Genomic DNA, 57,671 nt, shown 5'->3' with positions numbered 1-57,671 from the left:
ACCCGATTTACCATCACGCTCAAATAAACGCACAAAAATACCTAAAATTTTGATATGACGCTGAATCGCCATCATATCGGCATCTTTTTTAAATTGTTCAAAATCACGGTCTTGCTTAGATGCTGCCGGCAACAAGTCATAAAACATTTTAAACCAGCGATACACACGCTCAGCATTCCACTGTACATAAGCATCACGCGTAATTGAAATCAGGTCATAGGTGTCTGCACCAATCACTGCATCCTGAAAATCGATTACACCTAGCTCGGTATCATCATTAATTTTCATTAAGTTACGACTATGAAAATCGCGATGCACAATCACTTGTGGCTGAGCCAAAGCGGCATTGGCCAAAATTGCAAATGTACGTTTAATTAATGCACTTTCTTCAGCCGTTGGCTGAATCTGTAAGGCAGGCAATAACCAGTCGGTGAGTAGTTCCATTTCACTGATCAGTTTGTCATACGAGTATTCAGGGAAATGTGCGGTACCATCAATGCCTTGCAATTGAATCAGTTGTTTAAAACACTGCGCATAATAGTCATCTACAGTCTGATCATTCAGCAAGGTAGATAATAAGACATCACCAAAATCTTCAAGCAACAAAAAGCCTTGTGTCAGGTCTTTAGCTACAATTTTTGGCACGCGCACGCCATGGGCAGCAAAAAATTCATCAATCGTCACAAAAGGACCACAATCTTCTTTTTCTGGTGGTGCATCCATGAGCATAAATGTTTTATTATTCAATTTGATTCGTGCGTAACGACGGAAACTTGCATCGCCTGCTAAAAAATGAGTTTCAAATTGATCTGAACCAAGTACAGATGTTATCCATGTTTGTATCAATTGTTCACGTTGTGTATTCATTTGCAATAAATTCTAATACAGGCTGAGTTTTTAAAGTGCTAAGTGTAGCTACTTCTGCGCTTTTTCTCTATGATGCGACAATAATTAATTGCGATTAAGCACTCTTGGTTGATGAGATAAATGAAGCATCAGTTTAAATTTAATCCTTTAGCGACTGCGGTCTTAACTCTGTTATGTGGTCACTCTGTTTCCAGTTATGCACAGACAGCAGATCAGGCTTCATCGGTCAGTCATATTGACAACCAACGGCTTAAACAAAGTATTCAAGAGACTTACCCAGGTCAGCAATTCTTTGAGCAATATTATGTTGATAAAGCAACGCCCGAAGCGCAACAACAATTTGGGCACACTCAAAGTTCTGCCTATTGTGAAGGTGCATGGCTAACGCCAATCAGCTCAAGCACCGTTGCCGTAGATGCTGCAGAAGCGACCTCTACCGTTACTGCCGATTATGGTCACTATGACCCAAATGGCGATTCCGTCTTGGAAGGCAATGTCCTGATTGACCAGCAAGGCCGTCAAATTCGCGCCGATAAAATTACCATTGATCAAACCCAAACCTTTGCCAAAGCCGAAGGTCGTGTACAAATGGCACAAGCTGGTTTACTTGCGCAAAGTGATGAAATTAACTACAACCTTAAAACTCAGCAAGGCGATTTAAATAACAGTTTTTATATTGCTGAAGAACAGCATGCGCATGGCATGGCAGAAAAAATTGCACGTACCTCAACCAATACCATGGTACTCAATAATGCCACTTACAGTACTTGCCCGCCTGAACAAGCCCCGACTTGGAAAATTCAAGCCAATGAAATTAAGCTGAATCAGGAAACGGGACGCGGTGAAACACGTGGCACCAAATTGTATGTGAAAAATGTACCAGTTTTGGCTGTACCCTACTTCAATTTCCCAATTGATGACCGCCGTACCACAGGTATTTTGACGCCTAGTTTTGGCTTTACCAATGATGGTGGTGTCGAGCTATCTGTGCCTGTGTATTTAAACCTTGCACCGAATTTTGATGCTACCGTTAGCCCACGTTATATTGCAGATCGTGGCGCGATGCTAGAAGGTGAATTCCGTTATTTAACTGAAAATTTTGGTTCAGGTAAAATTTGGGGCGGTTATTTAGCATCGGATGCCAAATATGATGACCAAGACCGTAAAGACTTACATTTTTTACACGGTTGGCAAATCAACGAACAATTTTCAACCAACTTAGAATATAACTATGCATCGGACAAAGACTACTTTGCCGATTTAAATAACAACCCGAACTCTAAAACCGACCTAAATTTACGTCGTGCTTGGGAGTTGAATTATCGTAACGGCATACCGGGTTTAAAAGCACAGCTCAAAGTTGAAGATTTCCAAACCCTGGATAAGACGATTCCATCTGTGGATCGCCCTTATGCACGCCTACCACAATTTTTATTGAACTATAAAACGGGCAATCCTCAAGGCTTCCAAGTCGAATTTAATAACGACACAGCTTACTTCAAAAAAGATCTAGCTGCGCAAGATGGGGAACCAAGTGGTACGCGTATTTATAATGACTTTGCAGTGCGTTACAACTACCGTAACCCGTGGTCATTTGTGATTCCAGAAGTATCGTTACGCAACATCAACACCTTCTATGAAGAAACTCTAAGTACAGACACGTATAAATCTTCAAGTAAAAGTGAGTCGGTTACTGTTCCGCAATTCACTTTAGACACAGGGATTACCTTTGAAAAAGATGGTCGCTTCTTGCAAGCCATTACCCCGCGCGCGTTCTATGCCTATGCACCGTACCGCAATCAAAACGACCACCCAAACTTTGACTCTGCAACAGCTTCGATTAATTATGACCAGTTGTTCAGTCCAAACCGTTTCTATGGTCATGACCGTTTAGAAGACAACAACTTTTTGTCTTTGGGTTTAAACTATAGCCTATTTGATGAAATTGGTTTAGAACGCCTTAGAGCAGGAATTGGTCAAAGTTTTTACTTTGAAGATCGTCGTGTCACGCTGGATAATACCGAAGACGAATTTAATACGGAAAACCGTACTGGGCCAATTGTGAGCTTAACCAGTCAGCTAAGCCAAAACCTTAGTGTGGGTGCCAATGCTGCATGGATGTCAAATGGCGACAATGCACAGCGCAGTGTCAATATGCTTTACACGGGTGATCAAGGCAACTTATATAGCTTTGGTTATATTAACCGTCGTGTTATTCCAAACCGTCAAGATCATTATGATCAAGTTGTGGCATCGTTTATTCAGCCGATTCACAACAACTGGCGTATTTTAGGTCATGCGCAATACGACCTAGACCATAGCGTCGCCCGTGAATATTTGCTAGGGGTGAATTATGAATCTTGCTGTTGGGGCATTTCAGTCTATGGACGCTCTTACTATAACGACTTGGATGATGTGACGGATGCGGGCGTTAAACCCAAACGTGCCATTATGGCAGAGTTAAATTTAAAAGGTTTAGGCAGTTTCAATAATAAACTTGCATCTTTACTTGAAAACCGTATTTTAGGTTTTAATAAAATTAATCAATCTTGGACACAACGTTAATGAAAACAGAACAGTTAAAACGATTTTTAAAAGCATCTACCTTGGCACTTTGCATGACAGCAGCGCTGCCTGCATTTGCTGCGAATGATCAAATTGTGGCTGTAGTTGACAATAGTGTCATTTTAAAAAGTGATTTAGCGCAAAGCGTGGTTGAACTCAAACAACAACTTGAGATGCAAAAGCGCCCTGTTCCACCACAACACATTTTAGAACAACAAGCTTTAGAACAACTGATTGTACGCCAAGCGCAATTAGAGCAAGTCAAACGCTACAACATTAAAGCTGATGAAAAATCTTTAAATGAAGCAGTTTTAAAAGTTGCACAGCAAAATGGCGCAAACAGCCTAGAAACTTTTCAGCAAAAATTAGATAAATCTGCACCAGGCAGTTATGCGTTTTTACGTAATCGTATTGCCGAAGATTTAGCTATGAATCGTTTGCGTCAGCAAGTGGTGATGTCACGTATTCAAATTAGCGACCAAGATGTTGATAATTTCCTGAAAACACCACAAGGTCAGGCTGCCTTAGGCAATCAAGTACATATTTTGCATGTGCGTGTTTCTGGAGCAGAAAATGCCGCACAAGTTGCGCAACAAGTCAAAGCTGAATTGGCGCAGAACAATGACATTCAAGCCATTAGTAAAAAATATACAGGCAATGGTGTAACCGTTCAGTCTGCAGACATGGGTTTACGTAACTTGACCGATATTCCCGCGGAACTTGCTGCACGTATTACGCCATTAGATGTGGGGCAAACCAGTGAACTGATTGAAGTCCGTGATGGTATTCATGTCGTAAAATTACTGGAGCGCAAAAGTACTGAGCAACGTGCACTAGTTCCACAATATCAAACTCGACATATCTTGATTCAGCCAAGTGAAGTCGTAAGCCCTGAAAATGCGAAACACATGATTGACAGTATTCACAACCGTTTAAAAGCGGGTGAAGACTTTGCAACCTTAGCAGCGACGTTCTCTAATGACGCTGGCTCTGCACGTGATGGCGGCAGTCTAGGCTGGGTGAATCCTGGCGTGATGGTGCCAGAATTTGAAAATCAAATGAAAAATACTGCAAAAGGTGAAATTAGCGCACCATTCCAAACCCAGTTTGGTTGGCATGTACTGCAAGTGACCGATACACGCCAGCAAGATATGACTCGTGAATACCAAGAACGTATGGCACGTCAAATACTAGGTGAACGCCAGTTTGATACTGAATTGGATAGCTGGTTACGTGAAACACGTAACAATGCTTTTGTAGAAATTAAAGACCCAAGCTTAGACCGCAAGAAAAACTAAGCTTAAGTTTTCTGCTATTTCCAAAATTAAAACCAGTGTAGCAACACTGGTTTTTTATGCTTTTTTACCATATGCACTTCATCTTAGCCACTACCAAAATACGACTTTGATAAAAAAACCATAGACATAAAAAAACCTCTCATTTCGAGAGGTTTTTTAAGAAGATCAATTAACGGTTGTTATCGTCTTCTGAAGATTCTTCAAATTTAGAATCGTTGTCAAAACCGCCAGTTGCTTGACCGCCACCGAAGCCACCTTGACCACCGAAGCCACCTTGACCACCGAAGCCACCGCCTTGACCACCGAAACCACCTTGACTACCGAAGCCACCACCTTGACCACCGAAGCCACCTTGACCGCCAAAGCCACCACCTTGAGCACCGAAGCCGCCTTGACCACCGAAGCCACCACCTTGACCACCGAAGCCGCCACCTTGACCACCAAAGCCTGCGCCTTGACCGCCTGCTGGTGCACCCGCTGGACGTGGATTACGTGCAGGAACAACTGTAGAAATTGCATGTTTGTAAACCATTTGGCTTACCGTATTTTTTAATAAAACAACATACTGGTCAAAAGATTCAATATGGCCTTGTAGCTTAATACCGTTCACAAGGAAGATAGAAACAGGAATACGTTCTTTACGGAGAGAATTCAAGAACGGATCTTGTAAAGTTTGACCTTTAGACATGTTATAACTCCAAAAATAATTAAAAATCAGCGCAAAAACTATCTCTATTTTTCAATTAAAAATTATAAAAAAGACAGTAGGTAAATTTTGCTTTATCCGTAACAGTTTCGCAAGTCTTCTTGAGCCTGCTTTATCGTAAAATATGTGTGAAATTTATGCGATTCTTGCAACGATCTGAGCCAAGTATATTGACGTTTCGCGAGTTGTCGTGTCGCGAATAGCGCCTTATCCTCCATTTCCTGCATTTTTTCGCGACTTTCATCACCGTTTTGCAAAAACTCTAAAGCTTGACGATAGCCAACTGAACGCATAGAGGGTAAATTAGCATCTAAATCGTAATTTTCAATAAGATGTCGCACCTCATTCAAAAAACCCATTTCCCACATAATCTCTAAGCGTTTTTGAATACGCTGATGTAATTCTACCCGATCAGGCATCAAGGCGTGGTTATGAAAAGTGTAACGATATGGTACATTTTTGGGTTGTTCCGCCTGAAGCTGGGTAATTGGCGTTCCTGTTAATTTATAAACTTCTAGTGCACGAATAATACGTTGTTTATCTGATACCTTAAATTTTTCACCCGCCAGTGCATCTACTGCACACAACTCTGCATAGACCGCTTCCCAACCTTCGCGTGCAGCTTTATCTTCAATTTCTGCACGGACGTCGTAATTGGCACTGGGTAAATTGGAAGATAGTCCTTCAAGCAAAGCTTTAAAATACAGCATGGTTCCACCCACTAAAATTGGGGTTTTGCCACGCGCGTGCATATCATCAATTAAGGCACAAGCATCTTCCACAAACTGTGCAGCAGAATAAACTTCAAGCGGGCTGATAATATCAATCAAATGGTGCGGATAACGCGCCTGCTCCGCTTTAGTCGGCTTGGCTGTACCAATGTCCATATCTCGATAAACCAGCGCAGAATCGACTGAAATTAGCTCAAAATGACCTAGTTCATAGAGTTCACATGCCAAAGCAGTTTTACCACTTGCAGTTGGTCCCATTAAATTGATGACCGGCAATTGATTTGACATGTAACGCTACTCTCCTCGAGCAAAAAGTTTATCTAGTTGTGCCAATGGAAAGGCACGCCAAGTCGGGCGACCATGATTACATTGGCTAGCAAATTCGGTTTGTTCCATTTGACGCAATAAGGCATTCATTTCAGAAAGACTTAACATCCGATGTGCACGTACTGCACTATGACATGCCATTCCCGCCAAAATATGATCACGCTTTTGCAACAAGGCTTGCGCCTCATCATTCGGGTCTAAATCATCAAGTAATTCAGGAATTAATTCGGCAAAATCTGCCTTATGCAAAATCGCGGGCACACCGCGCACAATGACCTGTTCATCGCCATATTGGTCTATTTCCAAGCCCAGTCGTGCCAATTGTTCTTTTAAATCATCCACCCGCATGGCTTGCATGCGGCTAATGCTGATAACTTTGGGGATCAGCAATTGCTGCGAAGTCCAAAACTCAGGTTTATCCCAAGCGGCTTTCATCTGTTGCAACACAATTCGTTCATGGGCGGCATGCATATCTACAATAATCAAGCCTTCACTGTTTTGCGCCAGAATGTAAATACCATGCAATTGCGCAATTGCAATGCCGAGCGGATGCTCATCCACCGCAGGTGTTGTGTTTGTTTGCGTAAGATTGGCTGAGTCTTGATCTAGATCACGTAAAGGCGCGAGATAGCTTTTTAAAGCATTGTTGAGCTGTTGCGAACCTTGATAATTACTCTGCACAGGTCGGTTATATTGAACTGTCTGCGGCTGACTCTGATTAAAATCGGTAAGTAACTCACTTCCCGCTTGTGAAGCAGGCTGCATCGTGTACGCATCTACTGCATCGTCAGCGGAATTGTAAGGATTTGCCTCGGCATGTTTGTGCAGTAAAAATTGTTCCTGATAACGCGGTTGCACCACATAAGGCGCAGCTTGTTCGATAGGATCGGCTTTCATGGCTGTAGCTAAATCTGCAGTTGCAGTTTGAAATTGCGCTAAGGTTTCTTTGGCGTAATGTCTTACAAACTCATGAACTTCTCGCTGATTTAAAAAGCGAATTTCATGCTTGGTCGGATGCACATTGACATCAATATTTTCAGGTTCTACTTCTAAAAATAGCAAATATGCAGCATGTTGATGTCCATGCAAAATACCTTCGTATGCCATACGCAAAGCATGGGAGATGGTCTTGTCTTTTACAATACGTCCATTCACATACACATACTGTAAATCGGCTTGTGAACGTGCATCGGAAGGATGCCCCAACCAACCCGATAAGCGCATGGTGACACTATCAGCATCAATCCAATAGGCATTTTCGACAAAGTTTCGTCCTAAAAGTTGCTGCACGCGCTGAAAACGCAATTCGCCACTGTCTGCAATGGGTAAATTCAGTTTAATGCTGTCGTTGTGTTCCAAAACAAAACGAATATCAAAATGTGTCAGCGCCAAACGACGGACAATTTCTTCAATATGTCCAAATTCTGTACCTGCTTTTTTCAGGAACTTACGTCGTGCAGGCACATTAAAAAATAAATCCTGCACCCGAATATGTGTGCCTTTTTGTGCAGCAACGGCCTGAATATCTTGATGGTCAAAGGCAGTGCCATTGACTTCAACCTGATAACCAACACCATCTTCAGTTTGGCTGCTGACCAAAGTCAAACGCGATACTGCTGCAATTGATGCCAGTGCTTCACCACGAAAGCCTAAACTGACAATAGCATGTAAATCATCAGCCGTTTGAATTTTACTGGTCGCGTGACGAGTCACCGCCAAAGGCAAATCTTCAGCATGAATGCCACGACCATTATCAATAATTTCAATGAGTGTACTGCCGCCTTGTGCCACCCGAATAATTAGCTCGGTTGCACCTGCATCAATGGAGTTTTCTAGTAGTTCTTTGACCACAGAGGCAGGACGTTCAATCACCTCACCTGCAGCAATTTGGTTGGCTAAGGCAGGTTCAAGCGTGTGGATCCGACGTAGATTTAACACATCATTAGGCATGATTAAATTGTTGCTCCAAAGCTTGTTGTAATGCAACCGAAGACGAACTTAGCGTTGCAGTACGGCTTAATTCATCTTCCGATTTTTTAATTTCAATGATCAGGTCTGCGGGCGGAATTTCATCGCCACCTTTTGATGGCCATTCAAATAAAAACAAGGCATTTGGGGTTTCTAAATAATCACGAATGCCCATCAGCTCTAATTCATAAGGATCATTTAAACGATATAAATCAAAATGAAAAATATCTTGTCCTTGTATTTGATAAGGTTCCACCAAGGTGTAAGTCGGGCTTTTAACCGCGCCCTGATGCCCCAAATGCTGTAGAAAATAACGCGATAAAGTGGTTTTTCCTGCGCCTAAATCACCAATTAAATAAATCACACCCGACCGAAAATGCGTTGCCAAAACCTGCGCCAGATTTTGGGTATCTTGCTCATTATTTAAAGCCAAATTAAATGAATACTGCATAACGCTCACGACATGATTCAAAAGACCAATTATGATAGCATCGCACTGCTTTAAAGCCTATGTACTGATGGATAAAACTGTGTAAATGTGGACAATTTATAACAAGTTTAGACAAGGCAATGAATCAAGATTATTAAGCTTAGCACCCAAACTGCTTAGGCTATTTTCAATATGATGAAAAAGAAACTCTCCCACCTGAATATGAGCAATTTGCAGATGAAGTCGACTCATCCCAACACCTTTGTTCCACCCATGCTAGATGGTGTGAGCGCCAGCAAATTGCATTTACCCAAATTAAGCACACAGCCTGAATCAATTTTTCGTTATTTATGTGCCCAGTTTGCCCATATTTCTGCACAGGAATGGCTGCAACGCTTTGAGGATGGTCTGGTTTATGATGCCGAAGGCAAGCGTTTAGATTTAGATACACCTTATAGCGCACATCAGGATATTTTTTATTATCGTTTTTTAGCGCATGAAGTTGCCGTGCCTTTTCAGCATCAAGTTTTATTTGAAAATGAACACTTATTGGTTGTAGATAAACCACATTTTTTGACCATGAGCCCTACAGGGCAATATGTACAAGAAACCCTATTAGTACGCTTAAAAAAACAAACACAGAATGAGCAGCTCACACCTATTCATCGTTTAGACCGCGAAACTGCGGGTGTGGTGCTGTTTTCCAAACAACCAGAAACTCGGGCGGTGTATCAGCAATTATTTGCAGAACGTCAGGTGCAAAAAACCTACCATGCCATTGCGCCTTATCAAGCTAATTTGTCACTACCATGTACTGTGCAATTACGCATGGAAAAAGGTGAACCTTTTTATTTGATGCACGTCGTGGCAGGCACACCTAACAGCGAAACAGAAATTCGTTTGCTTGAACATAATCAAACATGGGCAAAATATGAATTAAAGCCTACAACAGGCAAGCAGCACCAACTGCGTGTGCATTTAAATAGCTTAGGTATTGCGATTAAGAACGACCCGTTTTACCCCATTTTACAGCACAAACAAGCAGATGATTTTTCTGCACCGCTACAATTGCTTGCCAAGCATTTAAGTTTTTTTGACCCGATTAGCCAGCAACAATTCCACTTTAGCGCACAGCAAGAATTGACATTGTAATATGTTTGTCATTACAAAATAGTGGATTTTCGTTGTAGTCATATTGAAATTACAAATGAATTGTTTACAATATTGCTAAAATTTAAATCTACTTCCTTCTATTAAAAATTATGAGAAAAACTGAAGTCTATCAAGTACGCTTGGACTCTCAAGAGAAAAAACAAGCCTTTGCTGTGTTTAAACAGTTGGGGATTACGCCTGCGCAAGCGGTACGTTTGTTTTTTAAGCAAGTCGTGCTGACTAAATCAATTCCCTTTTCAATTGAAAATCAGAATATTAATCTGGAACAATTGATTAAGTTACGCAAATTAAAACAAGAGCAAAAAGCAACGCTAGTGGATGCAACCCCAAGCAATGAAGCATCTGTAACTGGCAATAATAGTGTTGAAGATTTTGAACTGGATGATGAACATCTAGACTTGTTTGATGAACTCAATGCAATTTTGGGTGAAACTGACAAAAATTAACAGTGTTGCATTTTTAAACAATTCTTTAAAAATTTACTTTAAAAACTTAGCTATGCTTCATGCAAGGACAATAAAAAAGCATGGAGTATCGTAATGATTGTAAGACGTGCCACTTTAGAAGACTTAGACCAGCTTGCTGTATTGTTCGATGAGTATCGTCAGTTTTATGGTGCATCCTCGAATTTAAGCCTTTCAGCAGCATTCTTAAAACAGCGTTTTGAAAATCAGGAAAGTGTGATTTTCATTCATATCAAAGATCAAAAAATCACTGGATTTGTATTACTTTATTTAGGCTTTTCTTCGGTTGCCTGCTCGACCTACTATATTTTAGATGACGTTTATGTCACCCCTGTTTTTAGACGACAAGGTTCGGCCAAACAGCTCATTGATACTGCAATTTTATTTGCACGACATGAAAATGCGCTACGGATTAGCCTTGAAACACAGAAAAGTAATTACCAATCCCACCAATTGTATGAAAAGATGGGTTTTGTCAAAGATGATGAATTTCAAACCTATCACTGCTTTTTAAAATAGTCATCTGATCTGACGATTGCAGAGTTAGACAATGGATTTAAATTTAACCTAGCCCAAGCCATTGCTCATAAGCTATTGATGAAAGCTCAGCTAAACTCATGTTATTCCATACGGCTTTTTGCCAACTCGACATGTTCAGGGCTTAAATACATCCATTCACCCACATCTAAAGCCAAATCAGTCAAGTTTAATGCACCAACTTGCTGACGATGTAATTGTTCTACTTTATTGCCCACTGCTGCCAGCATACGTTTAACTTGGTGATAAACACCTTGATGAATGGTCATCTGCAATTCATGTTCAGCAAGCTGTTGTACCTCTGTTGCAGCAAATGTCCCTGATTCATTGCGCAATGCGACACCCTGCTCAAGTTGCTGGATTTGTGTTGCATTAATCGGGTCTGCGGTGTGCATAGCATACACTTTTGCCACATGCTTTTTAGGATGGGTCAATGCTTGTAAAAACTGTCCATCATCCGTCAGCAATAACAGCCCTGTGGTGTCCTGATCTAAGCGTCCAACACACTGCAAACCACGATTCAGCAATACATCATCAAACAAGTCAAACACACTAAAATGATGGGTCGCCTGATGCGAACACTCATAGCCTTGTGGTTTATGTAAGGCGATATAGACCTTTTCACGATATTGATAATTTTCCCCATACACCGAAAATTGCAAAACCGTTTCAGGCGCAATTTTTATCGCGAATTTAGGATTGGTCTGGGTTTCGCCCATAATGGTGACTGCACCATTTTTAATGAGTTGTTGGCAATGTTTACGTGATCCAAAGCCTTGTGATTGCAACATTTTTTCCAACAACATGATGAGCGACCTAATGATAAAAAGTATAAATATATTTGCTGCTATTCTAAACCAAATACACCGTAAATTCTGAACACATTGCGTACCTTGCCCGCTTGTAGTGCAAAACAGTTACAATAACTGCACTTTTCCAATTTATTTCCCCTTTTATGGATCACCATGCTCTCTCAATTAGACCTTAACCTGATGGTGCTGATCGTTCTACTCGCATGCGGTATTTTTAGCCAAAATACGGCTGTGACCATTGCCGCAGCAGTACTGATTGTTTTTAGAATTACGCCGCTAAGTGAATTTTTCCCACTATTGCAGCAGCATGGCTTAAATCTGGGCATTATCATTCTCACCATTGGCGTACTGACACCCATTGCCAGTGGCAAACTTCCAGGCGAAGCAATTCTAAAATCTTTCCTGAGTTGGAAATCTTTACTTGCGATTGCAATTGGTGTTTTTGTGGCATGGTTAGGCGGGCGTGGTGTCAAGCTCATGACCAATCAGCCTGATGTGGTCGCAGGCTTATTGATTGGTACAGTCGCAGGTGTTGCTGTGCTACGTGGCGTGCCTGTGGGACCACTGATTGCAGCAGGAATTCTCACCTTGTTTATTGGCTATTCTTAACATAGATTTAGGGACGCTTGGTTTAGATGGTTTTGCTTGAATTCATCGTCTTGTATCAACCAATTTCAATAAAAACCATCCAAATCTAAGCCACTTTGCGAAACAAGATAGATGTTAATATCATTCCCATTGCAGATAAAACGGCCATTAAAATACCAACCCAAAGCCATGTTCCTGTGGCAGATACGATAGCTGCGACCACAGGCGGCAATAAAAATTGTGAAATTGCCGAGCACTGCAACACCAAACCTACGGTGGTACTAATCGCAATCGGTTGTGGTGCAAAATTAAGTACTTGCGCAAATACCACAGCTGCGACTAAACCACCAAATAAAGAGAAATGGATGACCAATAAAAACTGCACAATGAATGGTAAAACATCACGCAAAATATAAAAACTCAGTGCGCATAGCATCAATACCGCAAAACCCATTTGCATCAACACTTGCGCTCTCAGCCCACGCTGTAATAACAACCCACATACAAATGTACCCACCGCATTTGCCATTGCAACCATAGCTGTGAGCACACCTGCGGTTTGTAAAGATATTTGATATTGCTGATAAATGGTCGGCAAAAAACCCACCAAACTGAACCACTGCCCTGCATAAACACCAAAAACCAAAGCCAATATCCATGCGGGTGGATGGCTCAAAGTGCTTTTAATCAGTTCAAAGATGGCAATGGCTTGCGTGCTGATCTGCACACTTGGTACGGCTTTATAAATGATGATTGCGAGCGCAAAGGATAACAATCCCAAACACATCCACACGCCTTGCCAATCCAAGATGGGCAGTAAAAACGGCGTACTTAGTAAACCAATACCCATCCCACCGCCCATATAGGCACTCCACAGCCCCATTTTGGCAGGCAACTGCTCCACTGCAACCAGTTGACGAATAAATGCAGGGCCGCTGAGTGTAATCAGTAAAAAGCCAAAACCTTCAATTACACGCAGACTTAATAGTGCGGAAAAGCTATGTACAAAACCACCAACAAAACTTGCACCTGCCAATAAAGACAAACCCAAAAGTACACAGCGTTTTAAGCCAATTTTTGCAGTATAACTGCCTAGCAACAACGCCAAAGACATGCCCGCAGCTTGTACCAAAGACAGCAAAAAACCTGCCTGAACCAAACTAATTCCGAGTTCAGCTTGTAGGATGGGTACAGTCGGTGGCAACTTGCCAATATGCATTGCTGCCATAAAACCCGCAGCAACAATCCACAAATCCTTTGTCAGCCAACGTACCGAACTCACTGCGCTCTCCCTTAATTTTCGCAAGGCAAGCTTAGCAAGAACATCTCACTGTTTTTAGTGGAGATTTAGATGAGCTTAGTGTTTTTAGCGATAAATTAGCATTCTCTTTACGATGCTGATCGTACGATTTTTAACTTGAATAATACTGCGTGCGTTTTTGGGAAAATTTCTCTAATTGCTTCAAAAAGCCTTCAAAATAGCACTTTTCTTTTTCTTCGCTACGATAACCCGCATACAAGGTACGGCGTAATCCTCCCGCAGCAACGCAGTCTAAACGACGTGAAGTTACCCAGCCTTTTTGCTCATATTCATTCACCACCCAATCTGGCAATGCGCCAATCCCTCGCCCACTCGCCACCAGTTGAATCAACATTTGGGTTAAATCTGTAGTACGAATAGCTTTTGGCTGAATATTGGCTGGAATGAATAGCTTAGACATAATATCTAAACGGTGTTTATCGACAGGATAGGTAATCAGGGTTTCTTCTGCCAACTCCTGTACGGTAATGCGCTCGGCACGTACTAAAGGATGAGTATTTGACAACACCAAACGCGATTCATATTCAAAAATTGGAAAATATTCGATACCTTTTAAGGCAATCGGGTCTGCGGTAATCAATAAATCAAATTCTGCGTTTTGCAATAATTCATGCGGATTGGCTTCAAAACCTGAAGCAAAATCTAAATCTACATCAGGGTATTGCTGACGATATTGATTCAGCAGCGGCATCAACCAGTCAAAGCAACTATGACATTCCGAAGAAAAAATAATTCGCCCCGTTTGACCATGCACAATGCGGGTAATATCAGTTTGGGTGATTTGAATTTGTGGCAGGACATCATCCGCCAGTTTCAATAAACGCTGTCCGACATTGGAAAATGTCACAGGGCGACTACGACGGTTCACCACTTCTACGCCATACCAATGATCTAGTTCTTTGAGTTGATGAGAAATGGCAGATGGCGTCAGACATAAATCATTGGCGGCAGCAACCAAAGAACCATGTTCACGCAGGGCTGATAGCGTTTTTAAGTGGCGAATTTCAAGCATTGCTTGTTCCTAGTTTTTCAAGTTATTGACTGCATGTTTAGACCTAGGTCGCATTTTTATTTTGCAAAATAAGAAACAAAGCCAAACATGATTCAATTTAATAATGAATTAATTTAATCTTAGCATGTAAATAATGAGTTTTCTTCATCTTAGTTTTTATTCGATGATATTTACTACGAAATCAATACAATTCCATAAAAATAATATGGCTTTCAGCAAGCATGTTTTAGGCTTCCAACGTGCAGAGCCAAACTAGAATTGAAATTCTTAACCCAAGCCTCGCTTACTCCGACAACTTCTCTCCACAATGTGGGCAGTATTTATAAGGCTCCTGTTCTAAACGCAGCTCTTCTTCACGACGCTCACGAATTAACTGCAATAAAATATCTTGGGTTTGCTCAATGGTTAAACCGACTTGTTTGCGTAAATCTTCAATTTTTTCTTGATCATTTAACAGATCAATCTCACTATTTTGCAATAGCTCTCTAAATTTCAACCCTAAATGCTGCTTACGTTGTTCAAGTTCGTTGGCTAAACCTGTGGCTAAAATACCTGCAGGCAATGCTGCCAAGCCGACACCCAATACCGTAATTAACGCACCTAAAATTCTGCCCCAAGGGGTAATTGGTGTGACATCGCCATAACCGACTGTGGTTAAAGTCACCACTGCCCACCACATCGAAGCGGGAATTGAGCTAAAGGCTTCAGGCTGTGCCTTGCTTTCCACCACATACACACCTGCGGCAGACATCACAATCATAATAGAGAGAATAAAAATGACTGCCTGAAATGATCCTTTTTCCCGTTTGATCACTCTTAATAAAATTTGCAATGATACAAAGTAACGTGTCAGTTTTAACAAACGCAGCAAACGTAAAATTCTTAGGAACCGTAAATCTAGATGCACAAAGAAGTTAATATAAGCAGGTAGAATCGCCAACAAATCTATAATTGCCCCACCGCTGGTAAGCCATTTTACACGCTGTTTCCACGGCGAAATAAACGGGTCTTTTTCGGCAATACTCCAAATCCGCAGCAAATATTCAAGCGTAAACACTGCGATGGAAAAGTTTTCAAAATGGTCAAAAAATACCTGATAGGCAAGATAGACATCATTCACCGACTCTAAAATAACCGCACTGGCATTGCCTAAAATCAGTAAAATTAAAAAATAGTTAATGCAACGACTAAACCATGTTTCATAGTCATCGTCGTGTAAGTTGTTATAGACAAATTTTCGAAATGTGTACCACGGTGTAAATGCCATACCGAATATTATATTTTAAGGCTTACAGTGATGGCAGTTTAACCGAAGTTTTTCTCAAAACGATAGTATTTTATGTGACGTTAAGCGGGCATTTTTAATGCAGAATTGCAGTATAAGTCATCATTATCCAAATGACTAAACTACTGAATAAACAGCAATGCTAAACGCACCTGATCATAGCCCATGCGTGGACTAGTCGCTTCAACAATCGGGCGCAGTTTAATTGCGCCATCATCGCTGAAGTGCTCTGCATTTTGACGCTTCATTAATCGCTTATAAATTTTACGGACCTCTTCCACCACTTCTTCACCTGGATGTGCCACTGAAATATCCAGATTTTGTTCTTTTTGCAAACGTGCCAAATGGTTGATAATAGTTGCAGGAGTTAAACCTCGCTCTACTGCAATATCCTGAATATCATAACCTTCTTCAAATAAAGCGCGGGTTTCATCTAACGTGGCAGTCGCATAATTGGTTTTTCCACCTTTGGCAATTTTCTTTTCATTGCGCAAAATTTCGGTTTCGTTCAACGTGCCACCACAGTGACGAATAAATGCATTATGTTGTGGTGTTAAATCCATCAGCTCATAGTGCGTTTCAGCTTCTTCAGACAATTCCTGAAAACGGCGGTCAGCCTTAATCGCTAAACTGTCGAGTTCCAAAGCTTGGCTATTAAATCCCAATAAACGCAAACCGCTTAACGATTTTAATCGTGACAACGCCACATAACCCTGCCCTTTTTCAAAAGTATGGCTAAGATTGATTTCTGCCGCTTCTAAGGTCATACCTTGTGATTTGTGGATGGTAATTGCCCATGCCAAACGCAGCGGAATTTGCTGGAAACTGGCAATGGTTTTGCCTGCATCATTATCCACCGACCAAGTTTCAGGCTCGACCAGTAATACTGTGCCATCGGTCAATTTTACTTTAGGCAAAATACCGTGATCGTCATCTTCTTCAAAGCCAATCACTTCGCCCAAACTGCCGTTGATATAGCCCATATCGAAGTTGTTTTTAACAAACATCACTTTGGCATGTTTTTTTAGATTTAAAATTTCAGGCGCACGTACGGATGATTTCAGCGTTTCAATCAACTTTTCATTGCCATCACACACGGCATCAAACTGCTTGCTCTCAGTTTCAATTTCATTCAGATGCTTAAAGTTGATATTGTCCACGTCCATATTGTGCGTATATAAACGTGTGAAAGTGTCGCCAATATCTTGATGGCGGGTGTGCTCCAAAGCCTGAATATGTTGATGATCAATACTTTGTGCACGAATTGCATTGAGAATGTCATTTAAATAATCGTCGCCCTGACGGTGCTGCTCAGTTAAATAACAGACTCGAAATTTAGCTTCGACCCACGCCTCTGACATAAAACAGAACTTGTCACGATTGCGCTCATCGTTTTTTCCTACAGGCGGTAACTGGAAAAAATCTCCTGCAACAATCACCTGAATGCCGCCAAAGGCTTCATCACTGTCTTTAAAATATTTTAAAACCTGATTGACTAAATTCAGTTGCTTGGCATGCAACATCGAAATTTCATCAATAATCAACACTTGCGCATTTTCTAAATGTTCTTTGAGATATTTGCGCTCTTTCATATTTTTTAGGTCGGCATCGGACAAAAAGTCTTTAATACCAATACCTGCCCACGTGTGAATGGTCATGCCATTCATATGCGTTGCAGCAATACCTGTAGATGCTGTAATGGCTACAGGTACTTTTCGTGCTTTTAAATAATTGATGTATTGATTCAGGGTATAGGTTTTACCCGCACCAGCAGAGCCTGTTAAAAAGACATTTTCGCCTGCTTTTAAAAGTTTAAGTGCAGTTTCCTGTTTCATAAGACCTATACCATTGCTGAACGGCTATAGCCTAACGAGTTTTTGCCTAAAAGTTAAGGCTCAAGTCTGCGAATACGACAACTGTTGTCTTATGCTTTAGCTGGCAATTGTGGATTCAGCCATGCAATAAACTGCTCTGCAATGGTCACCAGTAACTGTTCCGCTTTTTGATTATTCGGATATTCCAACTGATCAAATTCAAGTTGCCTCTGCCGAAAATGACAGCCCAGAGTCAATTGCTGCGCATAATGTGGCGATGCCATGTGAAAAGCCACATATTGCCCTTCACTCATTAGCTTGGCATAGCTAAGTGCCAAACAGTGTTTAAAGTTTTGTGATTCTTCAATAATACGGTCTAGATGAGTCAGCTCCTCAAAGCACCAACCTGAAAACTTTAGCATCGGCATAGGGCTTTTGGCCTGCCATGCACAGCACTGAATTTCCTTTTTTAATTTGGCCATCAGCTCTGCTTTGTAGACCTGTTGATGCCAACGCACCGCCTGATGAAACAGCCCTAACCAACTCAGACTTTTAGGAATATGCGTATGCGCTGCAAAATATTCTAGTAAATAATCACGCACATAACTGTCAAACACTGAAACTCGCTTATGCTGCGCCCGTAAATAAAAACGCTGCCGAAAATCATCGGGTTGAAGCTGATAACGCTGCAATACCGTATAAAAATCACGCTGCTGCTGACTCTCGGGCTGAATATAATCCAACAAAGTAGGCTGTAAATCCTGTGTGATTTGCTGCAAATAAGTCATATAACTTTGCATGACACGACTCAAACGTCTAAATACATGCTTAACCAAATACTCATCTTGCTGCGCCACGGTTTTTAGCAAACTCATCCATTCATCCAAATACAAAATGGAAGGACTAATCGCAACACGTGGATCATCCAACGATTGTTTTTCGCCATGCGGCATTAAACTGACATTATGCGCATGTGCGAACCACGCTTGCTGTGTCGCATATACATTACAGCTTTGAATGAACATACGTGCGGCTGAATATTGAAAATATTGCAAAGTTGCCAAAATAATCCGTGGATGTGCCTGACTACAATCGACAAAACTGAGCGCAGTCACTGCCACCCGCACACTGGTATGATGAATATTTAAACTAAGCCAATCCAACACTTGTGCAGACTGTTTAAACAGCCAATTCACCGCACGTGGATAATCAAATAACGGCAGTTTGGCGACTTTCTTTTGCCAAATTAAAGGGCAAGATTTTAAAAAATGCGGTTTCGCCAAAGCATCGGAACGCTGCCACACCTCACGGTGCATTAAACGCGCAAAACCCAATAAATGCCCATGTTCTTCGGCATGTCGATACAACAACCGAATATCATCCTGATGATCGATTAAATCCTGCAAATTAAATCGTTCAGGAAATGAAATACTTAAAATACGATGCATGGCTTTAGGTAAAAATTCTGCCGCACTAAAACAAAAATCATCATAACTTTGCATCAGTGCTTGCACTGGCAAAAAGGTTTCACCCTCTATAAATTCCAAAGCACACAGCATCGTTAAGTTAGTTAAAACATCTTCAGGAATGTGCTGCCCTTGCTGCACAAATTTGGTCAATACTGGTTGATACTGATCGTCTGCCTGCATTAATGCCTGATCTAAAATTTGTGCCTGCATTGCATCTAAATGCAATAACAATTGCTTAACCCGTGCTGCACCATCTACCCACAGGTAAACTTGCTGCAGAATCAATTGTCGCAATTGCTGCGCCTGATTACGCAAAAATAAAGAATGCTGCGGTTTTAAATCCCCAGTCAAAAAATGCAGATCATGTAAGAAAAAATCTTCAAATGCTTCTTGCTGTTTCCCCGCAAATTCAAAGTGAGTTTCTATTAAATTTGTATGCGATTTTGGCGGATAAAATTCAAGACTAAACAGACCATTCAGCAATTCGACCCGATGCTGCAAAGGATCGATCCGAAACAAATTTTGTGCTGTAAAATGTCCAACCAAATCCATTTGATCTTGATAGATTTCTGCGGCCACACTGGAAATACGAACCAATTGCTGTGCAACGGCATGCAACTGGCTATGCTGGCAAATTGGCTGCATATACGCTCCTCATGCTTAAGTGCGGTCTATCTAAGTGTCATCTTATTTTTATTTGATTGCACCGACTAGACCCATCACGTGATACATCCCTATTTTTTGTTTTTTATTTCCATCTGCAAAAAGTGGACAATTCTTCAATCGAGCTTAAGCCACTTATTAATTGAATTACACCTGAAATTTATGTGAACGGTATCTACACCTTAAAATTAGAGATACAAAAACACTATAAACAAGATTTAAGCCCTTGCCTATAGCCTGCGCACAACTTCAGAAAAAATAAAAACCCATTAAAAAACAAATAAATTTCAATTGATTAGTTTGCATTATTTACTCAGAAAATAGGGTTGGTGTTTGGTAGGTAGGATTTCACCACAAAGCATTGAATACTCAAATCACGGTTCAACACCGCGTTAACAACACATTATTCCAATACCCAATGCAAGAAGGAATCTGAGCATGGCTTTTAAAAATATTGCAGATCAAACCAACGGTTTTTATATTCCTTGTGTGTCTCTCTTCGGCCCTGGTTGTGCCAAAGAAATTGGCGTAAGAGCGCAAAATTTAGGTGCTAAAAAAGCCCTGATTGTGACAGATGAAGGACTGTTTAAATTTGGCGTAGCCGATACCATTGCAGGCTATCTCACCGAAGCAGGCGTTGCTAGCCATATCTTTGCAGGTGCTGAGCCAAACCCAACCGACATTAACGTACATAAAGGTGTCGATGCCTACAATGCCAATCAATGCGACTTTATTGTGTCTTTAGGTGGCGGTTCTTCACACGACTGTGCCAAAGGCATTGGCTTAGTTACCGCAGGTGGTGGGCATATTCGTGATTATGAAGGCATTGATAAAAGTACCGTGCCAATGACTCCACTAATTGCCATTAACACCACAGCAGGTACAGCATCGGAAATGACCCGTTTCTGTATCATTACCAATACCGACACGCACGTTAAAATGGCAATTGTCGATTGGCGCTGCACACCACTCATCGCCATTGATGATCCAAAACTCATGATTGCCAAACCTGCAGGTTTAACCGCAGCAACAGGCATGGATGCCTTAACCCATGCTGTAGAAGCCTACGTTTCAACTGCAGCCAATCCTATTACCGATGCCTGCGCTGAAAAAGCTATTCGTATGATTAGCCAGTGGCTTAGCCCTGCCGTGGCAAATGGTGAAAATATTGAAGCACGTGATGCCATGAGCTATGCGCAATATTTGGCTGGTATGGCATTTAATAATGCCTCATTGGGTTATGTGCATGCCATGGCGCATCAACTCGGTGGTTTCTACAACTTGCCGCACGGCGTCTGTAATGCAATTTTACTGCCGCATGTTTGCGAATTTAACCTGATTGCCTGCCCTGAGCGTTATGCAGATATTGCAGAATTGATGGGAGTCAATACTGACGGATTAACCACCACAGAAGCCGCCTATGCCGCAATTGATGCAATTCGTGAATTATCTAGCTCAATTGGTATTCCAACAGGTTTAGCAGAGTTAGGCGTGAAAGAAGATGACTTGGCGATTATGGCTGAAAATGCACAAAAAGATGCCTGCATGCTCACCAACCCACGTAAAGCCAATCATGCACAAGTGGTCGAAATTTTTAAAGCCGCGATGTAATTTGAATCTCCTGCTGAGTGAATCAAGATTTGCTCAGCATCTCCCATCCTTTTTTTCAATTTTCCTCTTTTGCTGTTTTATTTTTATCCTTCCCTTTGGCAGAACCATCTCAGATGCGTTCTGCTTTTTTTGCTGTTCAGAACAAAATGAACTCGCAGCATAAAACTAAAGCGATTTAGATGCAGAGGGTTTGCATAATTCAATTTGACAAATGCGCACAGCTCATCAAGGATATAGTCAAAATAAAATGGATGACGAACACCTTATGCTGTTAAGTAAAAAACAAAAAACAACACCAAGCTATCAACCCGATATTTTGGGTGCCGATTACCAACAAATGACGCTGGATTTTCCATCTGATTATGAAGGCAAAGTGATTGCTACCTTGGTACGCAAAAAAGCTGAACAGGAAACCCGTAAAGCCGTACTTTATATTCATGGTTTTATTGACTATTTCTTTCAAACTGAAATGGCAGACCAGTTTAATCAGCATGGTTATGACTTTTATGCCCTAGATTTACGTAAATATGGGCGTTCGCATTTGTCACATCAAAATTGGTACAATGTGCGCAGCTTGTCTGAATATGATGCAGAAATTTCCGCTGCACTTGAGCAAATTGCCACAGAAGAACATGACTCAGTAATTTTGGCAGGACATTCAACAGGTGGATTAATCACCACGTTATATGTGGCACATCATCCCAATCATCCACTGATTCGTGGTTTATGGTGCAACAGCCCTTTTTATGATTTCAATATGAGCGAGATTGAGAAAAAATTCGGCATTCCTCGTTTAAGCCAATTGGGCAAATTGCTGCCAGAAATGAAATTTCCAAGCCGCCTTAATCCATTTTATGTACCAAGTCTACACAAACAATATCATGGTGAATGGTTATTTAATTTGGAATGGAAGAAACCGCGTTATCCAAAAGTGCGATTAAGTTTTGTTCGTGCAATTCATGAAGCGCAAAAAGAAATTCATGCCAGTGTGCATTTGGGTGTACCCACCTTAATTATGCATGCGAGTCAAAGTAGTTATCCACGCCAATGGAATGAGATTGCGCAACGCACTGACGTAATTTTAAATGTTGCAGATATGCAAAAATATGGGCATCACATGCATGGCGATATTCAGCTTTGCCAAATTGAAGATGGCGTGCATGATTTGGTGCTTTCTGCGCCAGAAGTCCGCGCGGAAGTGTATCAGTCCTTGTTTGACTGGTTAAACCGCAAAGGGCTGTAAAAACTAAAAAAAACAGTAAGACTAAAGGACAGTGAAATGAAAGCCTAAAGACTTGATTCGTCATTTAGGCTTTGTATTTTAATAAAATTTGATGTGCAGGATGATGCTTTGGCATCAGTTCAATTAAACGCTCTACCGCATCAATCGCTTCAGGGCTATGCGCCAAATGTTTCAGCAATACATCGGTATCTTGTGCATTAAAAATGGCATCACTCAGGCGTGATTCTAAACAATCTCGCCATGCGCATAAAAATGGACTTTCAGTTTTCGCCAAAAATACCCCTGCACACGTTTGCAAGGCAGACTGCACATAACCTGCATCTAAAGCCTGCTCAGCTTGTAAAAAATCGGCTTCAATATGCGCCAAAACTCGGTAAGGACGCGAGCCGAGCATCCCCCCTAAAATATCGCGTAATTGCGACATTTCAGCTTTTAGCGTTCCCATGCTGACTTTACGCTCACCATATAGTGCTTGGTGTAAAGTGTCTAAACTCATGCCTTGTGGGCAAAGTGCCAAAATCACCAATATTTCAATTTGACGCGGTGTCATCACCACCACTTTGCCATTAAATAACACCTGTGGCACACGAAACGCGCGAATATAAAGCTGCTGTTTTTGCTGTTCCAGCAACGCATTTTGAATTAAAGAAGCACAGCGCTCTGCTGCCAACAAACCCAAACTGTTATGATTTTTCCAAGTGGTCGATAAATCAATCACGCCCAACACTTGTTTGGAATGTGGGTCTAAAATTGGTGCAGCATAACAAACCCAGTCATGTAACGATGACATATAATGTTCACTGGAAAACACACAACTGGCTTGCTGAGTTTTGAGTGACAAAGCCAAAGCATTGGTACCCACCAACTCTTCACGCCACTGTCCACCCTCTACAAAATGTACTCGTTCCGCCACATTACGCATTTGAGCGCTCGCTGCCGTCCAAATAATCGTACTGCCCACATCGCCCACGGCTGCCACCATGTCGGACTGCTGCGCGATATGTTTTAAATCTTCTGCGCAATTTTGCACAGCTCTCTGTAAAGCCGAACCGCCTTGCGGATGCGATAAACTGGAATTTAACGGAGCAGCCTGCCGATCTACAGGAATTTCTGCAATTTCAGAGCGTTGCCAAGAATTTAAAATACTCTGCTGAATTTGCTGCGCATGCAGCGGCGATAAACTACTGCTTTGTCTAAACCGTTCAATATGCAATTGTTTTTCCAATAGATCTTGTTTTTTCATCATGACTGATTCTCACAATCCTGTGGGCATTACATCCATTGTAGTGCTTGTTTTTGTAAGGATTTGTTCGTTGCTTGTAAACCTGCAACTTTCCAACCTTTTTCCAACCTTATATTGGTATGCTAAACAAATAACGTACCAAAGTACCTTATACCATAGCCGTAAATTTAACCTGATTTTAGACACAGGATTGTTCTAAACGGTAAAGTGACGGCAGATTATAAAAAACCATCAAAGGAAGAGAATTATGCGTTACGTAGATCCCAATCAACCCGGTTCAAAAGTTCAATTTAAAGCACAATACGAAAACTTTATTGGTGGCGAGTGGGTCGCCCCTGTAAAAGGCGAATACTTTGAAAATATCTCTCCTGTAGATGGCAAAGTATTTACCAAAGTCCCACGCTCATCGGCAGAAGACATTGAACTGGCTTTAGATGCAGCCCATAAAGCCAAAGCACAATGGAACAGCTCATCTCCAACCACACGCTCCAACATTCTGCTTAAAATTGCAGATCGTTTAGAACAAAATCTAGAATTATTGGCAGTGGCAGAAACATGGGATAATGGTAAGCCTGTCCGTGAAACATTGGCTGCCGACATTCCATTGGCAATTGACCATTTCCGTTATTTCGCAGGCTGTATTCGTGCCCAAGAAGGCGGAATTTCTGAAATTGATGAAGATACCATCGCCTATCATTTCCATGAGCCATTGGGCGTTGTGGGGCAAATTATTCCATGGAACTTCCCAATTTTAATGGCAACATGGAAACTTGCACCTGCTTTGGCTGCGGGTAACTGTATTGTACTTAAACCTGCGGAGCAAACCCCTGCTAGTATTTTAGTTTTGGTCGAGCTGATTCAAGATTTATTGCCTGCAGGCGTACTAAACGTAGTCAATGGTTACGGCGTAGAAGTCGGTCGCCCATTGGCAACTAATCCACGTATTGCCAAAATTGCATTCACAGGTTCGACTCAAGTCGGTCAATTGATCATGCAATATGCCACTGAAAACATCATTCCAGTGACTTTGGAGCTTGGTGGTAAATCTCCAAATATTTTCTTTGAAGATATTATGGCGCAAGATGACGACTACCTAGATAAAGCGCTTGAGGGCTTTGCCATGTTCGCGCTGAATCAGGGTGAAATTTGTACTTGTCCATCACGTGCGCTCGTACAGGAAAGTATTGCTGACCGTTTCCTTGAAAAAGCCATTGAACGTGTTAAACGTATTAAAACAGGTCACCCGCTTGATACTGAAACTATGATTGGTGCGCAGGCATCGCAAGAACAACAAAACAAAATCTTGGGTTGTATTGCGACAGGTCGTGCCGAAGGTGCGCAAGTTTTAACAGGTGGCGGTGAACGTCATGAAGTTGGCAGTGGTTTCTATATTGAGCCGACAATTTTCAAAGGCACCAATGACATGAAAATTTTCCAAGAAGAAATTTTCGGCCCAGTGCTTTCTGTGACTACATTTAAAGACTTTGATGAAGCCATTAAAATTGCCAATGACACCATTTACGGTTTAGGTGCAGGTGTTTGGTCACGTTCTGCGCACACTTCTTACCGTGCAGGCCGTGCTATTCAGGCGGGTCGCGTTTGGACGAACTGTTACCACATCTACCCTGCGCATGCCGCTTTCGGTGGTTATAAAAAATCAGGTATTGGCCGTGAAAACCACAAGATGATGTTAGAACATTATCAACAAACCAAGAACTTGTTGGTGAGCTACTCAACTAAACCTGCTGGCTTCTTCTAAGTTGGTTAATTCAACCTTAACATGATGAATGAAAATGCGAACTTCGGTTCGCATTTTTTATGTTTTGGATATACGAATGGACAAAAAGTAAAATAAAAAAGCCATTCATCCAAACAGATTTTAAAGCCATAGACCTCAAGTTGCTGACATTAAAATCATGGATAAAAATCACAGACATAAAAAAGCACCATTTTTAAAATGATGCTTTTTGATCAAATCATTACTACTTATTTTTTAGCAGCTACAGATGCTTCAGTAGTGATGTTAACAGTAATTTTATCACCCACGTTTGGTACATAGCTTGCGATACCAAATGCAGAACGGTTGAATGATGTTGTTGCATTAAAACCAACAGTCGCTGCCTGAGTCATTGGGTGTGGACCTTGTTTGTTCAATACTGCGTCAAGTACCACTGGCTTAGTTACACCTTTAACTGTTAAATCACCTGTGATTTTAAAGTTTTTCTTGTCTTGAGTTTCAACTTTTGTACTTTTAAAAGTAATGGTTGGATATTTTGCTGCATCAAACCAATCTGCTGCCATTAAGTGCTCATCTAAAGCTTTTACGTTGGTGTTGATGCTACTTAATGGAATCGTCACATTCACAGATGAGTTAGCAGGTTTTTTCTCATCAATGTTGATAGTACCTTGAATGTCTGAGAAGTTACCTGATGGCGTAGAAAAACCGAAGTGATCCCAAGTAAATACAGTAGCAGTATGCGTTGGGTCAATTTGATAAGCCACTGGTTTAGCCATTGTCATTGTTGCTGCAGACGCGATAGCCAAACCTAAAGCAATTGATTTCATGTTCATATTGTTCATCTCTAAAAGTGTTGATACGTTTCAATGAGGTTTAGTTTATAGATTTTTGCTGCAAATACAGGATTAAAGATAAAACAGTATGTTGCATGACTGAAACGATAAATTTGTAAAAATATGCATGCGCGTTTTACATCGCTGTTGCAGGGCTGCGATATTGAATAAAACCTGTTCTTTTTGCGACACGATCATACAACTGCCGTGCCTGTAAATTATCTTCATGAGTCAGCCAATATACCCGATCACATTCACGCTGTTGCGCTGTTTGATTCACCTGCTGAATAAGCTGCTGAGCAATTCCCATCCCTCTGTACTCAGGCAAGGTATATAAATCTTGCAAATAGGCATAAGGTTTAAGCGTCCAACAACTGTCATGTTCAATTACATGCACAATTGCCACAACTTGAGTTTGATATACGGCAGCAAAACCATAAATATGCGTACTGTGTGGATTAATTAGTTTTGACCACGTATTTTGCGTAACCTCATCACTGAGTTGCACCTGATAAAATTGCTGATAACCCTGCCAAAGTGGTTGCCATTGCTCAAATTGGATTTCACTTAACGCGACAATGTCGATGTGCTTAAATTGATGATCTAATATAGTTGTCTGCATGCTTTGATATTGCCTGATTATTTTTGCATCGAATCATTTTATTGATTATGCATCATTCATATTATGCTTAGGCTATTTTATAAACTATTTTTCAGCAATAAAAAAAGCTTTACCCTACGCATAGAATAAAGCTATTTTTGACGATACACCATTTAATGCACTGTATTCATCGCAATAGATTAAAGCTTCTCAATCAAAATACGATCAACTTGCTTTAAGCCTGATTGCTTTTCATGGTTCTTACGGCGAATTTTGATTTGCTGATCTTCAGCCAAATCCTGTAACAACAACTCTACCGCCACCATAGCTTCAAGTGGTAAATCTTGTCCAATCCACTTTTGCTCACCCGCATCCATTAAAGTGACTTCATCATTAATTTGCTCGTACAAACTCATTTCTCATCTCACTCAATTACACAGAGGTTTATTCACAAACCTGACTTACACTGAAAAAATTTGTTGGATCATCACATCGAATACCAAACAAATATGCAAAAATAAAAGACGTCCCTTTGCAGGAACGCCTTTAAAAACACTGGATTAAAAAATTAAGCTGTTAATTCTTTTACTGCAGCAACAACCGCTTCAGTGGTAATGCCAAAGTACTGATACAAGTCTTTTGCAGGTGCAGATTCACCATAAGTTGTCATACCAATAACTTTACCGTCTAAGCCGACAAACTTCCACCAGTAGTCTACATGCGCTGCTTCAACCGCAACACGTGCACGAATATGTGATGGCAATACCGCTTCACGATATGCTGCATCTTGCTTCACAAATTCTTCTGCACACGGCATAGACACAACACGTACACCTTCAAGCTGCGCGTATGCTTCCATTGCCAAGCCCACTTCTGAACCTGTTGCAATAATAATGGCTTTCAATTCACCTTTTTCTTCAGCCAAGACATAACCACCTTTTGCCACGTTCTCAATTTGCGCTTGAGTACGAGTTTGGAATGGCAAGTTTTGACGTGAGAAAATTAAAGCAGTTGGACCTTCGCTGCGTACTAATGCAGATTTCCAAGAAATAGCCGCTTCAACGGTATCTGCAGGACGCCATGTATTTAAGTTTGGCGTACCACGTAAAGATGCAATTTGTTCAATCGGTTGGTGTGTTGGACCATCTTCACCCAAACCAATCGAGTCGTGGGTATACACATGAATCACACGTTGCTTCATTAATGCAGACATACGCACGGCATTACGCGCATATTCCATAAACATTAAGAATGTTGCAACGTAAGGAATGAAACCACCGTGAAGTGCTACACCATTTGCAATAGCAGTCATACCAAACTCACGTACGCCATAATGCACGTAGTTCCCTGCTGCATTGTCCTGAACGCCTTGGCAACCCTTCCAAAGGGTTAAGTTTGAACCTGCCAAGTCTGCAGAACCACCCAATAATTCAGGCAATAATGGGCCAAATGCTTGCAAAGTATTTTGGCTGGCTTTACGCGTTGCAATAGTTTCAGCTTTAGCATTGGTTTCAGCAATAAACGCATCTGCCTGCGCGATGAATTCTGCAGGTAGTTCACCGCTTAAACGGCGTTTAAGTTCTGCAGCTTCCGTTGGATATTTTGCTGCATAGGCATCAAAAGTTGTATTCCATGCTGCTTCTGCTTCTGCACCTTTCGCTTTAGCATCCCAAGCGGCATATACATCTTCAGGAATAACAAATGCTTCATCTGTCCAGCCTAATGCTTGACGCGTCAAAGCGATTTCATCATGGCCTAATGGCGCACCGTGACAGTCTTCTTTACCTTGTTTGTTTGGCGAACCTAAACCAATAACAGTTTTACAAATAATAATAGTCGGTTTTTGCGTTTCAGCTTTTGCTTCAACCGTTGCAGCACGAATTGCATCGGCATCGTGACCATCAACTTTTAAGACTTGCCAGCCGTAAGATAAGAAACGTTGTTCGGTATCGTCAGAGAACCAGCCTTCTACTTCACCATCAATAGAAATGCCGTTGTCATCATAATAAACAACCAGCTTGCCTAAACCTAAAGTACCTGCCAATGAACATGCTTCGTGTGAAACACCTTCCATTAAGCAACCATCACCCAAGAAACAGTAAGTGAAATGGTCTACAACCTGAATATCTTCTTTATTAAATTGTGCAGCCAGTGTTTTTTCTGCTAAAGCAAAACCAACAGCATTTGCAATCCCCTGACCGAGTGGACCAGTGGTGGTTTCAATCCCTGGTGCATAACCCAATTCTGGGTGGCCAGGTGTTTTAGAGTGTAACTGACGGAACGCTTTTAAATCTTCGATTGAAAGATCATAACCTGTTAAATGCAACAACGCATATTGCAACATTGAACCATGACCATTAGACAATACAAAACGGTCGCGGTTTGCCCATTGTGGATTGGTTGGGTTGTGATTCAAAAATTCACGCCACACCACATCGGCAATATCTGCCATCCCCATCGGTGCACCTGGATGTCCTGAATTTGCTTTTTGCACAGCATCCATTGCCAATACACGAATTGCGTTTGCAATACGACGTTCGTTAAGCGGGGTCGTCATAGGTCAGAGTCCACAAAAAATCGTTAAATAGAAGAAGATGAATAGAATTCAAAACAGCCGCTATTCTCTCAAAAAAACGCCTGAGGGGTAAAGCCTATGCAACAATATTTCCGCATTAATTCCCATTCAGGGTATTTTTCGTGCAAATTCAAAGACGTTTTCACGTTTATAACAACAAGAAAATAGCTAATTGCCGTGTTAAGCTCTATTCTTGGCAAAATTCTAAAGTATAGATATTTCAACTTATAGACGCAGGATGGAATTGTGATGTCGCTCTTGCAGCAACTCCAATCAAATGCCTAGCAACAAGTTAAAACACAACAGTATTCTGTAGAAATAATAGACAGATTTTAACACATCTTGAATTTTATTCACTTTTCACACAATAAATTGAATCACAGCCATCGTCCAAAATTTTAAAACAGCTTTTGAAAATGCAGCTTGATGCAGATAAAGTCAATTCAAAGTCTTTAAATTACCCATCTACAATATTGTTTTTAAAAATGATTCACCACTTAAAAACAAGGTGCTCCTTAGTTTAAAATTATGACAGCATACTTTAGCCAACATGAATATTTTTGAGTCACAATATAGTCATACCGATACTTTATCTATTTTTTAGCTAAAGATATGCGATAAAAAGTCATTGAATTGAAATAAATTCAGCCAATTTAGTCGTAATGCGCTAGTCCTAAAGTCTAACTCGATGTAACATATTGCGTCTTTTGAATTTAACTGTGATAGGACTTATGCGCGAGTACGCTGTATTTACCTCGGAATCTGTAAGCGAAGGCCATCCAGATAAAATGGCTGACCAAATCAGTGATGCCATTTTGGATGCAATCTTAAAAGAAGACCCTTATGCGCGGGTTGCTTGTGAAACGCTTGTAAAAACGGGTGCGGTTGTACTGGCAGGTGAAATCACAACAACTGCAAATGTCGATTTTGAAGCCGTTGTTCGTCAAACCGTAAATGGCATTGGTTACCATCATTCTGACTTAGGTTTTGATGGTTCAACCTGTGCGGTCATTAACATGATTGGTAAACAATCACCTGAAATTGCACAAGGTGTAGACCGTCAAAAGCCTGAAGATCAAGGCGCAGGTGACCAAGGTTTGATGTTTGGTTACGCCAGCCGTGAAACTGATGTATTAATGCCTGCCCCAATTTCTTACGCACACCGCTTAATGGAAAAGCAAGCTGAATTACGTCGCAGTGGTGCTTTGCCGTGGTTACGCCCAGATGCAAAAAGTCAGGTGACTTTTGCTTATGAAAATGGTGTGCCTGTACGTTTGGACGCGGTGGTGTTATCTACTCAGCACGATCCTGAAATTTCGCAAATTCAGCTTAAAGAAGCGGTAATTGAAGAAATTGTGAAAAAAGTGATTCCTGCAGAAATGTTCCATGCAGACACCAAATTCCACATCAACCCAACAGGTATGTTTGTGATTGGCGGCCCTGTCGGTGACTGCGGTTTAACTGGTCGTAAAATCATTGTCGATACTTACGGCGGCATGGCACGTCATGGTGGCGGTGCATTCTCTGGTAAAGACCCATCTAAAGTTGACCGTTCTGCTGCTTACGCAGGTCGTTATGTTGCAAAGAATATTGTGGCAGCTGGCTTGGCAGACAAATGTGAAATTCAGGTGTCTTATGCTATTGGTGTTGCAGAGCCAACGTCAATTTCAATCAACACCTTCAACACTGCAAAAGTGGCAGATGAGTTGATTATTGCTTTAGTACGTGAACACTTCGATTTACGTCCATACGGCATTACCAACATGTTGAACCTGTTACAACCAATGTATAAACAGACTGCAGCTTATGGCCACTTTGGTCGTCAAGGTTCTGACACTGCATTTACATGGGAAAAAACCGACAAAGTTGAAGCATTAAAAGCCTCTGCAGGTCTGTAATGTAAAACTTTTCAGTTTTATCAAGCTCACTTCGGTGGGCTTTTTTATGCCTAAAATTTAGCTGTCAAACCACAATATACAAAATACGAATATGTTATAGTGAATCATTCCTGAGATTTTTTAAATACTCATCTAAGATAATGATGTAGGAGTTTATTATGGCGGTTATTCTTCAAGTCGATTTCCCTTCTGAAGGCCCATTTGGCGAAAGCATGAGCCAAGCGTACCGTGAACTTGCAGAAAGCATTAACCTAGAAACTGGCATGCTTTGGAAAATTTGGACTGAGAACAGTCAAACACAGGAAGCCGGTGGAATCTATCTGTTTGATCATGCGGCCAATGCTGAACGCTATTTAAAAATGCACACTGCACGTTTAGAAAGTTTTGGCGTGAAGAATATTCGTGGCAAGATTTTTGAGGTGAATGCTGCACTGTCTGCAATCAACCAAGCTGACTTCTTAAGTCGCTAATCTTTTTAAATTGCTCATCCATATTGAAGAATAAAATGGTGAGTCTCTTCAATATTGAAAAAACAGTTGAATAAAATCCTGAGCCATTTAATGATTCAGGATTTTTTGAAATCTTGTATAGACGAAATAAGCGTTAAGCTTGGATGCAGCACTTATTGCGTACGAATCACCTCAAGCACCGATTGTTGCACGGGCACTTCTTGATGATCTTGCAAATAAACATGCACGACTTTAAACACAACGGCTGCTGCCAAGCATGCCAAAATACAGAATAACCAGAAACCATAAGGACTACGAATATTGTGTGAACCACAAGTACCACATTCTTTTTCTGATGATTCCACCACCCGATTGCAACATGCGCAACGATATTGATGATACAGCATAGGTATTCTCCTACTTCACTGTAATTCTTGTTTTTATTGTTACACCATCTACCCTGATGCAGTGTAATTTTGTTTAAGCAACTGTGACACTTTGTAGCCTGCATCCTTTGGATGATTTAACTGACACAATCGCTTGTGAATTAGAATGTCAAAGTTCTGCTATTCGCGCAAATCGTATTTTTGAATAAACAGTCACTTTATCCATCTAAAATAGGTATGCCATGCTAAAATTCTGCATGCTCGATTACTTGAAGTTTAGACTCAAGCTTGGCTTTCAGCACATATTTTTTTATTACACGGAGTAAAGTTAAAGTGGTGCAACTCATTAAAAAAGGTGGCTTGCGAGAACGTGCCAACCGTAGTCGTAAATACCAAGGTTCGGAAAATACCGAAGCAACTTTGCAATCAAACCGTACTTATCAGCCCAATCATTTAGATAAAACTGAAAACACGACTGCAACCGAAATACTGAATGAAAAATCGTCAAACTTGGCTTTGGACAACATCAAATCATCTAACTAATTGGCATCAAAACCTATGTTTTAAAACATACGCAGTGCATCTAACCACAACCACACAGCAAATAATAAAAATAATCCGCCCGAGACCATATCAATATAACTGCCTGAACGCTGATATAACTTTTTCATTTTTGGTGTAGAAAGTAGCAACATAAATAGTGTAAATGTCACAAAAGTTTGGATTGGAATAATCACTGCCAATTGGGCTTTCAAAGATGCACTTGCCGATGAACTCAACGCCAAAGCAAATACACTACTAAAATAAATTAAGGTTTTCGGATTAGATAAATTGGTGAATAGACCCAATAAAAAGTAGTTTTTTGCGGCTGGAATTTGCACTTGAGTATCATCAAACTGTTTGCGCTGCTGCCAACTATGCCAACCGCCCGACAACATGCCCCATCCCATTTTGGCAAGAAATAAACCGCCAATCAGCATTAAGACTTGCTGAATCCAGGGAAATTGCTGCACCAAAACCGTAAAACCTAATAAGGTCAGCACCACCCACACCACAATCCCTGATGAAATACCCGCAATAATCTGCAAGGTATTACGGCGGGTATTGCTGGCTGCACTTTTGGCAATTAATAAAACATCTGGTCCTGGACTAAGCTGTGCCACAAAATGCAGCGCACAAATGGTGAATAACAAAGACATAAATACATCAGGAGAATTGAAAATCCGATTATACCTTGTGCGGTAGGAGAATAAATAAGGCTTTAAATGCACACCTCAATGTTTAAACACTCACGTGCATATTCACCAAAAAATACCCATAAAAAAACCGAATCAGCACGATTCGGTTTGATCTCAAGCATCACCCATATTATTTAGGTGGATTGACATCTTTCATTTCAATTTTTTTCGCATCGGGGGTAATTTCACGTGCTTCACCATCAATAATACTGGAATCACGACCACCGCCCTGCTGATTTTGCATGTCTTGCATTTGGCGCATTAAATCTGCAAACGGGTTTTGACCTGCTCCGCCCATGCCATTCATATCGCCCATCATGCCACCCATCATTTGATCCATCATGGCTTGCTGACGTTTCATCATGGCTTTCATCATTGCCGCTTTAAAGGCATTTTGTACGGCAGGAATCATCACCAGCAATGCCAAAACATCGCTGATTAATCCTGGAATCATCAATAAAAAACCCGCAAAAATTTTAGGTAAATTATTACTCAGCGCAGGATCGGCACTCATCTGCCCCATTTGCATTTGCTGCATTTGTGGCATCACGCCTGCAGAATATTTACGAATCAGGTTCAAACCAATGAAGAAAGCAGCGACAAACCAAAAGAACACGTACCACATGCTCCCCACTAGGTCGCCCACACCAATCCAGACGAAGACTTCAAGAACTAAGCCAATTAGAACAATAAGAAATAATTTCATGAAAATTAATCTAATCTCAACAAAATAAATAAAATGCAGTAACCAAGTGCTTCATCGGGATCAAGCTTTTTTGATTCGCTGTTGTTTCAATATGGGCATTATTGTATTTTTAAAGGTTAAGTCTGTCATTAATATTTTCATCATCACCCAATAACAGACTTAATACGTCTATATATTTAAACGATAAAGATAAAAATATGCGGCATAAGCCAATAATAACCACAACGCAATAAAAACTGATGCTGCAATATAACTGCTCGGTTTTTGACTGATCGCATCGGCTTGTAAACGACAGCGCTGCATTACCTCTGCAGGTACTAAACGCAATACCAACATGATGCCCAATGGCACTAAAATCAAATCATCCAAATAACCCAAAACAGGTATAAAGTCTGGAATTAAATCAATGGGAGAAATAGCATAAGCAGCGACCAACAATGCCAAAAGCTTTGCCATAAACGGTGTTTCAGGATCACGTGCTGCAAACCACACCGCATAAACATCTCGTTTAATTTGCTTCGCCCACTGTTTTAGCCTATTAATCCACTTCATTGCCGCTCTCATTTGCTACCGTATATAAAATATACGCCTCAAAACTTAAAATAAAATGAAGTCCAAAATTGAAAATATGGCAAAGGATACATGCTAATTGTTTAAACGGCAGCTTACTGACCGAATGTTTTGAAATTACTCCACACAAAAGAGATTTAAACTCCTATAATTCAACTTGATGTAATTTTTTAAGGCTTGGCATGTCACTTATTATTGGAATCGACCCTGGTTCTCGTCTAACGGGCTACGGCATTATTGAACGTGATGGCGCTAAATTACGTTTTGTAGATGCAGGAACCATTCGCACCGAAACCAGTGAAATGCCCGAACGCTTAAAACGGATTTTTGCAGGGATTGAACGGATTGTGAAATTTCACGGCCCGACTGAAGCAGCAGTTGAACAAGTGTTTATGGCGCAAAACCCAGACTCTGCCTTAAAATTGGGACAGGCTCGCGGGGCAGCGATTGCCGCTTTGGTAAATTTAGATTTACAAGTGGCGGAATATACCGCTCGTCAAATTAAACAATCTGTCGTGGGTTATGGCGCTGCCGATAAAGAACAAGTACAAATGATGGTCATGAAATTATTAAATCTATCCATCAAACCACAACAAGATGCTGCCGATGCTTTGGCTGCTGCAATTTGCCATGCTCATGCATCGGGCAGTATGACCAAATTGGCTGTGCTCAATGCCTTGGGTGGTATGGCACGCGGACGTAGTCGTTCAAGCTCCAGACGTCGCTAAATCAGCATCGCCATCGCTTATATTTTACCGATTCACAACCTGATAAATCGCTTGGCTCATGTGCTGTGCCTGTAAACCGCGCATGCCCTGCTGTGCCAATACATCCCCCGCCAAGGCATGTAACATGACAATTTCATGCAATTGAATTTTATGATGAAACTGGGCTTTTAAACTGGCAATCATGCCTGCCAACACATCGCCCATACCACCTGTACCCATACCAGGATTGCCTGCGGTACAAATCCACAATGAACTTGCTTGCGGTTCTGTAGATGCAGCTTGCAAAGTCAAACTACCTGAACCTTTTAACACCCAATCGCCTGCATAGCGTTGCTGCAATTGCTGAATCGCGGCAATACGGTCTGCTTCAATGGCTGCAACCGTAGTATTGAGCAAGGTCGCAGCCTCACCTGAATGTGGTGTGGCATAACTGTTCGGTTTTAGTTGGGCTGGATGATGCGATGAATGCGCTTGCTTCGCCAAAAACCATAAGGCATCGGCATCGTAAACTACTTCTACCTCGGACTGATTTAGTGCAGCAAACCAGTCTGCATAATGCTGTTCTGCCCAAGCATCACGTCCTAAACCCATCCCTAAACTTACGGCATCGACCTGTGAAATTAAGTGCTGAATTTCTGCGCCTGTCAGTGCGTCTATATCCCGCAACATTAAATTCGGCGCACGGCTTAATATCGCCACATGATGTTTGGCATGACAGACCACAGTCACTTTCCCTGCACCTGCGCTTGATGCGGCTTCTGCAGCCATCATCACCGCACCACCCATTTGCGCATGTCCGCCCACAATCAACACATGCCCATAACTGCCTTTGTGTCCAAAAGCCTGCCGTGCGGGTAATTGAATCAAATGTGGTGTGAGTTGGGCCAACGCTTTGAGTTCTGCATCGGCTGGAATCAAATCCAGCACATCGACCAGTCCAGTATATTCCTGTGCCTGCCCTGTAAATAACCCTGCTTTCAAACCCAAAGCTGTAAAGGTGTAATCGGCTTTAATTGCACATGGCAATGGCTGCCCCGTGTTGGCATTTAAACCGCTTGGAATATCAACCGCAATTTTTAAACCCGCTTGTTGATTCATTGCGTGAATAAGCGACTGCCACTCATCATTTAAAGGACGATCTAAACCAATACCAAATAATGCATCAATATAGCAGTCATAACTTTGTTGAAATGCAAAACCTTGAATTATATTGACTTGTTCTGTCTGAGCTTCTAAAAAAGCCTGATGTAAATCTGCCGATGAACCGCGTGTTGCGGCATAAATATCGACTTGAAAACCTGCTTGTTTTAAATATTTTGCAGTTAAATAGCCATCGCCTGCGTTATTGCCTTGTCCACAACACACAGCAATTTTTTGTATTGTAGATGGCTGTTTTGCAAAAATTTTGCGAATTTGTAAATGCAGTGTCCACGCCACTTGCTGCATTAAACCGTAAGAACTATTTTGACGGGCAAACCAGCGCTGCTCCCACGCTTGAATACTTTGACTATGATAAACAGGGCTATGGTACACTTGCTGCGGCATTTTCTTCCCTTCTATTTTGTTATGGCAACATCCACCACTTCAGCACATATTTCTCTGCATCAAGACGATCCAGCCGCCTTGAAAGCGTGGATTAAAGCTCAAGCTTTGGCGCTTGGTTTTGCTGATTGTGTCATTGCCAAACCAGATGCTCAAGCAGAATTAGCACGTTTTCAGGAATATTTAAAACGTGGCTATCATGGGGATATGAAGTTTCTGGAAGAAAATTTAGACAAGCGCGCCAATCCCACACTATTAGTCCCGAATACCAAAAGCATTATTTGTGTGCGCATGAATTATTTGGTGGAAACACCACGTCCACGACATATTCCCGATGCACCTAACTCTGCAATTATAGCCCGTTATGCACGTGGACGCGATTATCACAAAGTCATGCGCGGACGCCTAAAAACCCTTGCGACACGTATTCGTGAAAAAGTGGGCGAGTTTGAATCACGCCCCTTTGCCGACTCAGCCCCAATTTTTGAAAAGTCGCTTGCAGAAAGTGCAGGCATGGGTTGGACAGGCAAACACACATTACTAATTCATAAAAAATCTGGGTCTTTTTTTGTATTGGGTGAGCTGTTTACTTCACTAGATTTGCCTTTTGATCCACCTGCAACATCGCATTGCGGCTCTTGCACAGCCTGCATCGACATTTGCCCAACGCAAGCCATTGTTGAACCTTATATGTTAGATGCGCGTAAATGTATTGCTTATTTGACCATTGAATATCAGGGTATCATTCCTGAAGAATTACGTCGTGGCATTGGTAATCGGGTGTTTGGTTGTGATGATTGCCAACTGATTTGCCCGTGGAATAGCTTTGCTCAAGTCACCACGGTGGAGGATTTTCATCCCCGACATGCCTTAGATCAGGTCAGCTTGCTAGATTTATGGCAATGGGATGAAAGCACATTTTTAGCCAAAACCGAAGGTAGTCCATTACGTCGTACAGGCTATAAAAGTTTTATGCGTAATATTGCAATCGGGCTTGGAAATGCCCCATTTTCAGCACAGATTTTACAAATTTTGCAGCAAACGCGAACACAGCATGATGAGATTGTGCAAATCCATATTGATTGGGCCATTCAGGAACAATTGCTTAAACAGCCTAAAATTTAAACAAAAACTACCACCCAAATGGTACGATATTTTGGCTGCAGGTTACTTGCCAATTTATGCAGTTAACTGAATTTTAGTGACCAATTCATTGCAAAAATAATAATCCATAAAATTTAATTTTGCAGCGAAATATCAGAAAAATTGCTCAAGTTTGCAACTAAATAGACTGCATGATTTTAATTCTATTCTGTCGAATATTTGCCACGAAATTGGGAGATTATGCCTTTCTGATTCAAACTATTTGTGTATGATACAGACTATGAATAATAGGGATGATGGACTTTTACTTATGTCAGTACACAATGATTGGACTCGAGAAGAAATTCAGCAGTTATATGAACAACCTTTTCTGGATTTAGTCTTTGAAGCACAGCGTGTGCATCGCCAACATTTTGCTGCCAATACCGTACAAGTCAGTACCTTATTGTCTATTAAAACAGGCAAATGCCCTGAGGACTGCAAATATTGCTCGCAATCTGCGCATTATGATTCACAGCTTGAAGCTGAAAAACGTATTGCAGTTGATAAAGTCATTCAGGAAGCCAAAGAAGCATTAGCCTCAGGCTCTTCACGTTTTTGTATGGGCGCTGCTTGGCGTAATCCGCATGAACGTGATATGCCGTATGTTTTAGAAATGGTGCGTGAAGTCAAAGCTCTAGGCTTAGAAACTTGCATGACTTTAGGGATGTTAAACCAATCGCAGGCAGAACGCTTAAAAGATGCAGGTTTGGATTATTACAACCACAACCTAGACACATCGCGTGAATATTATCCGAATGTCATTAGTACTCGTAGCTTTGATGACCGCTTAAATACTTTGGATATTGTGCGTCAAACAGGTATGAAAGTGTGTAGTGGCGGTATTGTCGGTTTAGGTGAAGATACCCAAGACCGTATTGGTTTGTTACATGAATTGGCGACTTTACCGTTACACCCTGAATCTGTGCCAATCAATATGTTAGTTCCGATTGAAGGTACACCACTGGCTGAAGTCGAAAAGCTAGATGTGATTGAATGGATTCGTACTATTGCAGTTGCACGTATTATCATGCCAAACAGCTATATTCGTTTGTCTGCAGGGCGTGAATCGTTGTCTGATTCAGATCAGGCATTGGCATTTATGGCAGGTGCGAACTCGTTATTCTCAGGTGAAAAACTTTTAACTACACCAAACGCAGGCGAAGGCAAAGACAAACAATTGTTCCAAAAGTTAGGCTTAGTGCCTGAACGTGCTAAACCAACGGTTTCTGAATTGTCGGTAGATGCGATGGCAATGGCTTAAAGTTTTAGCATCCATCCAAATGTACAAAGTCCCGCAAAGGGACTTTGTTTTTTATGCAGCAAAATAAGTTTATGCGGCAATGCTTTTAAGAGGTGATTAAAATTCCGTAACTGGCATTTAAATACTGCCCTGTTTTAATAATATCTACCCCGTTGGCATGTTCTACCGTCAGTTGTTGCTGAATCGCATCATAATAAAACCGATCATAACAGTCCTGATGATGCAGCAACCACGTCAAAGTATCTGCTAGATTGTCATCTACAATATACGTTTTTTCTTGAAAGTTTTTAGCCATAAATACGGTCAGTTCAATATTTCTAGATACAGAATTTTAAGCGGAATACCTTGTGGGATAAAGTGTGCGGAGGATAGAAAATTTAATTGTGCACTTGTATAAATCAAACTTCGTACAGCATGAGAAGTCTCCCCACCAAAAGAGGTGGGAATGATATATGTAGTTTTGAAGATGGATAAGTGCAGTCTAATCTATACATGCAGTCAAGACTAAGCAAAATATTCAGGCTATTAGCCTAAAATAAAAAAGTGAGTCATAAAGACTCACTTGGTTTTAATACAGATTCAATACTTAACATTATTGTGTCTTAGAATCCCCACACTTACGACACTCTAAATGCGCCCCGATTTCTTCCATTGCGTCATATTCATAAATATGGATACAGAAAATTTGCTTTAACAGTTTGATCATAAATGACATTCCTTTTGATTTTTATACATCACGTTTGTGATCTCATCCTGAGATACAAATGCCATCAAGGCTGATTGACATAAACTACTATTATCATATTTAAAAAAAATAGCAAATCTAATTTAGGAACTTTCCGACAAATGACAAATTCATCTGCATACTTGCTGAAATTGAGTGCATAAATAGCTGTAAATTCATTCGCTTATATTATTTCAATTTTCAGCGCACTTGAAACAAGAAAAACTGCTCAAAAGCTAATTTATTAAAAACCAAAGAATCGCAATAGCCAATAACATCATGCTTTCTGTTATTTCAATACTCGCACCAACGGTATCGCCCGTAATTCCACCTAAACGCTGCATAAATTTATATCGCAAATACAAGGTGCTAAGGATAAAAGTCAGAACGGTCACCAAACCCACCCATCCCCAAAGCACTCCTGCAAGCAAGGTCAATGCGATCACAATTTTTGTGCCTGTTTTAGGCAAATGTGCCTGAATAGCAGTGCCTAAACCATTGGCACGTAAATAAGGCGTGCTTAAAAATAAAACCAAAGCGCTTAATCGTCCCAATACGGGTACAAACAGCAAAAATGCCAAATACTGTTGTTCGAGCAATACATACAACGCAGACCATTTTAATAAACAGCAGATCAGTAAGCTCAATACTCCAATCGGGCCGCTGCTTGGGTCTTTCATGATGTTTAAGCTACGTTCAGGATCACCAAAACCGCCGACCCATGCATCGGCAGTATCAGCCAGTCCATCTAAATGTAAACCACCTGTCAGCCAAATCCAGAGCACTAAAATTAAGCTGCTACTCAGAACCAAAGGCAAGAATTGCAATAAATGCGCCATCCCCCACAGCGCAGCTCCAATTAGTAAGCCAACGAGCGGATAAAACAGCAGTGATTGTGCATTTTGCGCTGCAGTTGGCATCTGTTTTAAAGAAACAGGAAAAGTGCTCAGGAATTGCAAGGCAATCCAAAAAGGTGTCATGTTTGCCCCTGCATGCAAATGTTGCCATTGGGATGTAACTGGAATGAACTCAATTGCCCCAACGCTGTAGACATTTTTAAAATATCGTCTAAAGATTTTTTCTGCGCCAATACTTTGAGCAATTTAATTACCCCGCCATGCGTGACCAATAACACACGTTTAGGTTGTTGCTCGAGTTGTTGTAAATATTGGTTGAGATCGGACAGACCTTGCAAAACGCGCTGCTGAAAATTTAGCAAAGATTCTGCTTGTGGCGGACTAAATTGGGTCGGTGTCATCCAAAATTTAGCTAAATCTTCAGGGTATTGTTCATATAAGGTTTGAGTGGAAATAGCTTCCCATGCACCAAAATGCATTTCCTGAAATTGTGCATCAATATACAGTGGCAATTGCTGTGCTTGCGCAAAGGTCTGAGCAACCTGCAGACAACGCTGTAAAGGTGAACTTGCCACAACATCCCATCGCTGTCCTGTAGCTATTGCCGTGTTTAAAGTCTGCTGCATGTCTTGCCAACCTTTTAAAGTCAAAGCATCATCGGTTGAGCCACGCAAAGTATGACCCAATTCTGTTTCGCCATGTCTTAATAGGTCTAGCATGATCATAAAGATACTTTCTCACCAATAACCGCAGCTTCGGCAAAAGTCGCCATTTGATTATGCAAGGCACAGGCCAGTTGGATAATGCCCAATGCCGCGCCCGCACCGCTGCCCTCACCTAAGCGTAAATTTAGATGCAGCAAGGCTTGTGCACCTAATGCTTCTAATAAGCGACGATGTCCATATTCAGCCGATTGATGCCCAAACAACATCCATTCTCGGACTTGAGGATTTAAACGCACTGCAACTAATGCAGCAGCACTGCTGATAAAACCATCCACCACCATCGGCAAGCCCAACTGCGCACAGCGAATATACGCGCCCACCATTGCAGCGACCTCCAATCCACCAACTGCACATAAGGCTTTAAAAGCATCATCTTGCACATAGTTCTGATGTAGAGCTAAAGCAGCATCAATCACCTGTTTTTTATGTTGCAATTGTGCAGTGTCAATTCCTGTGCCTATGCCAGTCAAGGCTTCAGCAGGTTCTTGTAATAAAAAGCAAGACAAGGCTGATGCCGAACAGGTATTTCCAATACCCATTTCACCTGCGACATAAATCGAGGCCTGCTGTGCGATGGCATCTTCCACACTTTGACGTCCAAGTGCCATCGCATCTGCACACGCTTGTTCAGTCATGGCGCGGGTTTTAGCAAAATTCGCTGTGCCTGCACGAATACAATGCCGCTCTACTCCTGCATATTCATACGCTTCCCCGACCGAGCCGCAATCCACCACTTGTAAATGCGCCTGATATTGTCGGGCGATGACGCTGATACATGCCCCACCTGTGGCAAAATTTTGTAGCATTTGCCGAGTCACGGCTTGGGGATAGGCGGAAATATTTTCTTCCATCACGCCATGATCGCCTGCGAAAATACATATCCACGGACGTTCAATATTCGGCTGCGTTGTTCCTTGCAAAGCCGCCAGTTGAATCGCAATATTTTCCAATGCTGCCAATGAACCTGTTGGTTTGGTCAATTGAAGTTGTCGTGCAATTGCCTGTTGTTTCATCTGTTCATTTGGCTTTTGACACGCTGCAAACCACCAAGTCATTTCTTCTCTCCTTTTAAAAGCATTGGAAAACCTGCGACACAGAACTGCACTTTGTCTGCAATTTGTCCCAATTGCTGATGTAATCGCCCTGTTTCATCGACAAATTTTCGGGTTATTTCGCCCATCGGTACAACACCCAAACCTGTTTCATTGCTCACTAAAATAATATCGGCTTGCAACTGAGGTAAAACTTCGAGCAATGCTGAAATTTGTTGTTCGGCAAAGCTTTCTGCAGATTGCATCAACAAATTACTCATCCACAAGGTCAGACAATCTACTAAAATCACAGCATTCGGATGATCCAGCATCTTTAACTGCTCCGCCAAATACAAAGGCTCTTCGCACAATTGCCAAGTCTGCGGACGCTGTTGTTGATGATGCTGAATCCGCGCCTGCATTTCTGCATCGCCCGCTTGTGCAGTTGCTACATAAATGACGGATTTGCCAAGTTGCTGCGCGGTTTGCTCAGCCATACGGCTTTTACCCGAACGCGCACCGCCCAAAATAAGTTGAATCACATGTGCTCCAAAGGAAATTGATGCGTGCTAAATAGCTGACCTTGTAAAGTGTGTGCCTGATAATAACCAAAATTTAAATGATGGATATCTAAATCGAAATATTGCACGGGGAGATTTTGAATACGCTGCAAAATCAAATTGGTTGAACACGCTGTTTGATATAAACCCAAAGTAATATGTGGATGATACTGTAAAGCTGCGATTTCAGCCCCGCCTACGCTAAGTGCCTGACGTATACGCGCCAGTTGCTGTGATTGATCTTGCACTTCTACAAATAAAGCACTATCAAAACTATTGATGCCGCCCACTTTCAGTTGAAAAGGCTCTAGTTGCAACTGCTGTAAGGCTTGAACTTGTTGTTGAAATTGTGACTCGAGAAAGTCATCTTCCCAATGCTTTTTTGCTGCATAAAACCCACAAATATATAAGGTGATATGAAACTGGCGAGTGTTTGGGCGAAATAATACATCTGAAAATTGCTGTTTTAATTGTTGTAAATAACATTCTAAAGCTGGATGTTGAACAGCTAAATACCAAAGCACATAACGCTCACGCCCACGATGCCATTCAGGATAATCATGCTGCTGTGTTGGAATAACGTACTGATTGGCTTGAATAAACACGGGATAATTCAATGAATTAAAACAGCTTATGGTAAAACATTCACAACTGAATAGACATGAAAATCATGCAATTTGAGGTGAATATTTTTCAGTTTGGTATTTTAACCATCTACATCATTTAAATAATTTTGATTTTAATGAGATGGATAAAATTCAGAAGATGGCTGAAACAGGTCTGCAATGTTATGCTGAAATGAAGATGATATTTTCTAATCTACACAAGACACTACATTACTGTGAAGCTTTACCCCATCAGAATCGGTATAACTGGAGTTTATGATGCAACAAGAATTGATCTGTTATAAACAACTTCCTATTTGGAATCATGACTCAATTCCACAAGGGTTTAAAAAACAACACAATACCCAAGTCGGCACATGGGCGAAGTTGACTATTTTAAAAGGCGAATTGCATTTTTCGATGCTGCATGAATCTGGTGAAGTACAATCTGAGCATATTTTTTCCGTGGAAAATCAACCACCATTTATTGAACCGCAAGCGTGGCATAAAATTGTATCTGCCAGTGATGATATTGAGTGCCAGCTTAGTTTTTATTGTTTGCCTCAAGATTATTTTGTTAAAAAATATAAATTAAGCCCAACACATTCTGAAATTTTAATGGCACTTCCACAGTTAACCGTGGGTAAAGCTTTGGATGTTGGCTGTGGTACAGGCCGAAATGCGCTGTATTTGAGCCAAAACGGTTTTCAGGTGGATGCTTGGGATGTGAATCCGAGTAGTATCCAAAAATTAAATGAAATTATTGCTACAGAACAGATTTCATCTATTCAAACTACTGTGCGGGATTTAAATCAGGATGCCACAATTACGGAGGAATATGACTTCATTAACTGTACAGTGGTGATGATGTTTTTGGCGCCTGAAACCATTCCTACGCTTATTCAGCACATGCAGCAAGCGACCAAACCACAAGGCTTTAACTTAATTGTTTGCGCGATGGATACTGAAGATTACCCCGTGCAACAAGACTTCCCTTTTAGTTTTAAAGCGGGTGAGTTAAGTGCATATTATGCTGATTGGGATATTGTGAAATACAATGAAAATGTCGGTGAGTTGCACCGCACAGATGCAGATGGCAATCGCATTAAACAGCGTTTTGCGACGTTGTTGGCGAGGAAAAAGTAGATGTGCAAGTGGAATCTTAAATGAATAAGCTTTTGAGCTGCTCACAGACTACATTTCAATTGCTTACATAAAGCTTAAAATAAAAAACCACTTAGGATTAGTACACCTAAGTGGTTGTTTTATATGGTGGGCCCACCCAGACTCGAACTGGGGACCAACGGATTATGAGTCCGCTGCTCTAACCGACTGAGCTATAGGCCCTATAATTGAATTTGTTATATTTCAACAAGTTCAAGCGCAAAGAATACTAGCGAAGATTTTTTAAAAACACAAGCCATTTTCAGAAATTGCTGTATAGATAGTCAGCAGACGAATTTGATTATTATTGAAATATAAAAACTACACCTTCACTTTCCGAAACATTGCCCGATGCAACTTTAAACGCTTCTCTTTACGCACTTCTAAAAACAACTCAAACATTGACCATACCAAGACCAATAACAACACAGTCAATGCCACAAGAAAAGTCGTCAAATAAGCCACTTTAGTATCCTTCCATGATGCGTGGAATAGTGAAATGATGAATAGAATCATAGCTAATTACGACCAAAGTCTAATGATTTACAAATCATTTGAATAGTGCATTTTTGCTCAATTTAAGACTTAATTTCTCTCAATTCATATATTTTTAATATTAAAAACAAAGTATTTAGAGTTAAAACCAATAAAAGATATAACGCTATATCAACTGCATCACTTGAGATTGCTATATTTCAAACAATTTTCTGTTGACTCTTATATAAAACAAGCAGAAATTATGCATTTCCAGATTCATCAGCTGTTAAATCTATGTTGAAAAAATTTATAGGCGAGTCCGCATTCAAACTTGCAGGATGGCAATATCAGGTAGAACCCAACGTCCTCGAAAACAAACAAGTGATCGTCGGTTTTGAACACACCTCAATGATGGATGCAATCCTCTCGCTTGCTCTGTTCCAAATTTATGATATTAAAATCCATACTTTAATCAAAAAAGAGCTTTTTAAAGGGCCACTTAAACCTATTTTAGAAAAAGTCGGCGGTATTCCAGTAGACCGTAAATCTAACAAAGATATTGTGTCGCAAATGGTCGAACTTTTTGATCAAAATGAACATTTCAATTTGGTCATCGCACCCGAAGCAACTCGCGCAAAAACAGGTGAAGCCCGCAAGCCAATTCGTACAGGTTTTTGGCATATTGCCAAAGCAGCCAATGTGCCTATCGTTTTAATGTATGCCAACTCACAAACCAAACAAGGTGGGATTTTTGGCAAAATCTATCCGACAGATTTAGATCACGATATGGCACTTATCCAACAATTATATAAAGAACAAGTGGGCTTAGATATTGTCATTCCTGAGCCAAAAACAACTCAAAGCAACACTTAAAAAACCTAAAACTCTGCCCTTTATCTAAAAAAAGGGCTTATGTTAGAATGGGCGCAATTTTGATAGGCATACTGCCAATCTGTAAGGAGCATAGTTCGCATGGCGGGTCATTCCAAGTGGGCCAACATTAAGCATCGTAAAGCCAAACAAGATGCTAGTCGTGGTAAGTTGTTTACCAAATTTATTCGTGAATTAACAACTGCTGCAAAGCTCGGCGGTCCAGATGCGGCAAGTAACCCTCGTTTACGTGCTGTTGTGGAAAAAGCACTTTCAGTTAACATGACACGTGACGTCATTAACCGTGCCATCCAGCGTGGTGCAGGCGGTGAAGATAACGACGATCTTAAAGAAGTAACCTATGAAGGTTATGGTGTAGGTGGTGTTGCGGTTATTGTAGAAACCATGACAGACAACTTAAACCGCACCGTGCCAGATGTACGTCACTGTTTCTCTAAAACTGACGGTAACTTAGGCACCAATGGTTCTGTAGCATTCCTATTCACCAAACGTGGTGAAATTTCATTTGAAGATTCATCTTTAGAAGATCAAGTGATGGAAGTGGCTTTAGAAGCTGGCGCAGAAGATATTGAAGTGTCTGAAGATGGCATTTTGGTTATTACTACGCCAGAAGCTTTTGGTATAGTTCAAGATGCGCTAACAGCAGCAGGTTTGAAATCTGACAATGCTGAAGTGGTTATGAGTCCATCGACCAAAGCAGAAATTACAGACATCGATCAAGCGAAAAAAATTATGAAAATGATTGATATGCTTGAAGATTTAGATGATGTTCAAAACGTATATACCAACGTTGAATTCTCTGATGAAGTTTTAGCACAATTAGACGCATAATCGGTCTAACTGCAATTCCTAAAAACGCACGTTCTCGTGCGTTTTTTTATAGATCCAGTCAAAATAATTCTAAGATTCTAATAAATTAAACTTTATTTAATAAACCATGACAGTTTAAAACATCATATTCTTTAATCACAAAGCTAGAATGCAAACCTGCCACATGCTCAATTTTACCAATCCGTTTTAATAAAATTTCGCTGTAATTTTCCATATCTCGTGCCACAACCTCTACAATAAAATCTGCAGTCTGTCCTGTCACCAAAAATGCACGTATCACTTCAGGAATGCTTTCCAATTCATCCAAAAATTTGGCAAAAATATCGGTATCGTGTTTGCTCAAAGACACCTGCAACAACACATGCAAACTAAAGCCCAGTTTTTGATAATTAATTTCACGCTTTAAACCTGAAATAATTTTATGATCGATCAGACTTTTAATACGGCGATGCACCGAACTTACCGACAGATTAACCCGCTCGGAAAGTTCATTCAAATTGACATCTTCATTGCTTAAAATTTCTAAAATATGCTTATCGTAGCGATCTAATTCCATTTTCAAGCACTCAATCTAATCTGATAAAATTTAAACTCATGCTGCCATTATACTTAAATTATTTTGCAGACTAAGCATCTTTATCGAAAATTATTTTCCATTATTAAAGCAAAATGTTTATGATTCAACAGATCACCGCTTATCGTTTTGAGCAACTTAACAGACAAACGGAACAGCTTTCTAATTTATTGATTTTCAGATTTTTAAATTTAAAAAACTCAACAAAACAACGATTCTACTCATAAATTTTCACAATCCCGACCGTCTATCTTTTACAAGTGTATAGAAATGTATTAAAACAGATGCGCTCGACAATAAGCACAATGCAGCACAACAAAACCAATAAAAATACAAGGAATCGTCATGGCTTTTAAATCTCTAAGCTTGCTGAAAATAAAATTAGCTCTGTATTTACCGTAGAAACTCAGACCAGCTCTTTATTCGATGGACTCTTAAGTGGTGGCTCTTTAAGCAATACCCTTTCTGGTTTGCTTGGCAGCCTGACTAGTTCGACCTCGACCACACCTACCCTAGATTCTTTATTAAAAAGTTTACTCTCTGGCAGCAGCTTAGATAGTTCTAGCCTAACCAATCTAATCAGCCAATTTTCAAGCTCGAATACCAACTTAGATATCACCAGTTTAATTAGCAAACTGACACAATCCAATGGCGGTAGCTTCGATATTGCTTCCATCACCAATTTACTCAGCGGCATGATTGACAGCAATGCAGGTGATTTAGATATTACGAAACTCACCCAATTAGTGAGTGGGTTAATCGGTGGTAATACGGGTAATCTTGATATTGCTCAAATTGCTCAACTGGTTAGTGGCTTGATTGGTGGCAACATCGGTGGAGGTTTAGGCGGTCTAGATATCGCAGTGATTGCTGAACTTGTAGGCGGTTTAATCCAAGGCAATGGCGATCTTGATATTGCGCAAATTGCTCAACTGGCAAGCGGCTTGATTGGCAGCAATATCGGTGGCGGTTTAGGCGGTATGGACATCGCGGTCATTGCTGAATTAGTAGGCGGTTTAATGCAAGGCAATGGCGATCTTGATATTGCACAAATTGCGCAACTGGCAAGCGGCTTAATTGGCGGTAACATCGGTGGTGATTTAGGTGGTCTAGATATCGCTGCTCTAGAACCAATTCTTGCGTTGCTTAATCCTGAAGGTCAGCTTGCAAGTGACTTTGATCTAGGTGGTTTATTAAATAATCTGACTGGAGATACAACTGGTGGTTTCAGCTTAGATGGCTTGAGTGATGGTTTTGACAACTTAATTTCTGGTTCAGATTTTAACATCAGCGACTTACTGCAAGGTGCGTCATCTACAACCAGTTCAGAGATCAATATTGATAGCTTAGTCCCTGCATTAGGCGATGCATTTGGCAATTTAACTGGTGGCACATCAGACACTCAATTTGATTTAGCTACCCTGCCAAATTTGGTACAGACTTTTGATTTGAATAACTTAAATTCTTTGTTCTAATCCTTGGTTTTAGGTTTTTATACATCAGTATCCAAAAAATACGCGCAGATTGCGCGTATTTTATCTGAGGCGATAACATTTAAATACCGCGCCAATCTACACGTGCATTACGCTCAGTTTGATAAATACGAGAAACATATTGCCCTAAAGGTAAATCCAGCAAATATTTTTTATAATCTTTAAATTCTTCAGAAATCACTTCATCATGTTCTTTTTCCCACGGCGTTCCAGAAATTTCCAAAATAGGTGCAAGCATCGAACACACTGAAATATCGGCTAAACCTAAACGCTCACCCACAAAATAACGCCCGTAATTATCAATCAAATGCTGATTTAAAATGACAATTAATTCATCCATCCGCTGTTTGGATTCTGCAACTTTATCTTGATCGAGCTGATAGCCCTTAGACACCAAGGCTTTAATAATTGGCTTGGAATATTTAGAAAATTGACGCAAATAGCCTTTTTCGCCAATTAAAATTTCCAAAGGTTCTTCACTTTCAGATAATGCATGCGCCAACCCCCATCGACGCACATGCTGCCCCAATTCATCAGCCAAAGTATTTATGGCCAACGCATGTTTATATTGTTCGGCATCACTGCGTAACAAGGCATGTTCGGGGTAAATATCATCTAGATATAAAGCAATTTGAGTCGAATCTGCTATCCAGCGGTCTTGATCACGTAAAATAGGTAATTTATTTTGCCCTGTTTTTAATTGGGCAAAAGCGCGATGCACGCCTGGAATTAAGTTTTGCGCATCATAATCTAACTCTTTATGATCCAATAACCAGCGAGCTTTCTCACAAAAATGAGACAAAGGAAACTGGTATAAGATGCGCATAAAATCTCCATATTTAAAATTTTGATATCCAAAGCAGTATCAATACTGTGCTTGTCATACTTTAGTCATAGCCTCTTATAATTACAATGTACTTTTTATTCAAAATTCAGGCGAAACAGTCAGCAATTCAAAATCAATTCCGAAAAGAAATTCAACGTACAGCATCAAGCACGCTAGATTGGAGAAACATCTGTCCGATGACCTGACTTTATCTGCCCTTTCATGTAAAATCGTGCCTAATTTTTAAATAACACGTTGTGAGTTATTCATGGGTTTTAATTGTGGTATTGTGGGCCTGCCAAACGTTGGTAAATCTACGCTTTTTAATGCTTTAACCAAAGCTGCAATTGCAGCGGAAAACTTCCCGTTCTGTACCATTGAGCCAAATACAGGCATTGTACCTGTGCCAGATTCACGTTTGGACAAATTGGCGGAAATCGTAAATCCGCAACGTGTATTACCCACCACGATGGAATTTGTGGATATTGCAGGTTTGGTTGCAGGTGCATCTAAAGGTGAAGGTTTAGGTAACCAATTCCTTGCCAACATTCGTGAAACCGATGCGATTGCGCATGTAGTTCGTTGCTTTGAAGATGAAAACGTCATTCACGTAAATGGTAAAATTGACCCATTAGATGACATTGCAACCATCAATACCGAACTTGCGTTGGCCGATTTAGAAACGGTAAGTAAAGCCATTACACGCTTAGCAAAATCTGCCAAAGGTGGCGATAAAGAAGCCGTAGCGACCAAAGCCGTTTTAGAAAAAATCCAACCTTTACTGGATGATGGCAAGCCTGCACGTGCAGCCAATTTAGATGACGATGAACGCAAATTGGTTCGTGGTTTTGGTTTATTAACCTTAAAACCAACCATGTATATTGCGAACGTGGCAGAAGATGGCTTTGAAAACAACCCACACTTAGATGCAGTCAAAAAACTTGCTGCAGAAGAAAATGCGATTGTGGTGCCTTTATGCAACCAAATTGAAGCCGAAATTTCATTACTTGAAGATGAAGACCGTGCAGAATTCCTAGAAGCTCTTGGTATGGAAGAACCAGGGCTGAACGTAGTGATTCGTGCAGGTTATGCGCTGTTAGGTCTGCAAACTTACTTTACTGCAGGCGTACAAGAAGTCCGCGCGTGGACAGTGAAAGTAGGTGCAACTGCACCACAAGCAGCAGGCGTAATTCACACTGACTTTGAAAAAGGCTTTATCCGCGCAGAATGTATTGCTTATGAGGATTTCGTACAATACAACGGCGAAGCAGGTGCAAAAGAAGCAGGTAAATGGCGCTTGGAAGGTAAAACTTATATCGTACAAGACGGTGATGTTTTACACTTCCGTTTTAATGTTTAATTGTTTTTATGTTTAGTTTTAGAACAATGCTTACAGCCGAGCATTGATTCAATAAAAAAACCTCGATGCTTACATCGAGGTTTTTTTATGGGCGATTCCGCATCACATTAATGCAGAACAACCTCAATTAAGACTGCACCACATTGCCCTTTTGTTTCGGGTCAGTATTGCCCAATTCAGGATGCGCCAAAGCATCAGCACATTGTTTTTTATCCCGTTCATAATCAGCTTGTTTTTGTGCAAGACTGCTTGAACTGTCAATCGTCGCACGTGCCCAAATTTCCAAACTGGTCAAAGCCTTACGACACAGCGCATATTTCCCTTCCGTTACAGAGTCGGTCATTTTGACATTAATACGCCAGTCGGTACTTAATTTACGGGCAGGTTTGCGGACTTTATCTTCAATTAAGTTACGCTGTTTACGATACACGTACGGCTCAACTTCATTCATTAATTCCCACGCGGCTTGCGCATACACAGTCGCATCATTGGTGAGTTTTGGCGCAGGCTTAATTTCTACTGTTTTTTGCGGGTTGTTGTCATTGCTACACGCTTGCAATAACAGGCTACTGCATAACATTGAAGCAAGCAGGATTACAGGTGTTTTCAATTTCAACATATCGGTTCGCCCATACAAACAATTCGGCATCATGCTAATGAATTCAAGTATAATACACAATCTTCATTTGACCCATCGTTCAACTTTCTCCCACAAGGTGTGTCGTGTCCGTACACAATATTCAAACTGCGCCCGCAGCAAGTTTTTGGCAAGGTGCAAAAGATAGTCAGGCGATTATTTTCACCTATCTGCCTGTTTCTTTTGCTTTTGGTGTTTCTGCAACTCAATTCGGCTTTAGCGCATGGGAAGCCTTATTTTTATCTTGCTCGATGTATGCAGGGGCGAGTCAATTTTTAGTCGTTGCCTTATTGGGCAGTGGAACTTCAATCTGGATGACCGCATTAACGGTAATCGCCTTGGATATTCGACATTTACTTTACGGCCCGGCCTTACAAAACCTGATTCAAGATCGTTTAAACCTAAAAAAAACTGCAATTTGGTCATGGGGTCTGACCGATGAAGTTTTTGCCTCAGGCATGATTAAACTGTCACAGCGCCGTCAGGAATGGTCTGAATCATGGATGCTTGGACTGAGTTTATTTAGTTGGTTGTCTTGGGCATTAGGCTCTTTATTAGGCGGATTATTTGCCGATCAAGTCACTAAAATGCCACAGTTTTTGCAAGCGGCGCTCGACTTTTTACTGCCCGCTTTATTCCTTAGCTTCTTATTGGCAGCATTTGAAAAGAAACACACCTTTGTCGTGGGAATCACCATTCTAGTATCTGCCGTAGCTTGTTATTTTATTGACTTATCTGCTGCAATTTTTATTGGGATTTCTTCAGGTATTTTGGCGGGATTATTTAAACACTATGTTTTAAAACAACCCGACCCTGAACATACAGGATCAAAATCATGAGTTTAGAAATTATTTTGGTCGGTATTATAGTCGGTATCGCAAACTTCGCCTCACGTTTTGGGCCATTTTTTGTGATTCAAAAGTTTCAACAAGGCTCACAGCAACGTGGTGCTTTATGGCTTAAAATCGCTTTGGGCAGCATTGGTATAGCCGCAATTAGCTCTATGCTCGTGGTTGCAACCTTGCCACCTTTGCTTGAAACACCCAATAAAAGTTTTGCGATGTTGATTGGCTTTTTAGTGCTGACAGGTTTGTATTTTAAGTTTAAGAAAATCGTACCTGCCACGCTTACCGCAGCCATCACCTATGGTTTAATTTATACTTATGTGCCATTTTCGTTCTAATGTTGCTGAAATTTAGAGGTTGAATCGTCCAAATGATCTATTTCAGGATTCAGCCTTAACTGCTTTAAAGCACTGAATGCAATATAAGTAGATGACAAAATCATGATTTTGTTGCAAACAGGGCTTAACTCATGGAACAGTTCTGCTATGCTAAAAGCCCACTTTAGCAAGGACGATTCACATGAGAGTGACCATTGGTACTCCCCTTCAATCTTCTGCTTTTAAAGTTTTGCTATTGGGTTCAGGGGAACTCGGTAAAGAGGTGGTAATTTCACTGCAACGCTTAGGCGTAGAAGTACATGCCGCCGATCGCTACGACCATGCGCCAGCCATGCAAGTCGCACATTATGCTTATACTTTAAACATGGCAGATGCCACAGAATTAAAACAACTGATTGAAAAAATTCAACCCAATTTAATTGTGCCTGAAATTGAGGCCATTGCGACATCAGTTTTACTTGAAATTGAAGCGCAAAATATTGCAACAGTGATTCCATCTGCCAAAGCGGTAAATTTGACCATGAACCGTGAAGGCATTCGTCGTTTGGCTGCAGAAGAATTAGGTTTGCCGACATCCGCTTATCGCTTTGCCAATTCTCTCGAATCTTTCCGCGCTGCATGTGATGACATTGGTTATCCAAACTTTGTGAAGCCTGTGATGTCATCTTCAGGCAAGGGACAATCGCGTGTCACCTGCTTTGATGAAGTTGATGCAGCTTGGGAATATGCCCAGACTGGCGGGCGCGTCAATCAAGGCACTGTGATTGTTGAATCACAAATTGACTTCGATTTTGAAATTACCTTATTAACCGTACGTGCTAAAAACCCAGAAACTGGTGCGATCGAAACTTCATATTGCGACCCAATTGGTCACCGTCAAGATGCAGGCGACTATGTAGAAAGCTGGCAACCTCAAGCCATGAGTGATGCTGCCTTGACTGAAGCCAAACGAATTGCACACAAAGTGACTACTGCCTTAGGTGGTTGCGGTATTTTTGGTGTAGAGCTGTTTGTGAAAGGCGATAAAGTCTGGTTCAGTGAAGTCTCTCCACGTCCACACGACACAGGTTTGGTGACATTGGCTTCACAATTCCAAAGTGAATTTGAATTACATGCCCGCGCGATTTTAGGCTTACCTGTCAATACCACACGCCATAGCGTTGCAGCCAGTGCGGTGATTTATGCAGGTGTCGATGCAACGAATCTTTCATTTTCTGGCCTGAATCTTGCATTAGCACATCCCGATACAGATTTACGTTTATTTGGCAAACCTGAAGGTTTTGAGCGTCGTCGTATGGGCGTTGCCACTGCACGAGCAGAAACCACAGAGCAAGCGCGTGAGCTAGCTCAGCAGACTGCGGACACTGTTCGCGTACATTTAAACGAAAATCAAAATTAAGCTCGTCATTGCATAACGGAATTGTCCATGATCATTACATTACCCTTGCTGAATTATGTAAAAAGCAACCATGACATTCAGGCCATTAACCAATGGCGCACCGATGTCGAAAATCAGCTACAACAATGTTTTGAAAATGGACAATCCATTCGTGAAGTGATTTTGGCGCGTTCTAACCTGATTGATGAAGCGCTCACTTTCTTATGGCAACATGCTGAATTAGACAAAACCGATTTGAGCCTATTTGCAGTGGGCGGCTATGGGCGTAAAGAAATGCTGCCCTATTCCGATGTCGATATTATGGTGTTGTCGGAAGATGCAATCACATCAGAACAAGAACAACTTATTTCGACCTTTATTTCGTCTTTATGGGATGTTGGCAACTTCAAACCTGCCACCAGCGTGCGGACTATTCAAGACTGTGTGATTCAGGCAACCAGTGATTTAACTGTTGCAACTGCCTTGATTGAAGCGCGTTTAATTACAGGAAATCAGCAGCTTGCCAAATGGCCGCGTCGTATTGTTTCGCAAACTTGGACAGATAAAACCTTTTTTGATGCCAAAATGGAGGAGCAAAGCAAGCGTTACGCGCAGCACAATGACACCGAAAGTAATTTAGAACCTGATATTAAAAATGCTCCGGGCGGTATTCGTGACATCAACCAAATTGGCTGGATTGCCAAACGCCATTTTCGCGTCAATCGTATTTACGACTTGGTGCATTTAGGTTTTATTTCAGAATTTGAATTGGGTGTACTTGAAGAAGCCGAAAGCTTTTTATGGGAAATCCGTCATCATCTCCATCGTTTAACCAAACGTGATGAAAACCGTTTATTGTTTGATTATCAACGAGATATTGCAGCAACTTTTGGCTATGTTCGAGAAGAAGGTAAACCGCAAAATTACCCGATTGAACAATTTATGAAGCGTTATTATCGCTCTGCACAGCAAGTTTCCACTTTAAATGAAATGTTGCTGGCCTATTTTAATGAGTCGGTCATTACCCCGCGTTTGCCTAATTATGAACGTAACATTGAAGAAATTAATGAAAATTTTAAACTGGTCGATGGCAAACTTGCCGTGCAGCACCACAAAATTTTCTCAGAAAAACCAAGCGCAATTTTAGAAATTTTCTATTTATTGGCCAATCGTCCTGAAATTGAAGGAATTCGCGCACGAACACTGCGCCTGCTGACACTTGCAGCCAAGCGTATTGACCAAAGTTTCCGTGATGATCCAACGCATCAAGCGCTGTTTATGGCAATTTTGCGCTCACCGCACCGCTTGTATAATACCTTGGTGACTATGAAACGCTTAGGTGTATTGGGCAATTACATCCCCGCTTTTGGTCAAATTACAGGTTTAATGCAATACGACTTATTCCATATTTATACAGTCGATGCGCACATTTTACTATTACTCCGCAATTTAAGCCGCTTCAAAGAACCTGAATTCGCGAAAGATTTTCCTGTGGTCAGTTCGGTATTTCAGCGTTTAGCCCGTCGTGACATTATTTATTTGGCTGCGATTTTCCATGATATTGCTAAAGGTCGTCGTGGTGATCACAGTGAACTTGGTGCGGTAGATGCGATTGAGTTTTGCCGTAAACACGGATTTACTGAACGTGAATGTAACCTTGTGGCATGGTTAGTCAAAAATCACTTGTTGATGTCAGTCACAGCACAGAAAAAAGATATTTCTGACCCCGATGTGGTCAAGGAATTTGCCGAAAAAATGGGAGATATGGAGCATTTAGATTATCTCTATACCTTAACGGTTGCTGATATTAATGCGACTAATCCAACACTCTGGAACTCATGGCGTGCATCCTTAATGCGCCAACTTTATACGCAAGCGCGTGATGTCATTCGCTCAGGACTTGGGCGTCCCGTCGATTATCAAATGCTGATTGAAGACACCAAATTTGCGGCAAGCGAGTTACTGGTTAAAGATTTTGAACTCAGTGCTGTTGAAAAAGTCTGGCAAGAACTGGGCGATGAATACTTTATTAAAGAATCTGCCGATGAAATTGCATGGCATACCCGCGCGATTTTGGAGCATGGCGATAATCCTGCACCATTAGTGCTCATGCGCGCGCACCGAAAATCAGCACAAGACGCAGTACAAATCTTTATTTACACGCAAGACCAACCCAACCTATTTGCCACAACTGTCGCTATTTTAGACCGCATGAACCTTGACGTTCAGGATGCACGAATTATTACTGCGACCAAAGCCTTTAGTTTGGATACTTACGTGGTCTTAGACCGTTTTGGCACACTCTTAACAGACCCTGAACGTGAAGAAATGGTGATTGAGGCTTTAGTGAATGCCTTGAGCCAGTCAGATAAATATCCGGGTCTGATGCAACGCCGCATTCCGCGTCAATTACGTCATTTTGACATTGAAAATACAGTAGAAGTGACTTTCAATGCAGCGCTGAATCAAAACATGGTCGAAATTGCCACACTAGATCATCCCGGGTTACTCGCCAAAATTGGCGGCTTGTTTATGATGCAAGGCTTAGATATTCACT

55 protein-coding genes and 1 tRNA gene (2 of these 56 cut by a window edge) are annotated in these 57,671 nt (G+C 41.1%); 24 read left to right on the top strand and 32 right to left on the bottom strand.

All coding sequences use genetic code 11. The features are described from left to right. On the bottom strand, positions 1-867 hold the 5' portion of the coding sequence (locus FTU98_RS01865; protein WP_154320802.1) for an aminoglycoside phosphotransferase family protein. The gene continues 147 nt to the left of window position 1, outside the view; 867 of the gene's 1,014 nt are visible here — the first part of the coding sequence; its start codon is at positions 865-867; the stop codon falls past the left edge of the window. A 120-nt stretch (positions 868-987) separates the two neighbouring features. Between FTU98_RS01865 and FTU98_RS01860 the strand changes: the two genes are divergently transcribed. Further along, positions 988-3,432, top strand: coding sequence for an LPS-assembly protein LptD (locus FTU98_RS01860; RefSeq protein ID WP_154320803.1), 2,445 nt, complete (start codon positions 988-990; stop codon positions 3,430-3,432). Continuing rightward, on the top strand, positions 3,432-4,730 hold the full coding sequence (locus FTU98_RS01855) for a peptidylprolyl isomerase (RefSeq protein WP_104851883.1): 1,299 nt from the start codon (positions 3,432-3,434) through the stop codon (positions 4,728-4,730). The genes FTU98_RS01860 and FTU98_RS01855 overlap by 1 nt, the downstream gene beginning before the upstream one ends. Before the next feature lie 169 nt (positions 4,731-4,899). On the opposite strand, the gene hfq is transcribed toward FTU98_RS01855, so the two are convergent. The 4 genes from hfq to tsaE all read right to left on the bottom strand — a co-directional run bounded on the left by hfq (position 4,900) and on the right by tsaE (position 8,913). After that, a complete protein-coding gene (hfq, locus tag FTU98_RS01850; RefSeq protein WP_154320804.1) occupies positions 4,900-5,418 on the bottom strand; it encodes an RNA chaperone Hfq in 519 nt (172 codons plus the stop codon). Between the two features lie 92 nt (positions 5,419-5,510). Continuing rightward, positions 5,511-6,455, bottom strand: coding sequence for a tRNA (adenosine(37)-N6)-dimethylallyltransferase MiaA (gene miaA / locus FTU98_RS01845; protein WP_154320805.1), 945 nt, complete (start codon positions 6,453-6,455; stop codon positions 5,511-5,513). A gap of 6 nt (positions 6,456-6,461) precedes the next feature. After that, entirely contained in the window at positions 6,462-8,444 is a 1,983-nt protein-coding gene (gene mutL, locus FTU98_RS01840; RefSeq protein ID WP_154320806.1) for a DNA mismatch repair endonuclease MutL, read from the bottom strand. Next, complete coding sequence (tsaE, locus tag FTU98_RS01835) at positions 8,437-8,913, bottom strand: tRNA (adenosine(37)-N6)-threonylcarbamoyltransferase complex ATPase subunit type 1 TsaE (RefSeq protein ID WP_096901184.1); 477 nt, start codon at positions 8,911-8,913, stop codon at positions 8,437-8,439. The genes mutL and tsaE overlap by 8 nt, the downstream gene beginning before the upstream one ends. A gap of 216 nt (positions 8,914-9,129) precedes the next feature. Between tsaE and FTU98_RS01830 the strand changes: the two genes are divergently transcribed. From FTU98_RS01830 to FTU98_RS01820, 3 genes are all read left to right on the top strand, one after another. Continuing rightward, positions 9,130-10,044, top strand: coding sequence for a pseudouridine synthase (locus FTU98_RS01830; RefSeq protein ID WP_154320807.1), 915 nt, complete (start codon positions 9,130-9,132; stop codon positions 10,042-10,044). Positions 10,045-10,154: 110 nt separating this feature from the next. After that, on the top strand, positions 10,155-10,511 hold the full coding sequence (locus FTU98_RS01825; RefSeq protein ID WP_004976848.1) for a type II toxin-antitoxin system RelB/DinJ family antitoxin: 357 nt from the start codon (positions 10,155-10,157) through the stop codon (positions 10,509-10,511). Between the two features lie 93 nt (positions 10,512-10,604). Then, entirely contained in the window at positions 10,605-11,048 is a 444-nt protein-coding gene (locus FTU98_RS01820; protein WP_004976850.1) for a GNAT family N-acetyltransferase, read from the top strand. Positions 11,049-11,149: 101 nt separating this feature from the next. Here FTU98_RS01820 and FTU98_RS01815 read toward each other — a convergent pair whose 3' ends face one another. After that, entirely contained in the window at positions 11,150-11,872 is a 723-nt protein-coding gene (locus tag FTU98_RS01815; RefSeq protein WP_131261624.1) for a pseudouridine synthase, read from the bottom strand. A 159-nt stretch (positions 11,873-12,031) separates the two neighbouring features. Here FTU98_RS01815 and FTU98_RS01810 point away from each other — a divergent pair, with 159 nt between their 5' ends. Beyond that, positions 12,032-12,487: a DUF441 domain-containing protein gene (locus FTU98_RS01810; RefSeq protein ID WP_004976854.1), complete on the top strand. Its 456-nt coding sequence runs from the start codon at positions 12,032-12,034 to the stop codon at positions 12,485-12,487. A gap of 85 nt (positions 12,488-12,572) precedes the next feature. On the opposite strand, the gene FTU98_RS01805 is transcribed toward FTU98_RS01810, so the two are convergent. The 5 genes from FTU98_RS01805 to FTU98_RS01785 form a co-directional block, all read right to left on the bottom strand. Beyond that, positions 12,573-13,748 (bottom strand): CynX/NimT family MFS transporter, encoded by a 1,176-nt coding sequence (locus FTU98_RS01805; protein ID WP_154320808.1) that lies wholly within the window; start codon positions 13,746-13,748, stop codon positions 12,573-12,575. Positions 13,749-13,878: 130 nt separating this feature from the next. Further along, positions 13,879-14,799 (bottom strand): LysR family transcriptional regulator, encoded by a 921-nt coding sequence (locus tag FTU98_RS01800; RefSeq protein ID WP_131261626.1) that lies wholly within the window; start codon positions 14,797-14,799, stop codon positions 13,879-13,881. A 283-nt stretch (positions 14,800-15,082) separates the two neighbouring features. Beyond that, positions 15,083-16,066, bottom strand: coding sequence for an ion transporter (locus FTU98_RS01795; protein WP_179991320.1), 984 nt, complete (start codon positions 16,064-16,066; stop codon positions 15,083-15,085). Positions 16,067-16,206: 140 nt separating this feature from the next. Beyond that, complete coding sequence (locus FTU98_RS01790; RefSeq protein ID WP_180050215.1) at positions 16,207-17,919, bottom strand: AAA family ATPase; 1,713 nt, start codon at positions 17,917-17,919, stop codon at positions 16,207-16,209. A gap of 89 nt (positions 17,920-18,008) precedes the next feature. Continuing rightward, positions 18,009-20,012: a hypothetical protein gene (locus FTU98_RS01785; RefSeq protein WP_180050211.1), complete on the bottom strand. Its 2,004-nt coding sequence runs from the start codon at positions 20,010-20,012 to the stop codon at positions 18,009-18,011. 456 nt (positions 20,013-20,468) lie between these two features. On the opposite strand from FTU98_RS01785, the gene FTU98_RS01780 reads away from it, so the two are divergent. Further along, positions 20,469-21,641, top strand: coding sequence for an iron-containing alcohol dehydrogenase (locus FTU98_RS01780; RefSeq protein ID WP_004976867.1), 1,173 nt, complete (start codon positions 20,469-20,471; stop codon positions 21,639-21,641). A gap of 247 nt (positions 21,642-21,888) precedes the next feature. Further along, positions 21,889-22,884, top strand: coding sequence for an alpha/beta hydrolase (locus FTU98_RS01775; protein ID WP_179990127.1), 996 nt, complete (start codon positions 21,889-21,891; stop codon positions 22,882-22,884). A gap of 64 nt (positions 22,885-22,948) precedes the next feature. On the opposite strand, the gene FTU98_RS01770 is transcribed toward FTU98_RS01775, so the two are convergent. Further along, positions 22,949-24,130: a transcriptional regulator gene (locus FTU98_RS01770; RefSeq protein WP_179991318.1), complete on the bottom strand. Its 1,182-nt coding sequence runs from the start codon at positions 24,128-24,130 to the stop codon at positions 22,949-22,951. A gap of 244 nt (positions 24,131-24,374) precedes the next feature. Between FTU98_RS01770 and FTU98_RS01765 the strand changes: the two genes are divergently transcribed. Next, positions 24,375-25,886 (top strand): aldehyde dehydrogenase family protein, encoded by a 1,512-nt coding sequence (locus FTU98_RS01765; RefSeq protein ID WP_004976873.1) that lies wholly within the window; start codon positions 24,375-24,377, stop codon positions 25,884-25,886. A gap of 227 nt (positions 25,887-26,113) precedes the next feature. On the opposite strand, the gene FTU98_RS01760 is transcribed toward FTU98_RS01765, so the two are convergent. From FTU98_RS01760 to tkt, 4 genes are all read right to left on the bottom strand, one after another. Continuing rightward, the gene (locus tag FTU98_RS01760) at positions 26,114-26,698 is read right to left on the bottom strand and encodes a YceI family protein (protein ID WP_004976875.1); all 585 of its coding nucleotides are present in this window, start codon (positions 26,696-26,698) and stop codon (positions 26,114-26,116) included. 136 nt (positions 26,699-26,834) lie between these two features. Continuing rightward, positions 26,835-27,320: a GNAT family N-acetyltransferase gene (locus tag FTU98_RS01755; protein ID WP_096901195.1), complete on the bottom strand. Its 486-nt coding sequence runs from the start codon at positions 27,318-27,320 to the stop codon at positions 26,835-26,837. 179 nt (positions 27,321-27,499) lie between these two features. Further along, positions 27,500-27,715, bottom strand: a complete 216-nt coding sequence (locus FTU98_RS01750) for a hypothetical protein (RefSeq protein ID WP_004976879.1) — start codon at positions 27,713-27,715, stop codon at positions 27,500-27,502. A 152-nt stretch (positions 27,716-27,867) separates the two neighbouring features. Beyond that, positions 27,868-29,856: a transketolase gene (gene tkt, locus FTU98_RS01745; protein ID WP_004976881.1), complete on the bottom strand. Its 1,989-nt coding sequence runs from the start codon at positions 29,854-29,856 to the stop codon at positions 27,868-27,870. 749 nt (positions 29,857-30,605) lie between these two features. Here tkt and metK point away from each other — a divergent pair. Continuing rightward, positions 30,606-31,772 (top strand): methionine adenosyltransferase, encoded by a 1,167-nt coding sequence (metK, locus tag FTU98_RS01740; RefSeq protein ID WP_004976883.1) that lies wholly within the window; start codon positions 30,606-30,608, stop codon positions 31,770-31,772. 158 nt (positions 31,773-31,930) lie between these two features. Next, positions 31,931-32,242 (top strand): monooxygenase, encoded by a 312-nt coding sequence (locus tag FTU98_RS01735; protein ID WP_004976884.1) that lies wholly within the window; start codon positions 31,931-31,933, stop codon positions 32,240-32,242. 152 nt (positions 32,243-32,394) lie between these two features. Here the strand turns inward: FTU98_RS01735 and FTU98_RS01730 are convergent, their stop codons facing one another. Then, positions 32,395-32,625 carry a hypothetical protein gene (locus FTU98_RS01730; RefSeq protein ID WP_372238839.1) on the bottom strand — a complete coding sequence of 77 codons (231 nt, stop codon included), beginning with the start codon at positions 32,623-32,625 and terminating at the stop codon, positions 32,395-32,397. A gap of 315 nt (positions 32,626-32,940) precedes the next feature. Between FTU98_RS01730 and FTU98_RS01725 the strand changes: the two genes are divergently transcribed. After that, entirely contained in the window at positions 32,941-33,150 is a 210-nt protein-coding gene (locus FTU98_RS01725; RefSeq protein WP_154320816.1) for a hypothetical protein, read from the top strand. Between the two features lie 20 nt (positions 33,151-33,170). On the opposite strand, the gene FTU98_RS01720 is transcribed toward FTU98_RS01725, so the two are convergent. The 3 genes from FTU98_RS01720 to FTU98_RS01710 form a co-directional block, all read right to left on the bottom strand. Then, entirely contained in the window at positions 33,171-33,806 is a 636-nt protein-coding gene (locus FTU98_RS01720) for a LysE family transporter (protein WP_096901197.1), read from the bottom strand. A 169-nt stretch (positions 33,807-33,975) separates the two neighbouring features. Continuing rightward, positions 33,976-34,551: an FxsA family protein gene (locus FTU98_RS01715; RefSeq protein ID WP_004976892.1), complete on the bottom strand. Its 576-nt coding sequence runs from the start codon at positions 34,549-34,551 to the stop codon at positions 33,976-33,978. Between the two features lie 168 nt (positions 34,552-34,719). Continuing rightward, positions 34,720-35,103: a YkvA family protein gene (locus FTU98_RS01710; protein WP_096901198.1), complete on the bottom strand. Its 384-nt coding sequence runs from the start codon at positions 35,101-35,103 to the stop codon at positions 34,720-34,722. Positions 35,104-35,303: 200 nt separating this feature from the next. On the opposite strand from FTU98_RS01710, the gene ruvC reads away from it, so the two are divergent. After that, on the top strand, positions 35,304-35,849 hold the full coding sequence (ruvC, locus tag FTU98_RS01705) for a crossover junction endodeoxyribonuclease RuvC (protein ID WP_004976895.1): 546 nt from the start codon (positions 35,304-35,306) through the stop codon (positions 35,847-35,849). Positions 35,850-35,873: 24 nt separating this feature from the next. On the opposite strand, the gene FTU98_RS01700 is transcribed toward ruvC, so the two are convergent. After that, entirely contained in the window at positions 35,874-37,394 is a 1,521-nt protein-coding gene (locus tag FTU98_RS01700) for an NAD(P)H-hydrate dehydratase (RefSeq protein WP_104851865.1), read from the bottom strand. 21 nt (positions 37,395-37,415) lie between these two features. Between FTU98_RS01700 and queG the strand changes: the two genes are divergently transcribed. Continuing rightward, a complete protein-coding gene (queG, locus tag FTU98_RS01695) occupies positions 37,416-38,516 on the top strand; it encodes a tRNA epoxyqueuosine(34) reductase QueG (protein ID WP_218948259.1) in 1,101 nt (366 codons plus the stop codon). A gap of 289 nt (positions 38,517-38,805) precedes the next feature. Then, on the top strand, positions 38,806-39,798 hold the full coding sequence (gene bioB / locus FTU98_RS01690; RefSeq protein WP_180050208.1) for a biotin synthase BioB: 993 nt from the start codon (positions 38,806-38,808) through the stop codon (positions 39,796-39,798). A gap of 85 nt (positions 39,799-39,883) precedes the next feature. On the opposite strand, the gene FTU98_RS01685 is transcribed toward bioB, so the two are convergent. The 6 genes from FTU98_RS01685 to FTU98_RS01660 form a co-directional block, all read right to left on the bottom strand. Continuing rightward, positions 39,884-40,093, bottom strand: a complete 210-nt coding sequence (locus FTU98_RS01685) for a hypothetical protein (RefSeq protein ID WP_004976903.1) — start codon at positions 40,091-40,093, stop codon at positions 39,884-39,886. 665 nt (positions 40,094-40,758) lie between these two features. Further along, complete coding sequence (locus FTU98_RS01680; RefSeq protein ID WP_004976907.1) at positions 40,759-41,502, bottom strand: adenosylcobinamide-GDP ribazoletransferase; 744 nt, start codon at positions 41,500-41,502, stop codon at positions 40,759-40,761. After that, a complete protein-coding gene (locus tag FTU98_RS01675; protein WP_180050204.1) occupies positions 41,499-42,104 on the bottom strand; it encodes a histidine phosphatase family protein in 606 nt (201 codons plus the stop codon). Before FTU98_RS01675 ends, FTU98_RS01680 begins: the two co-directional genes overlap by 4 nt. Next, on the bottom strand, positions 42,101-43,159 hold the full coding sequence (cobT, locus tag FTU98_RS01670; RefSeq protein WP_004976913.1) for a nicotinate-nucleotide--dimethylbenzimidazole phosphoribosyltransferase: 1,059 nt from the start codon (positions 43,157-43,159) through the stop codon (positions 42,101-42,103). The genes FTU98_RS01675 and cobT overlap by 4 nt, the downstream gene beginning before the upstream one ends. Next, on the bottom strand, positions 43,156-43,677 hold the full coding sequence (gene cobU / locus FTU98_RS01665) for a bifunctional adenosylcobinamide kinase/adenosylcobinamide-phosphate guanylyltransferase (protein ID WP_096901203.1): 522 nt from the start codon (positions 43,675-43,677) through the stop codon (positions 43,156-43,158). Before cobU ends, cobT begins: the two co-directional genes overlap by 4 nt. After that, positions 43,674-44,300 carry a 2'-5' RNA ligase family protein gene (locus tag FTU98_RS01660; RefSeq protein ID WP_096901204.1) on the bottom strand — a complete coding sequence of 209 codons (627 nt, stop codon included), beginning with the start codon at positions 44,298-44,300 and terminating at the stop codon, positions 43,674-43,676. Before FTU98_RS01660 ends, cobU begins: the two co-directional genes overlap by 4 nt. A gap of 279 nt (positions 44,301-44,579) precedes the next feature. Here FTU98_RS01660 and tehB point away from each other — a divergent pair, with 279 nt between their 5' ends. Beyond that, a complete protein-coding gene (tehB, locus tag FTU98_RS01655; protein WP_154321273.1) occupies positions 44,580-45,446 on the top strand; it encodes an SAM-dependent methyltransferase TehB in 867 nt (288 codons plus the stop codon). Between the two features lie 124 nt (positions 45,447-45,570). On the opposite strand, the gene FTU98_RS01650 is transcribed toward tehB, so the two are convergent. Continuing rightward, positions 45,571-45,647: transfer RNA gene (locus FTU98_RS01650), tRNA-Ile, on the bottom strand. A 138-nt stretch (positions 45,648-45,785) separates the two neighbouring features. Beyond that, entirely contained in the window at positions 45,786-45,929 is a 144-nt protein-coding gene (locus FTU98_RS01645) for a hypothetical protein (RefSeq protein ID WP_154320842.1), read from the bottom strand. A 306-nt stretch (positions 45,930-46,235) separates the two neighbouring features. Between FTU98_RS01645 and FTU98_RS01640 the strand changes: the two genes are divergently transcribed. Both FTU98_RS01640 and FTU98_RS01635 read left to right on the top strand, forming a co-directional pair. Continuing rightward, positions 46,236-46,814 (top strand): 1-acyl-sn-glycerol-3-phosphate acyltransferase, encoded by a 579-nt coding sequence (locus tag FTU98_RS01640; protein ID WP_104851825.1) that lies wholly within the window; start codon positions 46,236-46,238, stop codon positions 46,812-46,814. A 99-nt stretch (positions 46,815-46,913) separates the two neighbouring features. Next, complete coding sequence (locus FTU98_RS01635; protein ID WP_070155957.1) at positions 46,914-47,663, top strand: YebC/PmpR family DNA-binding transcriptional regulator; 750 nt, start codon at positions 46,914-46,916, stop codon at positions 47,661-47,663. Between the two features lie 85 nt (positions 47,664-47,748). Here FTU98_RS01635 and FTU98_RS01630 read toward each other — a convergent pair whose 3' ends face one another. Next, the gene (locus FTU98_RS01630; protein WP_004971430.1) at positions 47,749-48,219 is read right to left on the bottom strand and encodes an Lrp/AsnC family transcriptional regulator; all 471 of its coding nucleotides are present in this window, start codon (positions 48,217-48,219) and stop codon (positions 47,749-47,751) included. A gap of 488 nt (positions 48,220-48,707) precedes the next feature. Between FTU98_RS01630 and FTU98_RS01625 the strand changes: the two genes are divergently transcribed. Continuing rightward, positions 48,708-49,712, top strand: a complete 1,005-nt coding sequence (locus FTU98_RS01625) for a hypothetical protein (RefSeq protein WP_218944555.1) — start codon at positions 48,708-48,710, stop codon at positions 49,710-49,712. 79 nt (positions 49,713-49,791) lie between these two features. Here FTU98_RS01625 and FTU98_RS01620 read toward each other — a convergent pair whose 3' ends face one another. After that, positions 49,792-50,556, bottom strand: a complete 765-nt coding sequence (locus FTU98_RS01620; protein WP_096902290.1) for a glutathione S-transferase family protein — start codon at positions 50,554-50,556, stop codon at positions 49,792-49,794. A gap of 268 nt (positions 50,557-50,824) precedes the next feature. Here FTU98_RS01620 and ychF point away from each other — a divergent pair, with 268 nt between their 5' ends. Beyond that, positions 50,825-51,916: a redox-regulated ATPase YchF gene (gene ychF, locus FTU98_RS01615; protein WP_004971435.1), complete on the top strand. Its 1,092-nt coding sequence runs from the start codon at positions 50,825-50,827 to the stop codon at positions 51,914-51,916. A 127-nt stretch (positions 51,917-52,043) separates the two neighbouring features. On the opposite strand, the gene FTU98_RS01610 is transcribed toward ychF, so the two are convergent. Beyond that, positions 52,044-52,535: a hypothetical protein gene (locus FTU98_RS01610; protein ID WP_026438320.1), complete on the bottom strand. Its 492-nt coding sequence runs from the start codon at positions 52,533-52,535 to the stop codon at positions 52,044-52,046. Between the two features lie 119 nt (positions 52,536-52,654). On the opposite strand from FTU98_RS01610, the gene FTU98_RS01605 reads away from it, so the two are divergent. From FTU98_RS01605 to glnD, 4 genes are all read left to right on the top strand, one after another. Continuing rightward, positions 52,655-53,392: an AzlC family ABC transporter permease gene (locus tag FTU98_RS01605; protein ID WP_179989883.1), complete on the top strand. Its 738-nt coding sequence runs from the start codon at positions 52,655-52,657 to the stop codon at positions 53,390-53,392. Continuing rightward, positions 53,389-53,736: an L-valine transporter subunit YgaH gene (ygaH, locus tag FTU98_RS01600; RefSeq protein ID WP_179989735.1), complete on the top strand. Its 348-nt coding sequence runs from the start codon at positions 53,389-53,391 to the stop codon at positions 53,734-53,736. Before FTU98_RS01605 ends, ygaH begins: the two co-directional genes overlap by 4 nt. A 181-nt stretch (positions 53,737-53,917) precedes the next feature. After that, entirely contained in the window at positions 53,918-55,135 is a 1,218-nt protein-coding gene (gene purT, locus FTU98_RS01595) for a formate-dependent phosphoribosylglycinamide formyltransferase (protein ID WP_180050201.1), read from the top strand. A gap of 27 nt (positions 55,136-55,162) precedes the next feature. Continuing rightward, positions 55,163-57,671, top strand: partial view of a [protein-PII] uridylyltransferase gene (gene glnD / locus FTU98_RS01590; protein ID WP_004971443.1) — the 5' portion only. It continues 158 nt past the right edge of the window; the window shows 2,509 of its 2,667 coding nt (coding positions 1-2,509); it begins with the start codon at positions 55,163-55,165; its stop codon lies beyond the right edge, outside the window.

Origin of the sequence: Acinetobacter sp. YH12211 (assembly GCF_013418015.1) — a bacterium.
Lineage (GTDB): Bacteria > Pseudomonadota > Gammaproteobacteria > Pseudomonadales > Moraxellaceae > Acinetobacter > Acinetobacter towneri.
The sequence above is the reverse complement of the archived record's forward strand: the minus strand, read 5'-3'. Positions and strand labels throughout refer to the sequence as shown.

Coding starts and splice junctions, on each gene's coding strand:
- FTU98_RS01860 (WP_154320803.1), top strand. CDS start 988: ATGAAGCATCAGTTTAAATTTAATCCTTTAGCGACTGCGGTCTTAACT.
- FTU98_RS01855 (WP_104851883.1), top strand. CDS start 3,432: ATGAAAACAGAACAGTTAAAACGATTTTTAAAAGCATCTACCTTGGCA.
- hfq (WP_154320804.1), bottom strand. CDS start 5,418: ATGTCTAAAGGTCAAACTTTACAAGATCCGTTCTTGAATTCTCTCCGT.
- miaA (WP_154320805.1), bottom strand. CDS start 6,455: ATGTCAAATCAATTGCCGGTCATCAATTTAATGGGACCAACTGCAAGT.
- mutL (WP_154320806.1), bottom strand. CDS start 8,444: ATGCCTAATGATGTGTTAAATCTACGTCGGATCCACACGCTTGAACCT.
- tsaE (WP_096901184.1), bottom strand. CDS start 8,913: ATGCAGTATTCATTTAATTTGGCTTTAAATAATGAGCAAGATACCCAA.
- FTU98_RS01830 (WP_154320807.1), top strand. CDS start 9,130: ATGAAGTCGACTCATCCCAACACCTTTGTTCCACCCATGCTAGATGGT.
- FTU98_RS01825 (WP_004976848.1), top strand. CDS start 10,155: ATGAGAAAAACTGAAGTCTATCAAGTACGCTTGGACTCTCAAGAGAAA.
- FTU98_RS01820 (WP_004976850.1), top strand. CDS start 10,605: ATGATTGTAAGACGTGCCACTTTAGAAGACTTAGACCAGCTTGCTGTA.
- FTU98_RS01815 (WP_131261624.1), bottom strand. CDS start 11,872: ATGTTGTTGGAAAAAATGTTGCAATCACAAGGCTTTGGATCACGTAAA.
- FTU98_RS01810 (WP_004976854.1), top strand. CDS start 12,032: ATGCTCTCTCAATTAGACCTTAACCTGATGGTGCTGATCGTTCTACTC.
- FTU98_RS01800 (WP_131261626.1), bottom strand. CDS start 14,799: ATGCTTGAAATTCGCCACTTAAAAACGCTATCAGCCCTGCGTGAACAT.
- FTU98_RS01795 (WP_179991320.1), bottom strand. CDS start 16,066: ATGGCATTTACACCGTGGTACACATTTCGAAAATTTGTCTATAACAAC.
- FTU98_RS01790 (WP_180050215.1), bottom strand. CDS start 17,919: ATGAAACAGGAAACTGCACTTAAACTTTTAAAAGCAGGCGAAAATGTC.
- FTU98_RS01785 (WP_180050211.1), bottom strand. CDS start 20,012: ATGCAGCCAATTTGCCAGCATAGCCAGTTGCATGCCGTTGCACAGCAA.
- FTU98_RS01780 (WP_004976867.1), top strand. CDS start 20,469: ATGGCTTTTAAAAATATTGCAGATCAAACCAACGGTTTTTATATTCCT.
- FTU98_RS01775 (WP_179990127.1), top strand. CDS start 21,889: ATGGATGACGAACACCTTATGCTGTTAAGTAAAAAACAAAAAACAACA.
- FTU98_RS01770 (WP_179991318.1), bottom strand. CDS start 24,130: ATGATGAAAAAACAAGATCTATTGGAAAAACAATTGCATATTGAACGG.
- FTU98_RS01765 (WP_004976873.1), top strand. CDS start 24,375: ATGCGTTACGTAGATCCCAATCAACCCGGTTCAAAAGTTCAATTTAAA.
- FTU98_RS01760 (WP_004976875.1), bottom strand. CDS start 26,698: ATGAACATGAAATCAATTGCTTTAGGTTTGGCTATCGCGTCTGCAGCA.
- FTU98_RS01755 (WP_096901195.1), bottom strand. CDS start 27,320: ATGCAGACAACTATATTAGATCATCAATTTAAGCACATCGACATTGTC.
- FTU98_RS01750 (WP_004976879.1), bottom strand. CDS start 27,715: ATGAGTTTGTACGAGCAAATTAATGATGAAGTCACTTTAATGGATGCG.
- tkt (WP_004976881.1), bottom strand. CDS start 29,856: ATGACGACCCCGCTTAACGAACGTCGTATTGCAAACGCAATTCGTGTA.
- metK (WP_004976883.1), top strand. CDS start 30,606: ATGCGCGAGTACGCTGTATTTACCTCGGAATCTGTAAGCGAAGGCCAT.
- FTU98_RS01735 (WP_004976884.1), top strand. CDS start 31,931: ATGGCGGTTATTCTTCAAGTCGATTTCCCTTCTGAAGGCCCATTTGGC.
- FTU98_RS01720 (WP_096901197.1), bottom strand. CDS start 33,806: ATGTCTTTGTTATTCACCATTTGTGCGCTGCATTTTGTGGCACAGCTT.
- FTU98_RS01715 (WP_004976892.1), bottom strand. CDS start 34,551: ATGAAATTATTTCTTATTGTTCTAATTGGCTTAGTTCTTGAAGTCTTC.
- FTU98_RS01710 (WP_096901198.1), bottom strand. CDS start 35,103: ATGAAGTGGATTAATAGGCTAAAACAGTGGGCGAAGCAAATTAAACGA.
- ruvC (WP_004976895.1), top strand. CDS start 35,304: ATGTCACTTATTATTGGAATCGACCCTGGTTCTCGTCTAACGGGCTAC.
- FTU98_RS01700 (WP_104851865.1), bottom strand. CDS start 37,394: ATGCCGCAGCAAGTGTACCATAGCCCTGTTTATCATAGTCAAAGTATT.
- queG (WP_218948259.1), top strand. CDS start 37,416: ATGGCAACATCCACCACTTCAGCACATATTTCTCTGCATCAAGACGAT.
- bioB (WP_180050208.1), top strand. CDS start 38,806: ATGTCAGTACACAATGATTGGACTCGAGAAGAAATTCAGCAGTTATAT.
- FTU98_RS01685 (WP_004976903.1), bottom strand. CDS start 40,093: ATGGCTAAAAACTTTCAAGAAAAAACGTATATTGTAGATGACAATCTA.
- FTU98_RS01680 (WP_004976907.1), bottom strand. CDS start 41,502: ATGACACCTTTTTGGATTGCCTTGCAATTCCTGAGCACTTTTCCTGTT.
- FTU98_RS01675 (WP_180050204.1), bottom strand. CDS start 42,104: ATGATCATGCTAGACCTATTAAGACATGGCGAAACAGAATTGGGTCAT.
- cobT (WP_004976913.1), bottom strand. CDS start 43,159: ATGACTTGGTGGTTTGCAGCGTGTCAAAAGCCAAATGAACAGATGAAA.
- tehB (WP_154321273.1), top strand. CDS start 44,580: ATGCAACAAGAATTGATCTGTTATAAACAACTTCCTATTTGGAATCAT.
- FTU98_RS01640 (WP_104851825.1), top strand. CDS start 46,236: ATGTTGAAAAAATTTATAGGCGAGTCCGCATTCAAACTTGCAGGATGG.
- FTU98_RS01635 (WP_070155957.1), top strand. CDS start 46,914: ATGGCGGGTCATTCCAAGTGGGCCAACATTAAGCATCGTAAAGCCAAA.
- FTU98_RS01630 (WP_004971430.1), bottom strand. CDS start 48,219: ATGGAATTAGATCGCTACGATAAGCATATTTTAGAAATTTTAAGCAAT.
- FTU98_RS01620 (WP_096902290.1), bottom strand. CDS start 50,556: ATGCGCATCTTATACCAGTTTCCTTTGTCTCATTTTTGTGAGAAAGCT.
- ychF (WP_004971435.1), top strand. CDS start 50,825: ATGGGTTTTAATTGTGGTATTGTGGGCCTGCCAAACGTTGGTAAATCT.
- FTU98_RS01610 (WP_026438320.1), bottom strand. CDS start 52,535: ATGTTGAAATTGAAAACACCTGTAATCCTGCTTGCTTCAATGTTATGC.
- ygaH (WP_179989735.1), top strand. CDS start 53,389: ATGAGTTTAGAAATTATTTTGGTCGGTATTATAGTCGGTATCGCAAAC.
- purT (WP_180050201.1), top strand. CDS start 53,918: ATGAGAGTGACCATTGGTACTCCCCTTCAATCTTCTGCTTTTAAAGTT.